59 protein-coding genes and 2 pseudogenes (2 of these 61 only partly in view) are annotated in these 55,657 nt (G+C 56.8%); 27 read left to right on the top strand and 34 right to left on the bottom strand.

The window, feature by feature from the left end; genetic code table 11:
* The 10 genes from BM029_RS10250 to BM029_RS10205 all read left to right on the top strand — a co-directional run.
* Nucleotides 1–507: the 3' portion of a LysR family transcriptional regulator gene (locus BM029_RS10250; protein WP_092435536.1), read on the top strand. 429 nt of this gene lie to the left of the window's left edge; the window shows 507 of its 936 coding nt (coding positions 430–936); the start codon falls outside the window, past its left edge; its stop codon occupies nt 505–507.
* 94 nt (nt 508–601) lie between these two features.
* Nucleotides 602–2,062, top strand: coding sequence for a flavin-containing monooxygenase (locus tag BM029_RS10245; RefSeq protein WP_092435534.1), 1,461 nt, complete (start codon nt 602–604; stop codon nt 2,060–2,062).
* Entirely contained in the window at nt 2,059–3,033 is a 975-nt protein-coding gene (locus tag BM029_RS10240) for an ABC transporter permease (protein WP_092435532.1), read from the top strand. Before BM029_RS10245 ends, BM029_RS10240 begins: the two co-directional genes overlap by 4 nt.
* Nucleotides 3,030–4,001, top strand: a complete 972-nt coding sequence (locus tag BM029_RS10235; protein WP_092435531.1) for an ABC transporter permease — start codon at nt 3,030–3,032, stop codon at nt 3,999–4,001. The genes BM029_RS10240 and BM029_RS10235 overlap by 4 nt, the downstream gene beginning before the upstream one ends.
* Nucleotides 3,998–4,993 (top strand): ABC transporter ATP-binding protein, encoded by a 996-nt coding sequence (locus tag BM029_RS10230; protein WP_092435529.1) that lies wholly within the window; start codon nt 3,998–4,000, stop codon nt 4,991–4,993. The genes BM029_RS10235 and BM029_RS10230 overlap by 4 nt, the downstream gene beginning before the upstream one ends.
* Entirely contained in the window at nt 4,986–5,990 is a 1,005-nt protein-coding gene (locus tag BM029_RS10225; protein WP_092435527.1) for an ABC transporter ATP-binding protein, read from the top strand. The genes BM029_RS10230 and BM029_RS10225 overlap by 8 nt, the downstream gene beginning before the upstream one ends.
* A gap of 53 nt (nt 5,991–6,043) precedes the next feature.
* Complete coding sequence (locus BM029_RS10220; protein WP_092435616.1) at nt 6,044–7,624, top strand: ABC transporter substrate-binding protein; 1,581 nt, start codon at nt 6,044–6,046, stop codon at nt 7,622–7,624.
* A gap of 1 nt (nt 7,625) precedes the next feature.
* The gene (locus BM029_RS10215) at nt 7,626–8,930 is read left to right on the top strand and encodes an acyl-CoA thioesterase/bile acid-CoA:amino acid N-acyltransferase family protein (protein ID WP_092435525.1); all 1,305 of its coding nucleotides are present in this window, start codon (nt 7,626–7,628) and stop codon (nt 8,928–8,930) included.
* Nucleotides 8,927–9,478: a CMD domain protein gene (locus BM029_RS10210; protein ID WP_092435522.1), complete on the top strand. Its 552-nt coding sequence runs from the start codon at nt 8,927–8,929 to the stop codon at nt 9,476–9,478. Before BM029_RS10215 ends, BM029_RS10210 begins: the two co-directional genes overlap by 4 nt.
* Nucleotides 9,475–10,059: a peroxidase-related enzyme gene (locus BM029_RS10205; protein ID WP_092435519.1), complete on the top strand. Its 585-nt coding sequence runs from the start codon at nt 9,475–9,477 to the stop codon at nt 10,057–10,059. The genes BM029_RS10210 and BM029_RS10205 overlap by 4 nt, the downstream gene beginning before the upstream one ends.
* A 9-nt stretch (nt 10,060–10,068) precedes the next feature.
* Here the strand turns inward: BM029_RS10205 and BM029_RS10200 are convergent, their stop codons facing one another.
* Nucleotides 10,069–11,031 carry a LysR family transcriptional regulator gene (locus BM029_RS10200; protein WP_092435517.1) on the bottom strand — a complete coding sequence of 321 codons (963 nt, stop codon included), beginning with the start codon at nt 11,029–11,031 and terminating at the stop codon, nt 10,069–10,071.
* Between the two features lie 250 nt (nt 11,032–11,281).
* Between BM029_RS10200 and BM029_RS10195 the strand changes: the two genes are divergently transcribed.
* From BM029_RS10195 to BM029_RS10175, 5 genes are all read left to right on the top strand, one after another.
* Nucleotides 11,282–12,103 carry an ABC transporter substrate-binding protein gene (locus tag BM029_RS10195; protein ID WP_092435514.1) on the top strand — a complete coding sequence of 274 codons (822 nt, stop codon included), beginning with the start codon at nt 11,282–11,284 and terminating at the stop codon, nt 12,101–12,103.
* Nucleotides 12,104–12,185: 82 nt separating this feature from the next.
* Nucleotides 12,186–12,884 carry an amino acid ABC transporter permease gene (locus tag BM029_RS10190; RefSeq protein ID WP_092411667.1) on the top strand — a complete coding sequence of 233 codons (699 nt, stop codon included), beginning with the start codon at nt 12,186–12,188 and terminating at the stop codon, nt 12,882–12,884.
* A gap of 2 nt (nt 12,885–12,886) precedes the next feature.
* Complete coding sequence (locus tag BM029_RS10185) at nt 12,887–13,642, top strand: amino acid ABC transporter permease (RefSeq protein ID WP_092435511.1); 756 nt, start codon at nt 12,887–12,889, stop codon at nt 13,640–13,642.
* A gap of 82 nt (nt 13,643–13,724) precedes the next feature.
* Complete coding sequence (locus BM029_RS10180; RefSeq protein ID WP_092435613.1) at nt 13,725–14,453, top strand: amino acid ABC transporter ATP-binding protein; 729 nt, start codon at nt 13,725–13,727, stop codon at nt 14,451–14,453.
* Between the two features lie 111 nt (nt 14,454–14,564).
* Entirely contained in the window at nt 14,565–15,842 is a 1,278-nt protein-coding gene (locus tag BM029_RS10175) for an aminotransferase class V-fold PLP-dependent enzyme (protein WP_092435508.1), read from the top strand.
* A gap of 78 nt (nt 15,843–15,920) precedes the next feature.
* Here BM029_RS10175 and BM029_RS10170 read toward each other — a convergent pair whose 3' ends face one another.
* On the bottom strand, nt 15,921–16,715 hold the full coding sequence (locus BM029_RS10170; RefSeq protein ID WP_092435506.1) for a type IV pili methyl-accepting chemotaxis transducer N-terminal domain-containing protein: 795 nt from the start codon (nt 16,713–16,715) through the stop codon (nt 15,921–15,923).
* A 237-nt stretch (nt 16,716–16,952) separates the two neighbouring features.
* On the opposite strand from BM029_RS10170, the gene BM029_RS10165 reads away from it, so the two are divergent.
* The 3 genes from BM029_RS10165 (at nt 16,953) to BM029_RS10150 (ending at nt 20,097) form a co-directional block, all read left to right on the top strand.
* The gene (locus BM029_RS10165; protein WP_092435503.1) at nt 16,953–17,984 is read left to right on the top strand and encodes an MBL fold metallo-hydrolase; all 1,032 of its coding nucleotides are present in this window, start codon (nt 16,953–16,955) and stop codon (nt 17,982–17,984) included.
* A gap of 413 nt (nt 17,985–18,397) precedes the next feature.
* Nucleotides 18,398–18,622, top strand: a complete 225-nt coding sequence (locus BM029_RS10155; RefSeq protein ID WP_092435500.1) for a hypothetical protein — start codon at nt 18,398–18,400, stop codon at nt 18,620–18,622.
* Between the two features lie 98 nt (nt 18,623–18,720).
* Entirely contained in the window at nt 18,721–20,097 is a 1,377-nt protein-coding gene (locus BM029_RS10150; protein WP_092435497.1) for an FAD-containing oxidoreductase, read from the top strand.
* A 56-nt stretch (nt 20,098–20,153) separates the two neighbouring features.
* Here BM029_RS10150 and BM029_RS10145 read toward each other — a convergent pair whose 3' ends face one another.
* The 6 genes from BM029_RS10145 to BM029_RS10120 all read right to left on the bottom strand — a co-directional run bounded on the left by BM029_RS10145 (nt 20,154) and on the right by BM029_RS10120 (nt 24,906).
* Nucleotides 20,154–20,783 (bottom strand): malonic semialdehyde reductase, encoded by a 630-nt coding sequence (locus BM029_RS10145; protein WP_092435608.1) that lies wholly within the window; start codon nt 20,781–20,783, stop codon nt 20,154–20,156.
* A gap of 88 nt (nt 20,784–20,871) precedes the next feature.
* On the bottom strand, nt 20,872–21,801 hold the full coding sequence (locus BM029_RS10140) for an MlaD family protein (RefSeq protein WP_092435494.1): 930 nt from the start codon (nt 21,799–21,801) through the stop codon (nt 20,872–20,874).
* A gap of 18 nt (nt 21,802–21,819) precedes the next feature.
* A complete protein-coding gene (locus tag BM029_RS10135; RefSeq protein WP_092435491.1) occupies nt 21,820–22,626 on the bottom strand; it encodes an ABC transporter ATP-binding protein in 807 nt (268 codons plus the stop codon).
* Nucleotides 22,627–23,751 (bottom strand): MlaE family ABC transporter permease, encoded by a 1,125-nt coding sequence (locus tag BM029_RS10130; RefSeq protein ID WP_092435488.1) that lies wholly within the window; start codon nt 23,749–23,751, stop codon nt 22,627–22,629.
* Nucleotides 23,752–23,817: 66 nt separating this feature from the next.
* Nucleotides 23,818–24,576 (bottom strand): alpha/beta hydrolase family protein, encoded by a 759-nt coding sequence (locus BM029_RS10125; RefSeq protein WP_092435486.1) that lies wholly within the window; start codon nt 24,574–24,576, stop codon nt 23,818–23,820.
* A gap of 117 nt (nt 24,577–24,693) precedes the next feature.
* Nucleotides 24,694–24,906 carry a hypothetical protein gene (locus tag BM029_RS10120; protein WP_092435483.1) on the bottom strand — a complete coding sequence of 71 codons (213 nt, stop codon included), beginning with the start codon at nt 24,904–24,906 and terminating at the stop codon, nt 24,694–24,696.
* 212 nt (nt 24,907–25,118) lie between these two features.
* Between BM029_RS10120 and BM029_RS10115 the strand changes: the two genes are divergently transcribed.
* Entirely contained in the window at nt 25,119–25,439 is a 321-nt protein-coding gene (locus tag BM029_RS10115) for a DUF190 domain-containing protein (RefSeq protein ID WP_092435480.1), read from the top strand.
* Nucleotides 25,440–25,467: 28 nt separating this feature from the next.
* Nucleotides 25,468–26,061: a VTT domain-containing protein gene (locus BM029_RS10110; RefSeq protein WP_244544994.1), complete on the top strand. Its 594-nt coding sequence runs from the start codon at nt 25,468–25,470 to the stop codon at nt 26,059–26,061.
* Between the two features lie 59 nt (nt 26,062–26,120).
* On the opposite strand, the gene BM029_RS10105 is transcribed toward BM029_RS10110, so the two are convergent.
* A complete protein-coding gene (locus BM029_RS10105) occupies nt 26,121–27,710 on the bottom strand; it encodes an MFS transporter (RefSeq protein ID WP_092435477.1) in 1,590 nt (529 codons plus the stop codon).
* A gap of 336 nt (nt 27,711–28,046) precedes the next feature.
* On the opposite strand from BM029_RS10105, the gene wrbA reads away from it, so the two are divergent.
* Nucleotides 28,047–28,667: an NAD(P)H:quinone oxidoreductase gene (wrbA, locus tag BM029_RS10100; protein WP_092435473.1), complete on the top strand. Its 621-nt coding sequence runs from the start codon at nt 28,047–28,049 to the stop codon at nt 28,665–28,667.
* A 147-nt stretch (nt 28,668–28,814) separates the two neighbouring features.
* Here wrbA and BM029_RS10095 read toward each other — a convergent pair whose 3' ends face one another.
* The 3 genes from BM029_RS10095 to BM029_RS26080 all read right to left on the bottom strand — a co-directional run bounded on the left by BM029_RS10095 (nt 28,815) and on the right by BM029_RS26080 (nt 29,755).
* Complete coding sequence (locus BM029_RS10095) at nt 28,815–29,210, bottom strand: hypothetical protein (RefSeq protein ID WP_092435602.1); 396 nt, start codon at nt 29,208–29,210, stop codon at nt 28,815–28,817.
* Nucleotides 29,211–29,282: 72 nt separating this feature from the next.
* Nucleotides 29,283–29,456, bottom strand: a complete 174-nt coding sequence (locus BM029_RS26580; protein WP_211482460.1) for a hypothetical protein — start codon at nt 29,454–29,456, stop codon at nt 29,283–29,285.
* Nucleotides 29,453–29,755, bottom strand: coding sequence for a GNAT family N-acetyltransferase (locus BM029_RS26080; RefSeq protein WP_211482459.1), 303 nt, complete (start codon nt 29,753–29,755; stop codon nt 29,453–29,455). The genes BM029_RS26580 and BM029_RS26080 overlap by 4 nt, the downstream gene beginning before the upstream one ends.
* Before the next feature lie 188 nt (nt 29,756–29,943).
* On the opposite strand from BM029_RS26080, the gene BM029_RS10085 reads away from it, so the two are divergent.
* Nucleotides 29,944–30,864 (top strand): bestrophin family protein, encoded by a 921-nt coding sequence (locus BM029_RS10085; RefSeq protein ID WP_092435470.1) that lies wholly within the window; start codon nt 29,944–29,946, stop codon nt 30,862–30,864.
* A gap of 28 nt (nt 30,865–30,892) precedes the next feature.
* The gene (locus BM029_RS10080; protein ID WP_092435468.1) at nt 30,893–31,855 is read left to right on the top strand and encodes a Dyp-type peroxidase; all 963 of its coding nucleotides are present in this window, start codon (nt 30,893–30,895) and stop codon (nt 31,853–31,855) included.
* 25 nt (nt 31,856–31,880) lie between these two features.
* Here BM029_RS10080 and BM029_RS10075 read toward each other — a convergent pair whose 3' ends face one another.
* The 13 genes and pseudogenes from BM029_RS10075 to BM029_RS10020 form a co-directional block, all read right to left on the bottom strand.
* A complete protein-coding gene (locus tag BM029_RS10075; RefSeq protein ID WP_092435465.1) occupies nt 31,881–32,537 on the bottom strand; it encodes a glutathione S-transferase family protein in 657 nt (218 codons plus the stop codon).
* Between the two features lie 102 nt (nt 32,538–32,639).
* Entirely contained in the window at nt 32,640–33,212 is a 573-nt protein-coding gene (locus BM029_RS10070) for a DUF6529 family protein (protein WP_139217224.1), read from the bottom strand.
* A gap of 55 nt (nt 33,213–33,267) precedes the next feature.
* Nucleotides 33,268–33,966 (bottom strand): CDGSH iron-sulfur domain-containing protein, encoded by a 699-nt coding sequence (locus BM029_RS26245; protein ID WP_092435461.1) that lies wholly within the window; start codon nt 33,964–33,966, stop codon nt 33,268–33,270.
* Nucleotides 33,967–34,073: 107 nt separating this feature from the next.
* Entirely contained in the window at nt 34,074–34,463 is a 390-nt protein-coding gene (locus BM029_RS10060) for a cupredoxin domain-containing protein (protein WP_092435459.1), read from the bottom strand.
* A 3-nt stretch (nt 34,464–34,466) separates the two neighbouring features.
* Nucleotides 34,467–35,372 carry a metallophosphoesterase family protein gene (locus BM029_RS10055; protein WP_092435457.1) on the bottom strand — a complete coding sequence of 302 codons (906 nt, stop codon included), beginning with the start codon at nt 35,370–35,372 and terminating at the stop codon, nt 34,467–34,469.
* Between the two features lie 81 nt (nt 35,373–35,453).
* Entirely contained in the window at nt 35,454–35,843 is a 390-nt protein-coding gene (locus BM029_RS10050; RefSeq protein ID WP_244544993.1) for a c-type cytochrome, read from the bottom strand.
* A gap of 107 nt (nt 35,844–35,950) precedes the next feature.
* The gene (locus BM029_RS10045) at nt 35,951–36,682 is read right to left on the bottom strand and encodes an anti-sigma factor family protein (protein ID WP_092435454.1); all 732 of its coding nucleotides are present in this window, start codon (nt 36,680–36,682) and stop codon (nt 35,951–35,953) included.
* Nucleotides 36,682–37,329 (bottom strand): annotated as a pseudogene (locus tag BM029_RS10040) (RNA polymerase sigma factor); the annotation flags it as partial. The pseudogene BM029_RS10040 and the gene BM029_RS10045, both read right to left, overlap by 1 nt.
* Before the next feature lie 358 nt (nt 37,330–37,687).
* Nucleotides 37,688–38,200: a dethiobiotin synthetase gene (locus tag BM029_RS10035; RefSeq protein ID WP_244544991.1), complete on the bottom strand. Its 513-nt coding sequence runs from the start codon at nt 38,198–38,200 to the stop codon at nt 37,688–37,690.
* A gap of 103 nt (nt 38,201–38,303) precedes the next feature.
* A complete protein-coding gene (locus BM029_RS25890) occupies nt 38,304–38,441 on the bottom strand; it encodes a hypothetical protein (protein ID WP_170851038.1) in 138 nt (45 codons plus the stop codon).
* A gap of 408 nt (nt 38,442–38,849) precedes the next feature.
* A complete protein-coding gene (locus BM029_RS10030) occupies nt 38,850–39,215 on the bottom strand; it encodes a nuclear transport factor 2 family protein (protein WP_092435446.1) in 366 nt (121 codons plus the stop codon).
* Between the two features lie 116 nt (nt 39,216–39,331).
* Nucleotides 39,332–39,964: a glutathione S-transferase family protein gene (locus BM029_RS10025; protein WP_092435443.1), complete on the bottom strand. Its 633-nt coding sequence runs from the start codon at nt 39,962–39,964 to the stop codon at nt 39,332–39,334.
* A 69-nt stretch (nt 39,965–40,033) separates the two neighbouring features.
* Nucleotides 40,034–40,789: an SDR family oxidoreductase gene (locus BM029_RS10020; RefSeq protein WP_092435440.1), complete on the bottom strand. Its 756-nt coding sequence runs from the start codon at nt 40,787–40,789 to the stop codon at nt 40,034–40,036.
* A gap of 104 nt (nt 40,790–40,893) precedes the next feature.
* Between BM029_RS10020 and BM029_RS10015 the strand changes: the two are divergent.
* Nucleotides 40,894–41,812, top strand: a pseudogene (locus BM029_RS10015) (LysR substrate-binding domain-containing protein).
* Nucleotides 41,813–41,874: 62 nt separating this feature from the next.
* Here BM029_RS10015 and BM029_RS10010 read toward each other — a convergent pair.
* From BM029_RS10010 to BM029_RS09995, 4 genes are all read right to left on the bottom strand, one after another.
* Nucleotides 41,875–42,930 (bottom strand): XdhC family protein, encoded by a 1,056-nt coding sequence (locus BM029_RS10010; RefSeq protein ID WP_092435437.1) that lies wholly within the window; start codon nt 42,928–42,930, stop codon nt 41,875–41,877.
* A gap of 9 nt (nt 42,931–42,939) precedes the next feature.
* Nucleotides 42,940–45,186 (bottom strand): xanthine dehydrogenase family protein molybdopterin-binding subunit, encoded by a 2,247-nt coding sequence (locus BM029_RS10005; protein ID WP_092435435.1) that lies wholly within the window; start codon nt 45,184–45,186, stop codon nt 42,940–42,942.
* Nucleotides 45,187–45,196: 10 nt separating this feature from the next.
* Nucleotides 45,197–45,670 (bottom strand): (2Fe-2S)-binding protein, encoded by a 474-nt coding sequence (locus tag BM029_RS10000; RefSeq protein WP_092435432.1) that lies wholly within the window; start codon nt 45,668–45,670, stop codon nt 45,197–45,199.
* 236 nt (nt 45,671–45,906) lie between these two features.
* The gene (locus BM029_RS09995) at nt 45,907–46,857 is read right to left on the bottom strand and encodes an AraC family transcriptional regulator (RefSeq protein WP_244544990.1); all 951 of its coding nucleotides are present in this window, start codon (nt 46,855–46,857) and stop codon (nt 45,907–45,909) included.
* 158 nt (nt 46,858–47,015) lie between these two features.
* Between BM029_RS09995 and BM029_RS09990 the strand changes: the two genes are divergently transcribed.
* Nucleotides 47,016–47,606, top strand: coding sequence for an NAD(P)H-dependent oxidoreductase (locus tag BM029_RS09990; protein ID WP_092435429.1), 591 nt, complete (start codon nt 47,016–47,018; stop codon nt 47,604–47,606).
* Nucleotides 47,607–47,693: 87 nt separating this feature from the next.
* Here the strand turns inward: BM029_RS09990 and BM029_RS09985 are convergent, their stop codons facing one another.
* From BM029_RS09985 to BM029_RS09975, 3 genes are all read right to left on the bottom strand, one after another.
* The gene (locus tag BM029_RS09985; protein ID WP_092435426.1) at nt 47,694–48,926 is read right to left on the bottom strand and encodes an RNA polymerase sigma factor; all 1,233 of its coding nucleotides are present in this window, start codon (nt 48,924–48,926) and stop codon (nt 47,694–47,696) included.
* A gap of 1 nt (nt 48,927) precedes the next feature.
* Nucleotides 48,928–49,284, bottom strand: coding sequence for a YciI family protein (locus BM029_RS09980; RefSeq protein WP_092435422.1), 357 nt, complete (start codon nt 49,282–49,284; stop codon nt 48,928–48,930).
* Between the two features lie 151 nt (nt 49,285–49,435).
* Nucleotides 49,436–50,320: a DNA-binding protein gene (locus BM029_RS09975; RefSeq protein ID WP_092435420.1), complete on the bottom strand. Its 885-nt coding sequence runs from the start codon at nt 50,318–50,320 to the stop codon at nt 49,436–49,438.
* Nucleotides 50,321–50,538: 218 nt separating this feature from the next.
* Here BM029_RS09975 and BM029_RS09970 point away from each other — a divergent pair, with 218 nt between their 5' ends.
* Both BM029_RS09970 and yjjJ read left to right on the top strand, forming a co-directional pair.
* Nucleotides 50,539–51,690 (top strand): tyrosine-type recombinase/integrase, encoded by a 1,152-nt coding sequence (locus BM029_RS09970; protein WP_092435417.1) that lies wholly within the window; start codon nt 50,539–50,541, stop codon nt 51,688–51,690.
* 160 nt (nt 51,691–51,850) lie between these two features.
* Entirely contained in the window at nt 51,851–53,212 is a 1,362-nt protein-coding gene (gene yjjJ / locus BM029_RS09965) for a type II toxin-antitoxin system HipA family toxin YjjJ (RefSeq protein WP_092435414.1), read from the top strand.
* A gap of 88 nt (nt 53,213–53,300) precedes the next feature.
* Here yjjJ and BM029_RS09960 read toward each other — a convergent pair whose 3' ends face one another.
* Together BM029_RS09960 and BM029_RS09955 are read right to left on the bottom strand one after the other, a co-directional pair.
* Entirely contained in the window at nt 53,301–54,989 is a 1,689-nt protein-coding gene (locus BM029_RS09960; protein WP_092435410.1) for a tannase/feruloyl esterase family alpha/beta hydrolase, read from the bottom strand.
* 101 nt (nt 54,990–55,090) lie between these two features.
* Nucleotides 55,091–55,657: the end of an ABC transporter substrate-binding protein gene (locus BM029_RS09955; protein ID WP_092435407.1), read on the bottom strand. Its footprint extends 603 nt past the window's final position; 567 of the gene's 1,170 nt are visible here — the last part of the coding sequence; its start codon lies beyond the right edge, outside the window — the gene reads right to left on this strand; its stop codon occupies nt 55,091–55,093.

Genomic DNA, 55,657 nt, shown 5'->3' with positions numbered 1-55,657 from the left:
AACCTCGGCTTGACCAGCCTGCCAGTAGCCCATCGCGGACTGGATTTGCACTGGATCGGCGAGGCGCCTTGCGTGGCAGTGATGCGCGCCGACAACCCGTTAGCCGATTGCAGTGAGATTACAGCCGACATGCTGCACGGCCAAAGGCTGATCACGATGTCGAACCGCTACCGGTTGCGCCAGCGCATCGACGGTGCGCTCGGCAACGGCAGCGCCTTGGATGTGGCGATAGAAACCAATACCTCGTTCAACGCCATCATGGCCGCCCATGCGGGCCTCGGTGTGGCTTTAGTGGAGCCGATGACCGCGCTCGGCATGCCGATAACCGGCCTGGCGGTCAAGCCGCTGGCGGTGAATATTCCATTCTATTTCGGTGTCGTCACCCCTTACGGCAAGCCGATCGATGGCGTGACGCAAGCATTGATCACGGCGCTGGAGAGCGCCGCCCGGAATATCTTGCATGGTTTCGTCAAGCGCGACGCCGACCAGCATGACGATTTGCTGTAAGCCGACCGATTAACCTGAAGATTTACGTAAGCTCCGCACCGAAGCCAATGCACAAACAACCGACATTTCAGAAAATCAACCAGGAGGCGCCTCGGTGAGCCAACTTAACTCTTCGCCGGAAACGCGGCTGGCGGCACTGGAAGCGCGGCTGCAGCAGGATCTCGCCTGGCTGGATTTGCCGGCAAAATCCTGGGTGCCGTCCCTGGCGCTCGATGGCGAGCCAGTGCTAGACGTGGCGATCATCGGCGGCGGCCAGGCCGGCATGGCTGCGGCAGTGTCGCTGAACCACCTGGGGATTGGCGCGGTGATTTTCGATCAGTCGCCGGCCGGTTTCGAGGGGCCATGGGCGACCACGGCACGCATGGAAACCCTGCGTTCACCGAAAAAACTCACCGGTCCGGCGCTAGGTTTTGCAGCACTGACTTTCCGCGCCTGGCACGAAGCGCAGTTCGGGCTGGAAGCCTGGGACGCGCTGGACAAGATTCCGCGCCTGCAATGGATGGATTACCTGCGCTGGTACCGGCGCGTCATGGCGCTCGACGTACGCAACGAACATCGCGTCGAGGCCATATGGCCGCGCGCCGACGGCGTGGTGGAACTGCACATCGTCACGCCCACCGGTGTTTCAACGGTGTTGGCGCGGCGAGTGGTGCTGGCCACCGGTCGCGATGGCTTGGGTGGAGCGCATCTGCCGCCGCTGACATCGAATTTGCCACGCCAGCGCTGGGCGCATTCTGCCGACGACCTCGATTGCACGTCCTTGGCCGGCCTTCGTGTAGGCGTGATCGGCGCTGGCGCGTCGGCGATGGATAGCGCGGCGACAGCACTGGAAGCGGGCGCCGCCAAGGTCGACCTGCTGATCCGTCGCAAGGAACTGCCACGTGTCAATAAAGGCAAGGGTGCCGGCAATCCGGGCCTGACCAACGGCCATTTGTATTTGCCTGATGAATGGAAGTGGCGCATCCGCCACTACATCAATATCCAGCAAACGCCGCCACCGAGCGCCAGCGTGCAGCGGGTATCCAGGTTTCCTAACGCGCGTTTCATCTTTGGTGCGGCGATCAACGATATTACCGTCGGCGAAACCGGCATGCGGGTGGCGACCACCCGCGGCGCGTTCGATCTCGATTTCCTGATTTTCTCGACTGGTTTCCGCATCGACTGGACCGAACGGCCCGAATTTTCCACCATCGCGCCGCACATCCGTAACTGGAGCGACCGTTACACGCCGCCACCTGGCGACGAAGACGAGGAGCTGGCGGATTCGCCCGATCTGGGCGCGGCGTTCGAATTCCAGCAAAAGAAACCAGGCGAATTACCCGGTCTGGAACGGATCCATTGCTTCTGCTATCCGGCCGCGCTCAGCCACGGCAGCCTGTCCGGCGATATCCCGGCGATCAGCGACGGCGCACAGCGGCTGGCGCAGGGCATCGCTGCTTTACTGTATCGCGAAAACATCGATGCCCACTACCAGAATATCCAGACCTACGACGAACCGGAACTGATGGGCGACGAATGGACAGCGGCCGAGCCGACGCCGGAGGAACGGCAATGACCGGTGCGATCTTGCGTAGCCTGCTACAGGCGCTGATGGTGGTGTTGCTGATGACGGTGATCGTCTTTTTCGGCTTGCACATGATCGGCAATCCGGTCGATATCCTGATTGGCCAGGATGTCGATCAAGTCGACCGCTTGCGCATCATCCACCAGCTTGGGCTGGACCAGCCGATCTGGCGTCAGTATTTGAGCTTTCTGAACGGCGCCGTGCATGGCAACCTTGGTAATAGCTTCGTCTACAACGAACCGGCGATCATGTTGATTTTCCAGAGGCTGCCGGCGACCCTGGAGCTGGCTTTCGCGGCGCTGATCATGGCGGTGGTGATCGGTATTCCGCTCGGCTTGCTGGCCGGTCTGTTCCCTGATCATCCATTGTCGAAGATGGTGATGACCGGTAGTATCCTCGGCTTTTCCCTGCCGACTTTCTGGATCGGCCTGATGTTGATCATGGCCTTCAGCGTCTCGCTCGGCTGGCTGCCTTCCGGTGGCCGCGGTGCAACGGCGACGTTGTTCGGCGTTAAATGGTCATGGCTGACTGCCGACGGCTTGCGCCACCTGATCCTGCCGGCGCTGAATCTGTCGCTGTTCAAGATTTCACTGGTGATCCGGCTGACGCGCGCCAATGTGCGCGAGGTGCTGCCGATGGATTTCGTCAAATTCGCCCGCGCCAAAGGCTTGTCGCCGCTACGTGTGGTGCTGTCGTATGTGCTGCGTAACACCATGATTCCGCTGGTGACCGTACTCGGGCTCGAACTCGGATCGACCATCGCCTTCGCGGTCGTGACCGAGAGCATCTTCGCCTGGCCTGGCGCCGGCAAGCTGATCCTGGATAGTATCAATGCGCTCGACCGGCCGGTCATCGTGGCTTACATGATGGTGATCGTCTGCCTGTTCGTCACGCTCAACCTGCTGGTTGATGTGTTGTACAAGCTGCTGGATCCGCGTGTGCGGGTGGAGATCAAGGCATGAGCGTGTCGACCAAAGAAGTATCACAAGCGTTGCCGGACGCGCTGGACAAGATTCAAGTGCTGGTAACGGGAGTGGCGACGCCTCCGCCGCGCCGTGAATCGCCATGGCGTCGCATCGTCCGCGATTTCCTGTCGTCGAAGTCGGCCATGCTGGGGTTGTCGGTGGCGCTGGCTTTGATGATTGCTGCACTGGCCGCACCCTGGCTGACACCGCAAAACCCCTATGACCTGATGCAGCTGGATGTGCTCGATGCGCGTCTGCCGCCCGGTACCGCCAACGGCCTCGGCACGTTTACTTATTGGCTGGGCACCGATGGCCAGGGTCGCGACCTGTATTCCGGTATCCTCTACGGCTTGCGCATCAGCGTCGGCATCGGCGTCGGTTCGGCCTTGATTGCCGGTGTGATCGGCACCCTGGTCGGTTTGCTGGCAGCCTACGCCGGCGGCAAGGTCGATACCTTGCTGATGCGTCTGGCTGACCTGGTGCTGTCGTTTCCCTCAATATTAGTGTCGATGCTGATCCTGGCCTATCTAGGCAAGGGCATCATCAATGTGATGGCGACGCTGGTGGTGCTGGAGTGGGCGTACTACGCTCGTACCGCGCGCGGCCAGGCACTGGTCGAGCGGCAAAAGGAATATGTCGAAGCCGCGCGCGGACTGGGCATCTCCGGCTGGCGCATCATGGTGCACCACATATTGCCGAACTGCCTGCCGCCACTGATCGTGGTCGGCACCTTGCAGATCGCCCGCGCCATCATGCTGGAAGCTACGCTGAGCTTTCTCGGCCTGGGCGTGCCGATTACCCAGCCATCGCTGGGGCTGTTGATCGCCAATGGTTATCAATACATGCTGGCAGGCGAATACTGGATCAGTTTCTATCCGGGCATCGCCTTGCTGATCGTGATTGTCGCCATCAATCTGGTCGGCGACCGCTTGCGCGACGTGATGAATCCGAGGTGGCAAAAATGAGCATGCCACCGACACTGGAGGTGCGCAACCTGCGCACCCATTTCTTCACCCGCGAAGGCGTGCTGCCGGCGGTCGACGATGTCTCGCTGCGCCTGGAGCGCGGCCGCATCCTGGGTCTGGTCGGTGAATCCGGCTCGGGCAAGACTGTCACCGGCTTCTCCATATTGGGCTTGCTGGATCCGCCGGGGCGCGTGGTCGGCGGCCAGATACTGTTCCAGGGGCAGGATCTGCTGACACTGGATAAGCGCGCATTGCGCCAGCTGCAGGGCAACCGCATCGCGATGATTTTCCAGGATCCGATGATGACCCTCAACCCGGTGCTGCGGGTCGAGGCGCAAATGATCGACGCCGTACTGGCGCACAGCAAGCGCACCAAGGCGCAGGCGTGGGAGTTGGCGCGCGAAACCTTGGGCATGATGGGTATCGCCAGCCCCGAGGAGCGGCTGCGGGCGTATCCGCATCAACTGTCCGGCGGTATGCGGCAGCGGGTGGCGATTGCGATTGCCATGCTGCACAAGCCTGACCTGATCATCGCTGACGAACCGACCACGGCGCTGGACGTGACCATCCAGGCGCAGATTTTGTCCGAAGTTCAAAACCTGGCGCGCCAGCACGGCACGGCGCTGATCTGGATTACCCACGATCTTTCGGTGGTAGCAGGTTTGGCCGATGAGGTCGCCGTTATGTATTCGGGCCGCATTGTGGAACAAGGCAAGGTATCGGAGGTGCTGGACCAACCGTTGCATCCTTATACGCAGGGGCTGATTGGCAGCCTTCCTGGCAATAACCGGCGCGGCCAGCGTTTGCGTCAGATTCCTGGCATGACGCCGAATCTGCTGCACCTGACATCGGCCTGCGCGTTCGCCGCGCGTTGCGAACGGGCCAGCGAGCTCTGCCTGCAGCGTCCTGAAACCACCGAGCCGGTCAGCGGTCATCTTGTGCGCTGTTTCCATCCGGCGCTGGCAACCACCGCGGAGCAGCACTATGGATAAACAGACACCGTTGGTAGAAACCAGGCTCGTTAGCAAGCGCTTCGGCGAACGCAAGCCGCGACCCTTTGAATCTGCGCTGCAGGCGCGCGGCTGGATGAGGCCCGCTGCCGTGACTCAAGCTTTGGATGCCATCGACTTGCACGTCATGCCCGGCGAGGTGGTCGGGCTGGTAGGCGAGTCCGGCTGCGGAAAATCGACGCTGGGGCGCATCGTCAGCGGTTTGCTGCCGCCGTCGGCGGGACAGGTGCTGGTTGACGGCGAGGATCGCCACGGCTTGAGCGCGCGCAGCGAGCACGATGCCCGGCTGAAGATACAGATGATTTTCCAGAATCCGTACGCCAGCCTGAATCCGCGGCTGCGGGTCGACCAGATCGTTGGCGAAGCGGCGCTGATCCATGGCAAAGTCGACCGCGCAGGGCTGGACGATTATGTCTGTGCCCAATTACAGCGCGCCGGTCTCGATCCGCAATTGCGCGACCGTTATCCGCACCAATTCAGCGGCGGCCAGCGCCAGCGCATCGGCATCGCCCGTGCCTTGGCGGTGCAGCCGCAGATGCTGGTATGCGACGAAGCAGTGGCGGCGCTGGACGTGTCGATCCAGGCGCAGATCCTGAATCTGTTCATGGATCTGCGCGAGCAGCTGGGATTGACCTACCTGTTCATCAGCCACGACCTGGGCGTGGTCGAGCATGTCTCGGACCGGGTCGTGATCATGTATCTGGGCCGGATTGTCGAGGCGGCGCCGGTCGATGACTTGTTCGCGCGTCCTAATCATCCGTATACCCAGGCCTTGCTGGCCGAAGTACCGAGACTGCAGGCGCGCAACAAGCTGTTCACTGCGATCAAGGGTGAAATTCCGAGCCCCTTGCATCCGCCGTCCGGCTGCCACTTTCATCCGCGCTGTCCGCATGCGATGCAACGCTGCCGGGAACAAGTGCCGATCTTGAAAGAAATCGCGCCCGGGCACCGCAGCGCTTGTCATTTGAACGATGTGTGAGACCTGACCGATCAACCGATTACTCCCATGAACACCAACCGAGGATGATGCAAATGAAAAAAACGCTTCTTTCCAGCCTGCTGGCGATTGCCTTGCTGGGCGTGGCCGCCAGCGCACAAATTCAGGCACAGACGCTGAATATCGCTTTCGCCGATCCCTTGTCGTCGCTCGATCCGCAACTCAATAATCATGCCGGCGACCGTTCCGTCGACCTGCATTTCTGGGATCTGCTGGTAGAAAACAATTACAACAAGCTGCAACCCGGCCTGGCAGCGAGCTGGAAGAATATCGACCCGAAGACCTGGGAGTTCAAGCTGCGCAATAACGTCAAATGGCAGGATGGCACGCCGTTTACTGCTGCCGACGTGATTTTCTCGTATCAGCGCGCACGCAGTGTGCCGGGTAGTGTGGCGACTTTCGCCGGCTACCTGCGCACGGTCGAATCGGTGACCGCCAAGGATCCGTTGACTTTGATTATCAAGACCAACATCCCTAATCCCGATCTGCCGCTGAACCTGGCGTCGGTGCATATCGTCAGCAAGCATATCGGTGAAAAATCCAGCACCGAGAACTACAACAGCGGCGTCGCCGAAGTCGGCACCGGTCCGTATAAATTCGTTGCCTACACGCCGGGTGACCGTGTCGTCATGGAACGTAGCAATGATTATTGGGGCGCCAAGCCAATATGGGAAAAGGTTAACTACCGCTACATCAATAATGCCGCTGCACGCACTGCGGCATTGCTGTCCGGCGATGTCGACGTGATCGACAAGGTCTCGGTATCGGACCTGGCCAAGCTCAAGCAGTCGCCGAACGTCAAGGTTTTCCCTTACAACGGTTTGCGCGTATTGTTGTTGCAACCTAGCTTCCATCAAGGCGCCAATCCATACATCACCGATAACAACGGTAAACCTCTGGAAAAGAATCCGCTCCTCGACGTCCGCGTGCGGCAAGCCATGACGCTGGCGATCAATCGCAAGGCGCTGGTCGACCGTATCCTGCAAGGTGCAGCTACCGAAGCCAATCAATGGATGCCGGCCGATACCTTCGGCTATAACCCGGATATCAAAAACATTCCCAACGATGTCAATCAAGCCAAGAAGCTGCTGGCCGAAGCCGGCTTTCCGCAAGGCTTCAAGCTGACCATCCATGTGCCTAACGACCGCTATCCGCAAGCGCCGGAAACCGCTCAGGCGATTGCCCAGTTCTGGACCCGTGTCGGCATCAAGACCCAGGTTGAAGTCTTGCCTTGGTCATCTTACGCGGCGCGCGCCAACAAGAATGAATTCGCAGTCAGCATGCTGGCATGGGGTAATGGCACCGGTGAAGCCAGCTACGCGTTGGTGAACGTACTGGCGAGTGTCGACAGCAAGAAGGGATTGGGCGCTTCGAACTGGGGCCATTACAGTAATCCGGCGATAGACAAGGCGCTTGCCGATTCCACCGCTGAATTCGATGCCGCCAAGCGCGAAGCGATCCTGCGCCAGGCGGCCAAGATCGTTTCCGACGATGCCGGCGTGATTCCGCTGTATCACTACCAGAATATCTGGGCAGCGAAAAAGGGCTTGAAAGTCACCCCGGTCAGCAGCGACCGCACCACCGCCATGATGGTGACCCAGGACGGGAAGAAATAAGATGCTTGAACTCAGCGCCAGTCCGGCCGACGACCTGATCGACGTCCCGCGCCGCATCGTCGTCAGCGGCGCGGAACCGGGCGAACTGGTGGAAATCAGCAGCCGCACGCTGCGGGCTGGCAATCCCTGGTGCAGCCGCGCCAGCTTTGTGGCCGATGCCCAGGGGCAGGTCGATCTGACTGTGGCGGCTGTGGTCGACGGTGACTATCCGGGCATTTCGGCGATGGGCTTGTTATGGTCGCAAGTGCCGGAGCAAGCCGGACGTCGTGAAGTGTTTAACGCTGACGTCCAACAGCCACTCGTTACAGTGTTGCATGCCACGGCCGCTGCCGGCAGCGTCTCCGCCGATCTGGTGCAACGTCTGTGTGGGGAAGGAGTGACACGCAGCGCATTGCGCGAAGATGGACTGGTCGGCACGCTGTTCCTGCCGGCCGGTGAAGGCCCGCATCCGGCGGTGATGATACTCAACGGTTCCGGCGGCGGTATCAACGAGGCACGCGCAGCTTTGTACGCATCGCGTGGTTATGCGGCTTTGGCGCTGGCGTATTTCAAGGCGCCCGGTCTGTCGGACTATATCTCCAACACACCTCTGGAATATTTTCAGAACGGACTCGACTGGATAAGGCGTAACCTCAAGCCTAAGTCGGATTTTGTCGCCATCAGCGGTCAGTCGCGTGGCGGTGAACTGGTATTGCTGCTCGGCGCGACCTTTCCGCAGCAAGTGTCGGCGGTGCTGGCCTATGTGCCGAGCGCTTTGGTGCATAGCGGGCAAAACGCCGCCGATCCGGCAATCGGGCGCGAAGGTCCGACCTGGCTCTTGAACGGCAAGCCCTTGCCGCATCAATGGGAAAACAATCGCACCGCCAGTTGGCTGCCGTTCGACCAGGGGCCGCCGCCACATCGTCACACGCTGGCGATGCTGACCGCCTTGCAGGACGAGGAGGCGGTCCGGCGGGCACGCATTCCGGTGGAGAAACTCCAGGCGCCGGTATTACTGCTGTCGGCCGGCGATGACGGGTCCTGGCCATCCAGCGTGTATGCCCGGATGGTCAGAGACAAGCTGCAAGAGGTTGCGCATCCGTATCCGGTCGAATGGCAGGACTACCCGGATGGGGGACATGCAATCCTGTTTCCGTACGTCCCGACCACCCAGCTGAGCTATGCCCACCCGGTCTCGGGACGGATCAGCACCGGTGGCGGCCAGCCGGCGCCAAATGCCGAAGCCGACAGGCATTCCTGGCAACAGGCACTGGCGTTCCTGCAACGCGCGGTCGCTGCACACACATCTAAAAAGGAAAACTCATGACGACGCAAACATACGACATCGGAAATGATGTCATCGATCAGCTAGTCGGCTTGCAGCCGGATGGCAGCACCCACGCTCTGCGCCATCAGCGCGAAAAGGTTGCCGCTGCGACGCAAGGCAGCTACGACACACTGTTCGATCCGGCATTGGCCGGCATCGGCCTGGATGAACGGCTGCTGGTGGCGCTGTATGCCTGCCGCCTGAGCGGTGCCAGCGATCTGGCAGGGCATTACCGCGAGCGGCTGGTGTCGCAGGCTGTAGATGTGCAGGAATTGACAGCTGCGTCGGAAGGGCAGCCGGAACAACTGCCGGCCGGCCGCATGCGCGCCATGCTGATCTATACGCGCGCGTTGACGCAACGTCCGGTCGAGGGTGATCAGGACGCACTGAAGAGCTTGCCTGCCGCCGGCATCAGCACGCCGGCAGTGGTGGCGCTGTCGCAACTGATTGCTTTCATTTCATATCAAGTGCGCGTGGTTGCCGGTTTGAAGGCGATCGAACTGGCCACGAAATTGGCCACATCGTCGTTGCGCAAGGAGCCAGCATGAGCACTATCGTCAAGTCGCATGGATTCACCAATGAAGTGCTGGACTGGAAAGCATGGCTGGACGTGATCGATATCGAGAACGCCACCGCCGACCAGATCAAGGTGCTGGAAGAAAGCCATCCCAAGGCCAAAGTGTCGGACTATTACCTGTTCCTCGGCCACCAGCCGGATATCCTGCGCCAGCGTTCGGCGGCTTTCAACGCCATCATGTACGCACCGGGCGGCATGTCGCGGGCCGAGCGCGAGCTGGGTGCAATGGTGGTCTCGCGTATCAACGGCTGCGTCTATTGTGCGTCGGTCCATGCGCAACGCTTTGAACAGCTGGCGAAACGTAACGATACCGTGCAACAGGTTTTCGACGATCCGTACCAGGCCGGGATCAATGCGCGCGAGCAGGCGATTTCGAAATTCTCGGCGGAACTCACCGATACGCCTGGCGAACTGAGTGCCGTCAGCGTCCAGGCACTGCAAGAAGCTGGTTTGACCGAATTGGAAATTCTCGACCTGATTCACTCGGTGGCAATTTTTGCGTGGGCCAACCGGTTGATGCTGAATCTGGGGGAGCCGGTGTATCCAGCTTAAATTTTCGAGTTAAAACAGATCTACGCCAGATCTTCCTTTGACTTTCAAACCGATATCGTCAGTATCGACTTCATCGGTTTGAAACAAATCGGAGAAGTCGCAGCATTCCTGGGCTAGCATGATGATCGATGAAATGAAAACGCTTTTGCGCTCGCCCCGGTAAAGGGCGACATAGGAAATCTCCGGTAGAGCAGGGGAGGTTTGCACAATCTCGAGTGCGCCTCGCTCTACCAGTGAACTCAGGCATTGCTCTGGCAGATAGCTGACGCCCAGTCCCGATACCGTCAATCCGATCAGCGCAACCAGGCTGTTGCAACTGATCGAGTTGGCGGAAGAAATGGTCTGGGATTTGAACCAGCGGTCATAAATGATTCCGGTCCCCGACATATTGCCTTGCGTCAAAATTGTGTGCGACGCCAGCTCATGCATGCGTAATACGCGCGATGTGGGCAGCAAGCCAGGTTTGCACATCCAGACGCTCCTGACCATGGCCAGCGGTATCAGGGAAAACCTGGCTTCTGCAAAGGCGTCGGGAGTGATGATGATATCGACTTCATCGGCCAATAACTTGTCGCGCAAATTCACACTCAGGTCGACATCCGGTTCGATCACTACTTTGGGGTAATGGGTACGGACCAGCCGCACCAAACGAGGGAGCCAGGTCATGGCAGTCAACTCGGTGACCCCGATCCGCAAACGTCTTTCCACGATCTCCGGCGTGCTGAACTGTTCGATCGCCAAATCCCGCTGCTCCAGCAGGCGTTTGGCGATGAGCAACATTTCTTCCCCTTTTTCCGACAATCGCGCCTGCCGATAATTGCGGTCGAACAGCTCTGTGCTAAGAGCCGATTCGAGTTCTTTTATGCGTTTGGATATCGCTGATTGCGTGGTATTGAGATGCCTGGAAGCAGCTTCGAAACCGCCGAGCTGCGCTATCCAGTAGATGGCTTCCAGTTGCTTGAAGGAAAACATGGCTATTCATCCCCTGTGTTTGATCACGTATATTAGATCACCATTACATCACTTAAAGCGATGATAATTCATAATTAAATATCGCTTTTTTATATTATTGCGACATTCTATTATTCTCATATCGATAAACATTTCCTGACAAGGAACCCTGCGGGGGCGGGGACGTCTGGCTTATTTATTTGGCTTATTTAGTTAGCTTATTTGTTCGAATCATTTATTCACCATAAATCGACTTTAAACGGGAGACTTCATGTTTAACATCAAAAGCGCCGCCTTGATTGCCACTGTCTTATCGGTTTTCAGCGCTTCCGCGTCAGCAGACCAACTTGCCGACATCAAGCAAAAGGGCACACTCGTTTGCGGCACTCTCGGGACGGCTGAACCGTTTAGCTTTCCTAACCCGACTACCCGCGAGGTACAGGGTTACGACGTGGATTTTTGCAAAGCCGTTGCCAAGAACCTGGGCGTGAAACTTGAACTGAAGCTCATCTCCGTCGCCGCCCGCATCCCCGAACTTCAGCAAAACCGGGTTGACCTGCTTGCCGCGAATCTCGGCTGGACAGCGGAGCGCGCTCAACAAATCGCCTATAGCGATAGCTATTACGTCAGCTTGACCAAGGTCGCCACGAAACGGTCCGACGGGTACAAAACGCCTTCAGACCTCGCCGGCAAGCGGGTCAGTGCGCCCAAAGGTTCTACCTCTGAAATGGCAGTGCGGTCCGCCATCCCAACCGCTACAACAGTAACCTTCCAAGATCCGCCTGCCGCTTTTATGGCCATGCAGCAAGGCAAGGTCGATGGTTTTGCCGTCTCTGAATTGATGCTGCTCAAGTTCAAGCAACAGACTGAAACCACCACAACCCCAATCGACATCCTCGAACCGGCAGTGTTAAACGAGGCATGGGGAATCGGCATGCGTAAAGACGAGACGGCGTTCATAAAGCAGGTAAACAGCACGCTTGAATCGATGGAGAAATCCGGTGAAGCGGCTCAGATCTTCGACAAGTGGCTTGGCGCTAACACACCGTACAAGCTGCACCGCGGCTTCAAAATCGCACCGATCAAGGGTTAATCCCGTACCCGGGGCAATCTCGCAATCATGGCGATCCTGCATTGCGGGATCGCTGCAGGTTATTTCATAAGGCCTCTTTTCCATGAACCTGAAGCTTGATTTCTCGATCTTGCTGGACGAAGCGTATCGGCGATGGATCGTTGAGGGTGTCAGTACGATGCTTCAGCTAACCGCTTTTGCGTGGGTGCTGGCAATGGCGCTCGGAACACTGCTGGCGCTGATCCGCATGACGCAAAACCGTTGGGCCGAGCGTGCTGTTTCAGTCTACGTGGAGTACCACCGCAACGTGCCGATGCTGGTGCAGATATTCATATGGTATTTCGGCGTGCCGACCTTGCTGCCGCTTTCTGTCCAGCACTGGATTAACGCCCAGCACAGCGAGTTCATTTTTGCGTTCATCGCCGTTGGCACCTGCATGGCGGCTTATATGTCCGAAGATATTCGAAGCGGGATTCGTTCCATACCGAAATCGCAGCTGGAAGCTTCACGTGCGTTGGGATTGAGCTATCTGAAAGCGTTTCGCCTGATCATCCTGCCGCAAGCAGTGCGTATTGCGTTGCCGACCCTGATCAGCCACACCGTGCTGTTATTCAAGAATACCAGCCTGGCAATGGCCATCGGCGTCGCCGAGCTGACTTATGCCACGCGCGAAATTGAAGCCCAATCGTTCAAGACTGTCGAAATCTATATTGTGGCTACTTCCATCTATCTCGCGATATCGCTGTTGATCATGGCAGCTGGCGCAGGACTTCAGCATCACTACCGCATCAAGGCCAGGTAATCATGACCGACATTTTCGACATCTTGCGCGACAACTGGCTTTTGCTGCTTATCGGGCAATACCCTAACGGACCTCTCGGCGGCCTGGCAATTACGCTGATCCTGTCGATTGCGGGACTGGCGCTGGCGCTTCCGATCAGCGTCCTGCTGGCAATCGCTCGCGTCAGCCCCATCCGATGGATTCGCCTGCCTGCCACGGTCGTCGTGTACGTGGTGCGCGGGGTTCCCTTGGTCATGTTTATCTTCTGGGTGTATTTTTTCGTGCCTTTGCTGATTGGGAGGACTGTCAGCGGCTTTACCACGATGCTGGTGACGCTGGTCATCTATCAGGCTGCCTACCTTGCCGAAGTGATTCGTGCAGGCATTGAAGGATTACCGAAAGGGCAGGCCGAGGCATCAATGGCGCTTGGCATGAGCTACATGCAAACCACCGTGAAAATCATCCTGCCGCAGGCGCTCTACAACATGGTGCCGGCGATGGTGAGCCAGTTCGTTTCCACCATTAAGGAAACCTCTTTAGGTTATGTCATCAGTGTCAATGAGCTGACCTTTGCGGCAAATCAGGTTAACTCTACTCTGCTGACCAAGCCGTTTCCGGTGTTCATGCTGCTGGCGCTGATCTACTTCTTGCTGTGCTTCACGCTGTCGCAGTTCGCGCATTTCCTGGAAAAACGCATCACCAATAAACGCGCAGGCATCGGCAGCAAAAAATTGGCCGCACAAGACGCAAATCTCGGGATGGCGCAAGCGGTCGAATGATGGTTCTTGAAATTGGAATATCTCAATCATGTCAATTATGACCTCCAACAACAGCAACAGTGACCGTGACAGCACGGCGAAAATGATCACTTTCGACTGCGTGAACAAGTGGTACGGCTCCTATCACGCACTCGCGGACGTTTCGGCCGAAGTCGCAAAGGGCGAAGTAGTAGTGGTTTGCGGTCCCTCGGGTTCCGGCAAATCGACGCTGATCCGTACCGTGAATCGGCTGGAAGAGATTCAAAAGGGAAAGATTGTCTTTGACGGACAAGATATCTATGTCCCTAAACTCGACCTGAACCACTTCCGTGCGCGGGTTGGCTTTGTATTCCAGAGTTTTAACCTTTTTCCGCATCTGTCCGTCCTCGATAACATTGTTATGGCGCCAGTCAATGTACTTGGCACAAAGCGCGCGCAAGCCCGAAGCCGCGCCTTCGAACTGCTGGAACGGGTTGGCTTGACGGCTAAAGCCGACGCTTTCCCGGGGCAACTCTCCGGCGGCCAGCAGCAACGAGTTGCCATTGCCCGCGCGCTGGCCATGAATCCACCGGCCATGTTGTTCGACGAGCCCACCAGCGCGCTCGATCCGGAAATGGTGGGTGAAGTGCTGCAGGTGATGAAGAGCCTGGCGCGCGACGGCATGACGATGATCTGCGTCACGCATGAGATGGGGTTCGCGCGCGAAGTTGCCGACTACGTCTGGTTCATGGATCAGGGCCGGCTGATTGAAACCGGAACGCCTGAAGATTTCTTTTTGCGGCCGCAAAGCGAGCGCGCTCAGAAATTCCTGTCCGATCTGCGCTCTCACTAACGACTCATCCAAGGACAAGCGACCAGGCGCAATCGACGCTTATCGAAAATTGTATCTGAATCAGGTCGCCGCAATGCCGGATCGACCGCTTTTTAAAAGGAAATGTTGGCCATGGATTTGAACCAGGGAGTATTTTTTTCGGACGAGTTGATGCAGGAAATAAAGAGCCGGTTCCACTATGTCGATAGTGATCCGGATAACCGGGAACGGCTCTATTTTGACAATGCCGGTGGCTCTTTCCGTCTCAAGAAAGCAGTTGAGCAATTTGCCAGGGCAGACTCGATTCCAGACAACCCGGAACGGATTCACCAGACCGCGCTGTCCTTGCAGAAAATGCAGGCAGTCGGAACCGCGGATGTCAGGACGATCCTGAACGCCACTGGCGGTAGCGTTTATTCCTCTTTGACGGCATCCGCAGCGATGTTCGACATGGTCAGGGCGGTCGCTGAAAATGTTAGCGGCACCAATATGGTGACCACCGTGCTGGAGCACCCGTCGGCGTTTGATGCGATGACGTTCTACGCCAAAAAACTCGGCAAGGAACTTCGCGTCGCCAGGAGCAATCCGGTTACTGGCGGCGTGGACGTAGACGAGATCGCAAAATTGATAGATCGGGATACATGTCTCTTGAACGTGATGTATGCCTCCAATATCTCTGGCGCCAAATTCGATATCGAAAATATCGTCAAAACGGCACGTCAGATCAATCCTGATTTATTTATTCTGGTGGATGCGGTACAGCATGCTCCCCATGGCGTAATCGATCTGCAACAAACTCCGGTCGATGGCATCAACATCGCTCCCTACAAGTTCTTTGGTTGCCGCGGATCAGGCATTTCATGGTTATCTGACCGGGCGTCGGTATTGCCGCACCATAAATTGGGCGGTAAGAAGGAAAATTTCTGGGATCTTGGCAGCGCGGCACCCTGGCAGTTTTCAGTTGTTACCGAAATCGTCGATTATGTGTGCTGGCTTGGCGGGAAATTTACGGATAGCGATGAAAGGCGTGCGCTTTTCGTGTGCGGGATTAACCAGATCGCGCTGCACGAAAGGGCTTTGCTGTCGAGAATGCTTAACGGTACGGCTGAAACTGCGGGCCTCCGGCGCTTGAACGGCGTCAAGGTGTTCCTGGATTATGAAGATCTGGCAAAACGGGATTTGATCGTTGCCATCGGCATTGACAACCTGGATCACACCCAGGCCGTCAGGGAATATGAGAAGAGGGGCGTTATCGTCTATGAACGCGCATCTTCGAGTATCTATTCAAAGCGGATGCTTGAATCGTTCGATATGGACGGCGCCGTGCGGATATCGCCGCTGCACTGCAATTCAGCGCAAGACATAGATAAATTTCTGCAGGTGACAGCGCAGTTATGTCACGTATCCTGACCGGGGCCGGGTTCAATTGAAGAGTCGGCCGCTTAACAAGCCTGAACAGACCTGGCTGGCCGGCCCATCAATTATTTGTCAGCCAAGCTGCTGATACAAGCCGGTAACGCCATCCATTACCTCCAGTATCCGTTCGCTGGTGGTGGCGACGTTGATCGCAAATTGCTGATGGTTTCTTTGATCTCCGCTTTGACGCAACGCGCCGTCAAAGAACATCCATTGCTGTTGCGCCAGGAGCAGTTCGTCGCGGATTCTTGCCGTATTGCCGGATGAACTGTTCAGGATTTGCATGCCGGCTGTGAACTCCTTGCGAGCCTGTTCCAATTTGCCCATGGCATCGGCCGGCGCCACATCCCATTGCAGCGCCTGATAAAATTTAGCCATTCTTTGCGACAGCATGCGTTGGCGTCCAGAGATGTTTACCAATTGTCCGCTTGTGCTGCCGGAATATTTTTCCAGTTGTACCGTGGCAGTTTGCGCCATCGCGAGTAGATTTTCATTGATGACCATGATGTTTCTGGCGTCTTGCTGATTAGGCGTTTTCCCGACCAGTACCTGTTTGTAGCTAAGCCAGGTTTTCTCCATTTCGGCCAGTACCAGCTTGTTATCGTTAGTTGGCGCAAAAGTGCGGAGCTCGGCAAGCTGACGTTCAAACAGGTTAAGAGAGGCATCCAGGATTTTCCTGGAGCGCTCGGCATCGATCGTTTGTCCTAGTTGCAAATAGGCCTTGGCCAAACGCTGCGACAGCATCCTTTGTCGTCCCGACTTGTTGATGGCGTCGTTGATGTTGAGAATCTGCGCCACCGTATAGGAAAATACGTCCAGGCTACCTGCGATGACAATCGTCTTGCCAAGAAAATTTCTTCTGTCCATTTTGTTGCTCTCCGTTATTGATTGACGTTTGTTTCCAAGCTGCAAATTTCATGCCTGATTTCAGTCACCAAAACGGGGCGTGCGATCATCAGAAGGCTGCGGCTTGTTACAAATTATTTGCACTTGCTAGTTTACTTTTGCTTGATTTAAACTACACTGTGTAGTGTAATAATTCTTTACTCTCCGACAGCAGCAAAGAATCGTCAACTAACCGGCATTCAAACCAGGAAAAGCAGCATGGCAAGTGAAACGCTCAAGGCTTTCGATGCGAATATTCAGCCGCAATCTTCGCAGTGGCGCGACGGCAAGTTCAGGAATCGTCGTCCTATGCACAAAAACGGCTTGTGGAAGATATTGCAAATTCTGTGGCGCTTCACTTTCGACAAGCCAGCCGGAACCGTGCCGGCCAAACCGGTCCCGGTGCAAGCGATTAGTAGCGCGCAATTGCTGGCTGCGCCGGATCGTTCACTGTTCCGCCTGGGGCATTCCACCATGCTGTTGAAGTTGCGCGGCGAATTCTGGCTGACTGACCCGGTGTTTTCCGAGCGCGCCTCTCCTTTCCAATGGATCGGCCCTAAACGCTTTCATCAACCGCCAATCAGCATCGCCGAGCTGCCTCCCATCAAAGGCGTGATTTTGTCGCATGACCATTATGATCATCTGGATTACGACGCAATCCTGCAGCTGGCGGGCAAGGTGGAACATTTCCTTGCGCCGCTGGGAGTAGGGGACACGCTGATCAAATGGGGTGTGCCGGCAGAAAAGATTCAACAGCTGGACTGGTGGCAAAGTACCTGGGTAGGCGGCCTGCAACTGGTGGCGACACCGGCGCGTCACTTTTCAGGGCGCGGCCTTGGCGACGGCAACCGGACTTTGTGGGCTTCCTGGGTGATACTGGATGACGACCTGCGGCTGTTCTTCAGTGGCGATGGCGGCTATTTCGAAGGTTTCAAGGAAATTGGCAACCGCTACGGGCCGTTCGACCTGACCATGATAGAAACCGGGGCTTACGACCATGACTGGCCAGACGTACACATGCAGCCGGAACAGACCCTGCAAGCCCACCTTGATCTGGGCGGCAAGCACTTGCTGCCGGTGCATAACGGTACCTTCGACCTTGCCCTGCATGCCTGGCAAGATCCGTTCGAGCGAATCGTCGCGCTGGCCGAACAACACGGAGTGCCGGTAAGCACCCCGCAGATGGGCGAGTTGCTTAGTCTTGCGACGCCGCAGGCAGGGCGCCGCTGGTGGCGGGAACAGCCTGTCTAACCCGGAATAGAGCTACGATTTTGCCAGAGGAAAAAATAGATAAATCGATTGTGTGCGAGAGCGAGTATCGCTTGCTCGTGACTGAATTCGACTTCTTGTGGGGCCGTAATACAAACTTGCAAGAACAAGCTCGCATGGAGCGCATCATTAGCTTGATCAATGCTTTTGAAGAAAATCGCCGCCAGGAAATTTTCTCGGAGGAATAGGCACGTAATTGGTGCGCATCAGAGAAGGAATGTTATTTCCTGTCGATTACGCTCTGGCAGCTGCGGCAAGAGAGAAGTGCTAAATCTTTTGAAGTTGCGTAATTCATGGCTGAAATAACACGAATATTTACCTGCAAGACCCAATTCAATTTCGTGAATAACTGATTCTGGACATGTTAGGATTGCCTTGCCATCAAGGAGGCGGTCATGACGCATGAATTTGAATACAAAGGCATCCATTACTCGGTCACAGTCTATGAGGAAATAAAAGGACGATGGACCTGGTCCTTCCAAATCGAGGATGGCGTAATTCGCAAATGCGTCGACTTGCCAATGGAGCAAGAGGAAATTGCGCGCAAAGAAGTCATGCGCAAAGTCAAATGGATTATTGACCATAAAAAATGGCTCCAGCCCTCCCGGTTAGAGTCGTGACACGCAGCGAACAATGTCAAGGGAATGGGTATAGAGTTTCATCTTGAGTCAATCGGCGCGAACGTACTGCAGCGGTCAACCTGCAAACGGGGGAGAATATGGTCCAGCGATACGATGCAATTGTCATTGGCACCGGGCAATCCGGTCCATCCCTGGCTGTACGGCTTGCGCAAGCCGGTCGCAAGACCGCTATCATAGAACGCAATCGCTTCGGCGGGACCTGCGTCAATACCGGTTGCATACCCACCAAGACGCTGATTGCGAGTGCCCGTGTGGTGCACATGGCGCGTCGTGCCGCCGAATTCGGCGTGCTGATCGATAGCCCGGTCCGGGTCGACATGGCACGTGTCAAGGCGCGTAAGGATCTGATCGTCAGGCAATCCAATGAAGGTGTCGCCGACTGGCTAAAAAATACCCCCAATCTTACGGTGATCGAAGGGCACGGCTGTTTTGAGAGTCCGCACGCGGTACGGGGCAATGGCGAGTTGCTGGAAGCGGACGAAATTTTCATCAATGTCGGTGGACGCGCCGCGATACCCGATATACCCGGTCTGGGGGATATCGATTTCCTGACCAACTCCAGCATGATGGAGGTGGATTTTCTGCCGCAACACCTGGTGATTGTCGGCGGCAGCTACATCGGCCTGGAGTTCGCGCAAATGTATCGCCGCTTCGGCAGCGAGGTCACGGTGATAGAAGGCGGGCCGCGGCTGATAGGGCGGGAAGATGAACAGGTATCGGCAAGCATTCGCGACATCCTGGAGGACGAAGGGATTCGAATCCGGCTTGCCGCCAAAATTCAACGTGTCGAAAAGCGCGGCGATGCGGTAGTGATTACCGTGAACGACAATGAAGCATCGGACGAAATCTCAGGTTCTCATTTGCTGCTCGCGGTCGGACGTATCCCGAACACCGATGACCTCGGTCTCGATAAGGCGGGCATCAAGACCGATCAACGCGGGTATATCGTGGTGGATGACAAACTTTGCACCAATGTACCGGGAATCTGGGCGCTGGGCGACGTCAATGGCCGCGGGGCATTCACCCATACGTCTTACAACGACTATGAAATTGTGGCCGCCAATCTGCTCGACCATGACTCACGCAGCGTAGCCGATCGTATTCAGGCGTATGCGCTGTTCATCGATCCGCCGCTGGGCCGGATCGGCATGACTGAGCGGGAAGTGCGTGCGTCCGGCCGGAAAGCACTGGTCGGTACGATGATGATGACGAGAGTCGGGCGCGCGCGTGAACGTAGCGAAATCCAGGGATATATGAGTGTGCTGGTGGATGCCGAAACGAAAAAAATTCTCGGCGCAATGTTGCTCGGCATTGAAGGCGATGAGGTGATCCATTCGATCCTGGATGTCATGTATGCCGGTGCGACATACACAACCATCCAGCGTGCAATGCACATTCATCCGACTGTTTCGGAACTGGTGCCAACGTTATTAGGCGACCTGAAGCCGTTGTAGCCGTAAACTAAGCGAAAAACGGATCGAAAAACGAGGCGGCTCTCGCCCCAAATCAATCAAAGTAATTTGCATGCCTCGTCGAAATCGAGTCGAGGACTGCGTGGGAACAGCTTATCCGGATCTCCATAACCCAGATTGCACAGGAAATTGGTTTTGATGTGGCTGTCCGGGAAATATTCATACTCGAAATTCAGCGGTTTCGTCACTGGAAAAAATTCGTGATCCACTTTCACCTGGTCGAATCCTGACATCGGGCCGCAGTCCAGGCCTAAGGCGCGCGCCGCCAGCATGAAATAGGCTCCCTGCAACGAGCTGTTGCGCCTTGCGGTAACCTCTGCAAGTTCCGGTGTGTCCGCGAACCAGGCGCGGGCATCGGCATGCGGAAACAGCTTAGGCAGCTGCTCATAGAATTTCCCGTCGTAGCCGATGATGGCAGTGACCGGGGCTGCCATGGTCTTGTCCACATTTCCAGGGGCCAGCGCCGGCCGCAGCCGTTCCTTGGCTTCCGGTGTGCGCAGGAACAGAATACGTGCCGGCGAACAATTGGCGCTGGTCGGGCCCCATTTCATCACGTCATAAAGGCGGCGCAGAAGATCGTCGCCTACCGGTTTGTCCAGCCAGGCATTGTGTGTGCGGGCTTTAAAGAACAAAAGGTCAAGTCCGTCGTCGCTTAATTGCTGGGTCATGATGATCACCTCACAGTTGGTTGGATTCTTCGGGTTGGACACATTGGTGCTTTCGACACACCAGTATAGTTGGCATGGATTAGAAAAATCAATGTATCTCGGCCGGTGCCGCAAATCCAACTTCACCCGGCCCGGGTGGCGGCAGTTTTCTTCCGAATAGAATGCTTTGCGGTTGCTGCTGTACGTCCGACAATACGCGATCCAGCGCATGGGAACTATGCGAAAAATCGTTGATCATGACGTGTAACTGCGGCAACGTATCCTTTAAATCCTGGCTGGTCTGGCCCAGGTTGTCCGCAGTGCTGCCAATACGATCCAGTGTATCCACGCGCGTGCGGACTTCTTGCGTGAGACTGTTTAAGTTAGAAAGCAAGGGATCCATGCGCGCCAGGGCTTTGTCGGTGCGGGTGCTGATGGCAGGAAGCTTCTGCAGCGTCGGTTGCAGTTCGGTGGCGAGGTCGGCGATCCGGCCCGATGCGGTCTTGAGGTTAACGATCGTCAGCGACAACTCTTTCAGATTGTCGTCATTTAGCAGTTTGTTCAGCCGTTTTGCCGCCAGGCCTGTGTCGCGCAGTAACTCCTGCCCCGAATTGCCGATCTGATCGAAAAACGATGGCCGCATCTCGATCTGGCCTATCTCGTCTGGCTTGAGCACGAGTTTTTCCGGTTTGTTGCCATCGTCGTCCAGTTGCACGAATGACAGGCCGGTGATGCCCAGGTAACTCAGCTGCGCATAAGTACCCTGGTTGATGGGAGTGCCCTTGTCGAGGCCGATCTTGATCAGGATGACGTGCGGGTCGGTCGGGGAAAACTGGATATCCTTGACCTTGCCTACATCCACGCCACGCAGCCGCACCGGAGCGTTGCGGTTGAGGCCAGACACCGGCGTCCTGGATAGCAGCAGATAATCCTGCTGGTCGACTGTATCGCCGTTCAGGCGGATCGCCACCAGTATCAATCCGATGCAGAGCGCCACCAGGAACAGGCCGGCGGAGAGGGCGTGTGCGCGGTTTTCCATTAACCATCTCCTTATGTTTTATGCAACGCTCAAACCGACGGCCATCTTGTCGCGGAAATCCTTGACGTTTTCCTGCTCGCAACGCTTGATGTGGCCCAGGAAAAAATTCTGCACGAATGGATCGGGGTGGTGCACGATGTCCCACAGCGGGCCAACTGTCAGCAACTGCTGGTTGGCCAGCACGGCTACCCGATCCGACAGCGCCAGCAGGGTATCGACATCGTGCGTCACCATGACCACGGTCAGATTCAGCGCGCGACGCAGAGATTCGATCAGTTGTACAAAGCCGTGGCTGCGTTCCGGATCGAGGCCCGCGGTCGGTTCGTCGAGGAACAACAGCTCCGGATTGAGCGCCAGCGCGCGCGCCAGCGCGACGCGTTTGACCATGCCGCCGGACAATTCTGCCGGCATCTTGTTGGCGCTCATGGCGTCAATTTCCACCAGGTCGAGTTTCATCATCACCAGCTCACGTATCACGTCTTCAGGCAACGCTTTGAGTTCGCGCAGCGGCAGCGCAACATTGTCGAATACGCTCAGTGCCGAGAACAATGCACCTTCCTGGAACAGGACGCCCCAGCGATTGCGGGTCTGGCGAAGGTCGGCGTTGGGGCAGCCCTGCAAGGGAACATCGAACACCCTGATGGTGCCACGGCTGGGAGCTTCCAGCCCGAGCATGAGGCGCAGCAGGGTGGTCTTGCCGCTGCCTGAGCCGCCGATGATCGCCATCACTTCGCCGTAATTCACTCGTAAGGTGAGATCGCGATGGATGACGGTACTACCGTATTGTGTCCATACGGCGTTGATGTCGATGATGTTGTCCGGCATTTAGAAACCCACATTCGAAAAAATCACTGCAAATATGGCGTCTACGATGATCACGATTGTGATCGACGTAACCACCGAATCCGTGGTGCTGGCCCCCAGGCTCTCCGTGTTTGGCTGGATTTGCAATCCATAATGGCAGGCGATTAATGCGACCAACATGCCGAAGACGGAACCTTTGCACAGGCCAAGCCACAGGTTGGCGATCGGCACCGCGGCAGGCAAGCCGTGCAGAAACTGCCGATAACCGATATCCAGCTGAAGGTAGGCCGACAACATGCCGCCGAGCAGCGCGGCCATGTCGCTCCAGACTATCAACAGCGGCAAGGTGATGGCTAGCGCAACGACCTTTGGCAGAACCAGGCGCTGGGTATGCGAAATGCCCATGGCTGACAAGGCATCGAGTTCGCGGGTCACGCGCATGACCCCGAGCTGCGCCGTCATCGACGAACCGGAACGTCCTGCCACCAGGATGGCGGCCAGTATCGGCCCTAGCTCGCGCACAATGCCTAAGCCAAGGATATTGATGATGAAGACGTCGGCGCCATAGTTTTTCAATTGGATCGACGACAGATAACTCAGCACCACGCCGACCAGAAATCCAACCAGTGCGGTGATGGCCAGCGCCTGGCTGCCGGTGCGATGGATGTTGGCGGAGATTTCGCGCCACGGGATATCGCTCGGGTGACGCATCAGATAGATGCAGTCCAGCAGCAGATTGCCTGCCAGGATCGTGATGAGATGCAGACTCTTGCAGAACGACAGCAAGCCCTGGCCAAGTTTCACCAGCAGCTCGAGCCGATCGCGCGGCACTGGCGGCGGTGGTGAAAATGGCTTGTCCGCGAGATTTGCGAACATGTCTTCATACTCAGGCTTGAGCAGGATGTCAGGCCGGCGCCGGCCCCACATGCGCCACAGGAACAGCGCGCCGGCGGCATCCAGTTGCTGGATCGCGCGCAGGTCCCATCTGGCATTGCGGTCTTTAGCGTAATGCGCCAACTGCGGCCGCAAGGTGGCGGCGTCAGGCAAAATGACGCGCAACAGCCAGGTGCCGCTGACTTCAATCCGGTTGGTGCCGTCGGTATCGGTCACGCGCAGCAGACGTGGCGGCGTCATGGTGATGGCCATGTCTACGGCAACGCCTTAACGAAGCAGATCGCCGCTGGCATGTCATGCAAGCGTTTGGGTAAGATATCAAGAAACATAACGGTGGCTCCATGCTGCGATCATATTTGCCACATAAGTTGCATCATGCTTACGCGTCAGGAGATGATCGGCATCGTCGAGCGATAAAAAACTCTTCGGATGTTTTGCCGCCGTAAAAATATGCATGGCGTTCGAGATGTCGACAGTGGTATCACGCGGCGCATGCATCACCAGCAATGCCTTCCTGAGGTGGGCGATCTTGTGATTCAATTGCTGCTCCCGCGCATCCTGAAGGAACTGGTGCTTGATCTTGAAACGCCGGCCGGATAGTTGCACTTCCGCTTCGCCGTTGACTTCGATCTCGCCAATTTGATCCCGGAACAACCCGGTGACATGGGTCGGATCGCTGGGGGCGGCGATAGTGACGACCGCGCGGACTTCCGGAATATCGGCGGCAGCTGACAGCACAGCAGCACCGCCGAGGCTATGCCCGATGATCAGCGCCGGAGCGCGATAAACCTGGCGCATATGGTCGGCAGCGGCAATCAGGTCCGCCACATTCGAGGAAAAATTGGTATTGGCGAATTCGCCTTCGCTGGCGCCGAGGCCGGTGAAGTCAAAACGCAGTACGGCAATGTGATGGCTGGTCAGGGCCTGCGCGATGCGGCTGGCAGCGAAAATGTCCTTGCCGCAAGTGAAACAATGGGCAAACAGGGCAAAGGCGTGCGGCTCTCCTGACGGCGCATCGAGCCGCGCCGCCAGCTTTTGTCCGTAAGCGCCTACGAAATCAGTGCGTTCGCTTATCATTCGCCACTCTCCGCCAATCTGGGTTGGGGTCGGGAAATTTAATATAAATGCATTGAATATGAATTCGGGTGCTATGGCACGATATTACGCCTCAACGCTGATAATTTCTCGAAATGATCAAGATGGGACGATCTCGCACCATACGCAATCAGTGCCGATCCACCGCAAAAGATCCGTCAGCAAGATGTTGGCATCAAAAGAGATGACGATAGCCAGGAAGAGAGCTATCAACGTCACAAAAAATCTTAAAACCTTTCGCCAATTGTCCATGCCGCCACTGTAGGGAATCCAATAATCACGGAGGTGATGATGTTTCATTTCTGTAGTCATCGCACTAACTCCTTATTCGATGAAACGTCGTGAGATGGAATAGCTGGTGGTAGTAACTGTGGGATCCCGATTTTTCAAGGCAAGATTGTTGGGTGATGCAAAAATGCAACATGTTGATATGCGCAAATCTTCAACAATTCCTCTGCCACCGATTCATATTAGACGAGTGCCAACTATACTGAAAGCGGGACCATCCTCTTTGCGGAGGTAATATGAAAGGCTTTCAGCTAGAGTTTTTTACCCAGCAGGATCGGCGCCACAAGGGCAAGCAGCTGTCGAACTGGCTGCTTGACGTTGCTCAATCGCATGGCATTCGCGGGGCAACCGTTTTTACCGGCGCCATCGGCTACGGGCACGACCGCCGATTCCATTCGGCGCATTTCTTCGAACTTGCAGATCAACCGGTGGAAGTCACCATGGTAGTGAGTGAAGAGGAGTCGGATCGCTTATTCGAGTTTTTGCTGCAAGAGGGTGTGCATATGTTCTATGTCAAGTTGGCGGTCGAGTTTGGCAAAATCGGCCTGCCGGATTGAATGCTGGAATGTATTGTAGATTGTCACCATGTTCAGCCACATTAACCTGCGAGAGCCTGCCATGCGCCGCTACAAACGGCTGTTGATCGTTGCCCTGTTTCTGGCGGTGCTATTTGCCGTATTTCAGATTTCCGGCCTTAGAGGCCATTTCAATTTAGCGTTTCTTCATCAACAGATCGTCGACAATAAAATCAGCGGCTTGCTGGTCTTTGTCTTGCTGTTTTGCCTGGGTAACCTGATTCAGGTACCCGGCTGGATATTTCTCGCGGCGGCGGTACTGGCACTGGGGAAATCCTGGGGTGGCCTGGCGACCTATATCGCGGCAATTATCTCTTGTGTATTTACTTTCCTGACAATACGTTTCGTCGGCGGCGATGCAATGCGAGAATTGAATAACCGTTATGCGTTGAGGCTACTCCGTAGCCTGGATGCGCATCCGATTAAGAGCGTCGCGTTGTTAAGGGTATTGTTTCAGACTGTTCCTGCCCTTAATTACGCGTTGGCTTTGTCCGGCGTGAAGTTTTATAAATACCTGATAGGCACCATGCTCGGTTTGCCATTGCCGATCATGTTGTATTGCCTATTTTTCGATTATATTGGCAAGGCGCTGCATGTATCTTGAGGGCATTGTGACTTAGAAGCCGTTGAAGATCTTCTGCGTCAAAGAGAAGCGCGAAATACTCAGGTTTTTTGTTCTTCCTGAGGGCGGTTGCCAATCAACATCCAGGCGCTCAAGGCACTGCCCAGTGCTAGAAACGCCGAGAGTAACATCACCCAGCGGAAACCCGACACGTACGACTGGCCAATGGCGTTTTTCAGGGCTGCCTGCTCCCGTTCGCTCGCTTCTGACGGCAACACGATTGCAGCAAGTTTGGCGCGCTGCACCTCGACCGCGTGTAACTTTTCCGGGGCAATATGCAGGGTCTTGAGATGGCGGTCCAGGCTGGTATTGAACGCCAGGTTCATCACAATGCCGAACACTGCAATGGCCAGCAGGGCGGCGGTGCGCGAGACGGCGTTGTTGACCCCTGATGCGGCGCCGGCGAGACTCTGGTCGACCGCATTCATGACCGTCGTGGTCAACGGCGCGACACTGATCGACATGCCGAATCCAAGCACCAACACTGCCGGAAAATAACTGGCCCAATAACTGCCGCCTATGCCGGGAAGCGCGAACAAGGCGAATCCGATTGCCGCAATTGCCGGACCAATCACGAGCGGCCTCTTGGCGCCGTAGCGGTCAACCAGTCCGCCGCTCCACCGTGACATGGAAAACATCAGTAGTACAAACGGTAGCAACGCAGCACCGGCGGCGACTGCAGAATATCCCTGCACCAGGATCAGGTTCAACGGAAGAAAGTACAGACCGCCGCCAAGCGCCGCATACAGCAAGAGCGTCAGCAGATTCGCCCCGCTGAAATTGCGGGAGTGGAATAGGCGGAGTGGCAGCATCGGGGCTGGATGCCGCAACTCGACTCTGATGAATACGGCGATCATCAGCACAGCCAGAACCAGCGTGGTAATCACCGCCACATCGCTCCAGCCTTTGTTTGACGATTCAATCAAACCGTAGACCAGGCAACCGAGCCCGATACTGGCCAGCGCGGCGCCGGTCCAATCCAGGCTGCCTGAGGCGCGCGGGTCGCGGCTTTCAGGGACGTATCTGAACGTCAGGATAATGACCAGCAAGGCGAGCGGAACGTTGATCAGAAACGCCAGGCGCCACGAAACATGCTCAATCAGGAAGCCGCCGACCACCGGTCCGATCGCGGCAGTGATTGCGGTGTATCCGGACCAGGTGCCGATCGCTTTGCCGCGTTCGATTTCAGGAAACGAAGCACTGATGAGGGCCAGACTGCCGGGAACCAGCAAGGCGCCGCCGATTCCTTGCACCGCCCGGGCGAAAATCAATTGCATGACGTTGCCAGTCAGGCCGCACCAGACAGACGCGACAGCAAATAACCCGACGCCAAGGGTAAACACGCGGCGCCGCCCGAACCGGTCGCCCGCGGAGCCGCCAACCAGCAGCAGCGCCGCCAGGAACAGGGCGTAGGACTCAACCACCCACTGCACATCGGTAGCACTGGCACCGAATGCGCGTTGCAAGGCGGGCAGGGCGACGTTGACCACGGTGCCATCGATAAACACCATGCTTGAGGCGAGTATCGTGGCCGAGAGCACCCACGGGCGCGCGCTGCGCTTACACAGCGAATCCGCCGCAGTGTCGGCGACTGTGCCCTCGTCGCGAGGGCGGACAGGCGATACAGCCATTATCATCACTCCCGCATGGGCTGGCGTTCGCCAAGCATAGCGTAATTTGTAATTTGTGTGGAAAGCCATAGCCGGAATTCGGGGCTGGCGATCTGAATACGTCGATCACCTGTGTCGTAGGATCGTCGCCGATGACCGCCTTAACGGCGAAATCCGCATTGCATTATGCTCTCCAGTAGCTACACTTAACTCGGACAATTTGAAGTGCCTGAATGGATCATCGCCCCTGAAAAGATGGGAAATTGTCATGAGTTAAGAACTCAGAAACAAATAAGCAAATCTGTCACACAGCTACAGCGAACGAAGAATAGGCCGACCATCCAAAGGAGAGCGTCCATGACAACCAAGATACAGGTGGTGTTCTACAGCATGTACGGACACATTTACGAGATGGCCGAAGCCGTCGCTGCCGGAGCACGCGAGGTCGCCGATACAGACGTTACGCTGTACCAGGTTGCCGAGCTGGTGCCTGACGACATACTCGAAAAAAGCGGCGCCAAGGCGGCCCGCGCGCCATTTGCACATATTCCAGTGATAACAGCGGACCAACTGAAGGACGCCGACGCGGTCATTTTCGGCACACCGACCCGGTTCGGGAACATGTGCGCCCAGATGCGCAACTTCCTCGATCAGACTGGCGGGCTGTGGATGAGCGGTGGCCTGATCGGTAAGGTCGGCAGCGTCTTCACCAGCACTGCGACCCAGCACGGCGGCCAGGAGACCACGATCACCAGCTTCCACAGTACGTTGCTTCATCAGGGGATGGTGATCGTCGGCGTGCCATATTCGGAGCAGGGGCTGCTCAACATGGATGAAATTACCGGCGGCACACCCTACGGCGCCTCGACGCTCACCAAAGGTGACGGATCGCGGCGGCCGAGCGCCAACGAACTCGCCATCGCGCGTTTCCAGGGCCGGCACGTGACTGAGATCGCGAAGAAATTGGCGGCGAAGTAGAGTACGGGCGTTGCGTGCCTGGAAGCCGGTAATGATGGCTAGATTGACCCGACTTCGACCGTAACGCTTGTCCCTATTGTCTATCTCGCATGATTGCTAAAATAATATTTTGACGGCAAAAAGGATCGGCTACTTCGTCGAAAAATGTCATATTGAAGCATCAACAATCAATTCAGGATTCAGCGCACGTATCCTCTTGTCGACGAAGTATCCACCCGCTTCGGTATAGCGTAAAAAATGGCGTTCGCAGACCAGGCATTTAGAAATCGTACATCGATTGTATGGGAAATAACGTGGCGCGATCGGGGCATTCGAAGATTCATAGCGCGTGCCTGCCGGATGAAATTCGACGAAGGTGGGTTCTTCGAAAGGATTTTCCATTAGCGTGCCGACGTCTTGAAGTTGCGACTCCGGAAATGACACCGGGATACTTTCCCAGCAGAGAAACGAGGCTCTTGCGCATGCACATTCGGTACTCACCTGTGCGGATCGATGCGCCAACTGGATGAGTTCAGCAATCTCTAATTTGGGAAGCGGGTACATAAAAGTGTGTCTGTCTGTTTGGGTGAAGTTGCGCTGCTTCATTCTTGCGCTCGGCAGGAAATCGGCTTCAGTTCAGGTCGCGAGTTTCGTCAACGCTTCTGCGTCCAGCCGGTAAAAAACCTTGTCATGCCTCCTGGCGCCCCCGATGTCATTATAGAAGGACAGCAGCCTTGGATTGTCAGGGTCTGCTGTCCAGTCGATCCGACCAAGTCCTCGCTCTTTCGCAAGCACAGCCAAGGATTTCATGAGCGCGTTCCCGAGTCCGTGCCCCTTTTCCGTTTGCTGACAAACAGGTCCTTCAGGAAGATGCCTGGCTGCAGCCACGGCCCCGGATAGATTGCAGAGAACGCCGCAAATCCGAGCACGGAATCGCTATCTTCGGCAATCAGGAGTTCTACGCCAGGAGGCCTGTTTTGTAATCCGGACAGGATTGTTTCACGGGGCGGGCATGGCACGGAGTAATGTGCCTGCATCTCCTCCATCAGAACAGCCACGGCGACGGCGGCGTGATCATTCTCACTTAACAAGCGGATGCTGGTGGTCATGGACTATTCCATCATATTAACAAATGCATCATACAATTTTTGCCAGCCAATGTGGAGGAACTGCTGGTAGCACATACATAGCCGCCCGCGTATTTATTGTGTTGCCGCTCATATTTGTCTACCATGACGACAGAAGCCGCCATGCTTTCACGCTCTCGAACCCCTACAACTTTAGGCATTAGAACCTTATGATCGTCAGACCGATGCAAAGCTGGTTCCGCATGCTTTTCGTATGGAATGGCTCGGTGTTGCAATCGATCATTCCTCAACTGATTGTCATCGGAATCTTGAGCAGCGTGGCGGTACTGACGCATGGTGTTGTTTTTGGCGAAAAAATCCCGCTGAGTACGGTGCCATTCACGTTATTCGGTCTGACGCTGGCCATTTTCCTGGTATTCCGAAACAATGCCAGCTATGCCCGGTTTACAGAGGCGCGGCTTTTGTGGGGAAACCTGTTGATTTCTTCGCGCACGCTGATGTCGCAGATCCTGTGCTATCAGCCTGAGAGTGTCGATGAAGCGGAGCGGACTCACGTGGCGAATACCCTGATTGCGTTCATCTACGCACTAAAGCATCAATTGCGCAAGACGGATGCTACCGACGATCTGGTGCGCCTTCTCGGAAAACAACGGACGGATGATCTCAGGCACAAGCACTATAAACCCGTGGCGATTCTTAACGATATACGCAGTCGCCTGGCCACCTCCAGGGGCTTGCTATTGGAATCCGATATGACCCGCTGGATGCTGGACACGCAAATCAACGAGCTAGAGAGAAGTGTCGGCGGCTGTGAGCGAATTGCTTCAACACCTATCCCTTTTGCGTACAGCGTATTACTGCATCGCACGGCATACGCCTATTGCATGCTGCTTCCGTTTGGCCTCGTTGACTCGATAGAAATTTTTACGCCGCTTATTTGCGTTTTCATCTCCTATACGCTGATCGCGCTGGAGGCGATTGCGAACGAAGTTGCCGAGCCTTTCAGCCTTGCGCCAAATGCCTTGGCGCTCGACGCGATTACCCGAACAATTGAACGCTCCATCCTGGAGCTCTGTGGCCGTGAAATTCCCGAAGAAATCGCACCCGTGCGTCCATATCAATTTACCTAACGATGAATAGAAACAGGATCAAATAAATATGCCAATTCCACAGACAATGCTGTCGGTAGTAGCGCGCGACGAGGTCCATTTGCAGTTTACGCTGAAAAAGGGCGTCGACATCGGGCGTCTTTTCAAAACGCTCGGCAAGCTCTGGGAGTCGGAAATAACCGGCATCGCAGATCCAACACTCAATCAACATCATCAATTAACTGGAGGCACTGCAAATATTGTCCTGGGATTCAAGCCCGAGCTATGGCGAGAGGTTTATCCCGCGGATGTTCCGGATAATCTTCATTCTTTCGATAAAGATATCGTAGGCACCAATGGCATGGTCGCCCCAGCTACGCAACACGACCTTTGGATCTGGATCACGCAGTCAAACGCCGCAACGTTATATGACAGCATGAGCAAAGCTGTGTCGTTGTTGAATCCATTTGCCGACCTTGCCAGCGAACAGATTTGCTTCCCGTATCACAATAACGTGACATTCGACGGCTTTGCGGATGGCGTTGCAAATCCTAATCCGTTTCGCGCCAACAGCGTCGCCATCATTCCTGCCGGCGAAAAAGGTGAGGGCGGATCAACCGTGCTGATCCAGAAATGGCGGATGGATGTTGAAAAATTAAAGAGCTTGTCTGTTCACGGGGCTGAAAACGTATGGGGCAGGACCAAAGCCGGAAGCCACCAGCTATCGCCTTTGCCCGAAGATTCTCACGTCGGCAGGAATCAGTTCAGAAGAAACGGTGAAGAAATAGATATCGTTCGCAGAAACGCCAATTACGGCAGTGCGAAAGAAGCGGGAATCATGTTTGTCGGGTTTTGCAACGACATCACGGTCACCATGGGGATGCTTAAACAGATGTACGGCGTAGGTGCCGATGGCGTCTCGAAGACGGACAAGCTGCTCGATTTCTCTACTCCACTTTCCTCAGCGATCTATTTTGTGCCCAGCCTGGATGCACTGTCGAAAATGGATATTTCGCCAGCGGATCCTGACTAAGAGTTACAACGCATAGAGCCTTTTTTTAGTCGCGATCCGGTGCGCCAAGCGGAAAGAAATGGCGATAGGGACGTGCTTCATCGATCGCCCGTGCGACCGACGGCCGTGCATTCAGGCGATTACGATAGGCGCGTACGTTGGGGAAAGCATCGCTGATGGGGTGAACCCAGTCCGCGTAGAACAAGGCAGGAGCCGCAGAACAGTCGGCAAGGCTGAAACTATCGCTGGCTACCCATTCGCGGTTCTCCATCCGGTGCTCTAGCCAGGTATACGCCGTGTCAAGGTTCGCTCGCGCACGAGCCACCGCATCGGCGTCGCGTTTCTCTCCGCGCAGCGCGTCGGAGACGATCGCCTGCATCGGCGTGTGAACATAATTGTCGAAAAAGCGATCGGCGAACCGCACATCGAGCGCAGCGGCCGCATCAAGCGGGACCAGTCGTACCGGACCAGGATGATGCAGGTCCAGATATTCAACTATGATCGTAGACTCGATTACCGACTTCTCTCCATCAAGCAGGACAGGAAACTTCTTGAATGGCCATAGCCGTTCCAGCTCAGCCGTCGAAGCAGCATCGCCAAGGTCGATTATGTGAAGCGTGAACGGTGTGTCGTTCTCGTAAAGTGCAATTATCGCCTTCCAGCAGTATGAGGCGAACGGGTGGGCATAGAGGGTTAGCATCATTCTATGGAACTCCCTTATACAGGTTTGGTTATGATGAATACATATTACTCAAGTCGCGTTACCCACGATAGATGGGTTTTGGAGACGCTTACGCTGGGCATGCTATATGCCAACGCCAAAGGCACTGAAGTACCAGAATGCAGATGTAAGCCACAAACCCAGGAGAATGGAGAACAGCAAACTTCCAGCAACTGGCAGCGCCCAGCCTCGAAAGCCGTTTGAGCGGACAATGAGCACCTTTGCGAGAACGGTCCCGTAGAGAAACGACCCCAGCAATGAATGAATGTAGGCGCGGGTATCATATGTCCCGAAGCCGAGCAGGAAAATGCAGTGGTAGGCCACTGGCAGTGTCAGCAGGATGGCTATTCGCCCCGACCAGCGATGCACCACATGGTAGAAGCGCCCCTTCGGTGGGAAGCGTAGCACTTCATAGATACGCGACGCCGTCAGCAACTGGCCCAAAGCCAGCAGCAACGCAGCCGTTATCAGCCATGCCTTCATATGCAGGGTGTCGCTGAAGAACAGGTGAAAAAAGGGAGTTTCGTAGGGCTGCCTGACGGTCTTGCTTGCCACAAAGCCGACAGTGATTGCGACGAATGCAACCAGCACCAGAGGAAGCACAAGAATCACTCGACTGACAACGACGCGCCTGACGGGGGCGGCATTTTCGTTCATTGATCCGTTAAGCATGACTGTTAAGCATGATCCGCCCCTCATCTGATTTGCCGACTCAGATCTTGTCGCTGAACCTGATTGACGCATGCGTGCCGTCGCAGAAAGGCTTGTTCTGCGATGCGCCGCAGCGGCACAAGGTCACGCGATTGCGCACTTCGTATTCGAACCCGTCGTCCCCGATCAGCTGCACGCCACCACGCAACCATAGCGGCCCGGAGCAATCCTTGGCGGGGTCTTCGATCAGGCATATGGATGGTTCATACATCGGCTCGACCGGTTTGCCGGTCTGGTTGTCCCAAGCCACCAGCCGCCCCGAAGGGCAGTCGCAGGTCTGGCTGACGAAATGCTTGCTCGCTGAGGGGTTGTCTGTTGCGCTGACGAGATTCCACACCCCGCCACGCGGATCGCAAAAGCGCGCGAACGCGCACAAGTTCTCGACGTCTGTCAATGACATCGTCGGACCTTGTATTACTTTGGCCTGATCGAGATACGGCTGGCGGCTCGCGGTTTCGGTGCCGTCAAAACCAGCTTTCGCATGCGTGCCGTCGCAAAACGGCTTGTTCGCGCTGTGCCCGCAGCGACACAGCGCGTATTGCCCCTGAGATGGATATTGCTGTTCCTGCTCCCACTTTACCGACTCGCCATCTTCGTTCGCGCCGATGATCTCCTTGCTTAGGGGGACCTGGCCCGAGACGATATACGGGCCGTTCTTCGAAATCTGGACTTTCGCGCCTACGGGTTTCTGCTGGTTCATCTGAGGCCTCCGATTGGGTTGGGTAGGTTGAATATCCGCACCGCACCGCTCAACGCATCTTGATTATTTCGTCCCGCATTGATTTCCCCGTAATAACAGAAAATGCATCAACCTATTACGGTTATTTTCCCACTCATTTCCTCATGGCCGCTGCCACAGAAATTGTCACATAGAAAGTCGTATTCACCAGCCTTGTCAGGTGTCAGCCGAACTTGGGTTACCTTGCCTGGCGGCAGGTCAGCGCGGATATTCATATCGGGTATCTTAAACCCATGCACGAAATCCACGGATGTAAACTCCAGCACTACCGGCTCACCCGTTTTCAGGACGATCTGGTTCGGCGTATAGACGAATTTTTTGGCTTGAATTTTTATCACCCTTTCTTTCGCAACATTCTTTGTCTGCCCCTGGGCCTGGCCGTTAATGAGCGACCCCGATAGAACCGCTCCGATGCCGTAGACGACTCTTAAACATACCTGTCTTCTTGAGTGATCCATGGCTTACGTCCTTATCACAGGAAATTCAGTGATCTTGTAATCGCTTTCCTTGCGTTCAGCTTCCACCTCGCGAAAACCGAGTCCTTTATTCGGCGCAGCAGCATCCCACGGCAAGGGGGTGCGCTTATCTTGCGAGCCTGGTGCCGGCAATGGGAAAATGAGCGACTTGGCTGCGTGGTGTGCGATCTGTCCCGTCATGTGGTGATGTTCCTGGTGAATGTGGCCATAGAACACCGTTACATTGCTGTATGGCGCCAATAACGCAATCGCTTTGTCACCATCGCGGGTGGCCCAATCCCATTTGGGTACCAGATCGAACAGGGGACGGTGTGTGAAGACAACAATCCGCGCATCTTTTGCTTGTTTGGCAAGATCGTTTTTAAGCCAATCCAGTTGAGCATCACCAATGCTTGCACCGGGATCGGACACGTTATCCAAAGCGATGAAATGCACACCCTTATGATCAAACACGTAATTCGTCGGGCCAAAGTTTTCCTTGAACGCCGCGCCGTTATCGAGCGAAGCGTCATGCTCTCCCGGGATGAAGCGTACCGTTTTCACTTTTAATCCGGCAGCAATCTCTTTGAACTCGGCCATACGCTTCCGACGTTCCTTCGGATCATCCGTCGTGTGGGTCAGATCCCCGGTAAAGATAATAAAGTCAGGTTGCACTTCAAGTGCATTGACAGTTGCAACCGTCTTCTTGAGTGTGTTGAGAGCGTCCGGATTGGCCGCACCGCTATACCCCCAATGAACGTCGGACAACTGAACGAAATAGAAATCGTCGTAAGCGGATGCTGCCGCCGTTTTGTCGGTCGTTGCAGCTTGCGCGTGGCCATATAGCCCGGAAATAAATACTGCACCGCCGCCGACTGCGGTCAGTTTCATGAAACTTCTGCGATCAATCATGATTTTTCTCCTTGAGTTGGTTGGAATGGGGCTGTAGGGCAGTCTGTTACGGAACAAGTGTTTAACAGGTCGGTCGAGTGGTCAGGGTTTATCTTCTCGTCCCGCCTCCTTCTTCAAATAGGCAATCAAATCGGCGCGATCTTTTGCGTCGGGCACCATGAAACCCATTTTTTGCCCCGGGATCAGTTTCTCGGGATTTGACAACCATTTATCCAGCGTTTTCTCGGTCCACACGATGTCGGATGACTTCACCGCTGGTGAGTAGGAATAATCAGCGTGAGTTCCAGCTTTCCTGCCAAACAGCCCCTTGTGTGCCGGCCCGACGCCGTTATAGTCAATCGAGTGGCAGGACATGCACATGGTTTGGTAGAGCTGCTGGCCGCGTATCGCATCGCCGGCAGCTGTTGCCGTGCTGCCGAAGCCCATCAGCACGGCCAAGCCCAGGCCAAGGAATATGTGATCTTGTTTCATGGCGAAATCCTTTCGATTTGCAAGTTTGTTGGCGGCCGGTCGATGTAATCCATTCCTGTAAACGGTATAACTCGGAACGCGTGGAAAATATTCCCGTCAATCTCGATTTATTCCTTATTATTTTTTTCCTGCGGCGGGTTTTCTTCACGGTCCTCCTCGGCCTGCGCCGCTTGTTCGAACGCTTGCAGGTGGGTAGATTGGGCATCGGTGATGGCCCAGTAAGTCATGCCGTTGCGCTGCCAGCGAGCCATCGCATAGCCATCCGAGGCCCGAGCGGCGGGAGCCGGCGCACCGTCTGTATCGGGAAAAATGTACAGGTCGATGGGGTGCTTTTGATAGCGATAGATCAATACCGCGACGGTGCGGTGACTCACGTAGTCGACTCTCCCGCCGACGAGCGGAAAACCTTGTGCTGCGAGATCGACGACTGGCGGCGTATAGTCGAGCCTGCCGTTGAACCACGGCTTGACGGTGTGCTGATCGGTCGACACCACGTCGATCGGATGCTGCGACAACAGCGCGCGCACATGACTCGACACAATCTCCTGGGCGATTGAGCCGGTCGGCGCCGGTCGCTGGATCAAGGTGGCCGCGCTCAATGCCAGCGCACAGACCGCGATCCCAGTAACGCCGCCGTTAAGCCATGCCCGCACGCCATCGGTAGTGAAGCCGCCCCATGCGAAGAGGGTGCGGCGGGGAGACTCGCGCGGTGACTCGCCCATTGATTCGCGCTGCAATTCGGCGAGCACGCGCGCGCGCAGATGGGGTGGGGCGCGATGATAGAGTGATCCGTCACGCAGCACACTGCCAAGCGAGCTTAATGTTTCTTTCTTATCCATTATTTAACTCCTTTTGGTGAACCCGGCGCAGGCATCCTGACCAGGTTGCCGTCTGTCTTGCCGCGCGCGGGAGCAAGCTCCGAAGGCATCGCCCCCTGCGCTTTGCGCACTGCTGCACAAAGCAGGCTGCGGCCACGCGCCAGCCGCGACATCACAGTGCCGATCGGAACGCCCGCGACGGTCGCAATGTCGCGGTAGCTCATGTCTTCCAACTCGCGCAGGACCAGCACCTCGCGATATTCGACCGGCAATACGCCGAGCGCGCGATGAATCATGTCCACATCGTCGCGCCGCACAGCGAGCGTTTCGGGATCGCTGCCGATCTCGTCGACCCATCCCGGGAGTCGTTCGTCGTCGTGCAGTGCGTCGTCATAAGGCGTGTCGTCAGCCGCATCGTTCCGCCTGCGCCATTCGGTAAACCAGGTGTTCCGAACGATCGCGAGTAGCCATGCGCGTGGGTTGTCTCCATGGAAGCCGTCGAAGAACCGGAAGGCGCGCAGGTACGCATCCTGCACGACATCGTCGGCATCGCTCGCGTTGCCGGTCAGCCAGCGTGCCAGGTTGTAGGCAGCGTCCAGATGCGGCAACGCCAGTTCTTCGAATCGACGTGACCGGCGTGAGTTGTCGGCCGCGATCACGGTGATCTCCCGCTTTCGCTGATTTGCATCTGGTCTATTTGGCGATTACGCCAACCATATGAGAGTACCTTGTCATCGTTTCTCATGAGTTGCTCCATTGCCTGTCCGGTCGAGAGATGCTCGCAGCATCCGGGCGCCTGAAATGCTGACGCTCATACCCCCATAACCGCCAGTGACCGGAATTTATTCCTGCAATATTTTTTGACTGGCGCGACAAATCCGGGAATAAAACGAAGAGAGCGGCGGTATACGCGCAGATACGCGGAGATCCTCATGCCACTTGCCTAGCGGAAACGCATCAAAGTCTCGGTGGCGCCGTCTTACCCGCTGACGATGTCTGGGCGGGTAGTCCGGTTCACAATCATTTTCAGTTTTGTTCCTGTTCCGGATCCGGGCCTGCCTGGGTAAGGCGCAATACGCCATCCGGATCGAAGTAAAAATGCATCATCGAATACCACACGCCGTCTTGCAGGAAGCGGTAACTCCAGACATGGCGCCGCATGAGCGGGAAATAGGCGGTTTCAACCGGTCTGCCAAAATGCACCAGCACATCCTGCGTGGTCCACTGGCCGATCCTGGCCCGGCCAAATTCCTCGATGGTCAATACCTGCTTGATGCTGACCACTCGCCCATGCGAGTCGATGTCGGCCGCCCACGTGTATTCGCCGGCAGGTTGCGTGGGATAAAGCCAGCGTGTGGTGTCATCCGGCAGGTGATAGACCTCGCGCGGAGCGCCGAGCCGAGCCTGAACTTCGTTCTGACTGGCGCCAGGCGGAATGGATGCCGGCGTGGCACAACCGGCTACCAGCATGGCGACGGCGATAGACGCGTAGTGAGCGTTCAACCAGCGGTCGCGCTTCATGGAGTGGATGGGGCTCATGGTTTACCTCCAATGAATAATCATATGAATGGGATCACGGCTGCCAGGAAAAATAACCCGGCAGCCGTCGTCAGACCTGGCCAACGGGCAGTTGCAGCTTGCGTCACTGTCCGGAGTACATGTTGCCCGGATCTGACGACATGCCCGAGGCTGCATTCATGGGATCAAGCTGTGCGCATCCGGCAACGGCAAGAGTGAAGAGCGTGACGCCAATGGCGAGAATGATTTTTGCGGATTTCATGATGATCTCCTATAAGGTCGCGAAAGATAGCAATGCATGACAAACCGGGGAAAGCGTTGGTTTGCCAATCAAATGAACACCAGAGTGTTATCAGGTGCCAACCGGGGCGGCACTGCGCCGTAGCACGTCTTTTGCGCTGCGGGGGCTATCCATGTTTCCTGTTCTGGAAACACTGGTGTGTGTCGTCACTTGTATAACTGCGGGCGTCCGGAAATTATTCTCGCGATATTTTTCTGTCTGCTCCCCGTTGCGGGGAATAAAATGAAGCGTGCGCACGTATACTGGCGCCCGGGATGTCGGCCGCATTCTGCGAACTGGACTCTCGCGTTATCCGCTACCTATGGCGGCAGCGGATACCCCCGGATACCTTATTTATCGGTTGTCAAAACGCGAGACATCAACGGCTGGTCACGATGGCTCGGAATCGAGAAAGACATAGAGCGCTGCGATTTTTCCGTCCCGAACGATGATCACGTCCCACCCCGTATACTCGGGAGCGTCGCCACGCGGACCGGACCCCCAGGCTATGCGACCGGCGTTATGAAGGGTCTGAGGTTTGCTGTGCGGCGTATATACGAAGTGCGGATGCGTCGCACGCAGTTCACCCGAGAATTTGTCGAGTGCATCGTGCCCGAGGATAACGCCCATGGGCGTATAAGTCATACAGTCTTCGGTATAAAGCTCTTTGATCGCTGCGCGACGACGCACTGCGTCGCCTTCGCCGAAAACCTCCTGGAGGTTGCGAAAAAGCAGTTCATGGGTACGGTCTTTCATAATATTTCTCCTTAAACTTTTGCTGTCGGCCGCTTGCGGCCACATGGTGTGAAAATTTCTTTTATGCCCATGTCCTGAAGCGGATGCACCAGGACGATGTGAATCGCGCTGCCGTGCTACCGGGCAAGCGCCAAGGTCTTCTCGACCGCAGCGACGACTGCGGATCGAGTCGAGACTTCGCCATACCAGCGCCGTACGTTCGGGAACTTGTCCAGAGACGCACCGATTGCCTGATGGCGCCAAATCCACCCGAAATGGGCAATGTCTGCGATGCTGTATTCGTTGTCGGCGACATACTTGTGATGCTCGAGGACGTGGTTGAGTACGCCGAGCACCCGCTCGACTTCCGCAAGCGCGCGTTCCTTGGCTTCAGGCTGCGGCGGCGACTGTATCGAAACCTGGAACGCCTGCAGGAAGGCAGGGCTCAAGCCGGAAGCGTGGAAGAAAAGCTGTTCGAACACCTTTCCGCGGCGGCCTTCTTCGGTTGGCAAAAGTTGCCCGCTTTTCTCCGCGAGGTAGACGAGGATTGCGGCGGACTCGCTGAGTACCACCTTGCCATCCCCGGACTTGGGGTCGCGGTCCACCAGTACAGGGACCTTGGCGTTGAGGTTCATTTCTTTGAACGCAGCTGTTTTCTGCTCGCCTTGACGCAGGTTGACTGGAACTAACCGATAGTCGAGTCCCATTTCTTCCAGTGCGATGGGGACTTTGACGCTGTTTGGCGTCGCGAATGCAAAAACTTCAATCATGATCATTTCCTTCAGTTTGTGATTTAGCTGGCCGGTTCGAATTCGAGATCAGCCATCCGGATGTCCCTGTTAAATCTGCGCCTGGCCGCCGTCGACGAAGATCTCCGTGCCGGCGATGAAACTCGAATCGGAGGAGGCGAGGAAGGCAGCGACACTCGCCACTTCGTCGGGATCGCCGACGCGTCCAAGCGGGATGGTCGTGGTCATGTAGTCGAGCAAGCCCTGTTGCTGCGCGGCGTCGGGGCCGGCAAGGTCGACCAGGCCCGGGGTCTTGATTGGGCCGGGACTGATGACGTTGACGCGGATACCGCGCGACTTGAGGTCGAGGGTCCAGCTGCGGGCGAAGTTGCGCACCGCAGCCTTCGAGGCGCTATAAACGCTGAATGCAGGTGTGCCCTTGATGCTGGCGTTGGAAGCAGTCAAAATTACCGATGCGCCGTCGACTAGCAGCGGCAGCGATTTCTGGACAGTGAAGAGCACACCCTTCACGTTGCGGCCGAACGTGTCGTCAAATTGCTCTTCGGTGATGGATCCCAAGGGCAGCATGGAGCCGCCGCCGGCGTTTACGAACAGCACGTCGATGCGACCGGCCTCCGCCTTGACGCGCTCATAGAGGCGATTGAGATCGGTGAGAATGCCGGAATCAGCTTGTATGCCGGTAGCCCTCGACCCGATCTCCGCTACAGCGGCGTCGAGTTCAGCTTTGCGGCGGCCGGTCACAAAGACCTGCGCGCCTTCCGATGCGAAACGTTTGGCCGTGGCCAGGCCGATTCCGGTGGTGCCGCCGGTGACAACGGCAATTTTTCCTTCGAGTTTGCGTGACATGAATTTCTCCTTCGTGTGGATGTATGGCGTTACAAGACCAATTTATGGCATCATGCCATTTTTTAAAATAGCAATAATTGAAAACTATCGTTGCAGATTTGTAGATGTCGAAACTACCGGATTTTGAAGGCCTTGCAATGTTTGCCAAAGTCGCCGAGGAGGGCTCCTTCGCCGCGGCTGCCGCAGCATTGGGAGTGTCGGTTGCCACGGTGTCCCGTGCAGTCGCGCGTCTTGAGGAGCGGCTGGGCGGCCGCCTGTTCAACCGAACCTCGCGGCGGCTGTCGCTGACGGACTATGGCCATTCACTGGCCGAGCGGGCAGGGAAGATGTTCTCGGTGGCCGAGGAGGCGGAGGACTTTGCGCGTGAAACCTCGAGCCGACCCCGTGGGCTCATCAAGTTGGCCGCACCTTTGTCATTTGGATCTCGCTGGGTCGCGCCATTGCTACCCGAGTTCTTTCGGCTCTATCCCGATATTTCGGTCGATCTTCACCTCGGGGACGCGCATGCCGATCTGATCGGAGAAGGGTTTGACGCGGCCTTGCGTATCGCCATCATGGAAGACTCGTCGCTGGTCGCGCGCCTCATCGCGCCGGTACGCCGGTTTGTCGTGGCTTCACCCGCCTACCTGTCGAGATACGGCTATCCCCGGCATCCGCAGGATCTCGGCGCGCATCAATGCCTTTCCTATATGAGCAGGAGCAAGCACGATGTGTGGCGCTTCACCAATCGAACAAGCGGCGAGGAATGTGCGATCACACCATCCGGGATGTTACGGGGGAACGAGCCTGGAAGCGCTTTTGCCAGCGGTCCTTGCTGGAATCGCCATTGCCGAGCTCCCTGAGTTCGCAGCGGCCCAGTTCCTGCGGGAGAAGCAGCTTGAGGCCATATTGACCGAGTGGCGTCTGCCGGAAGGTGGCTTGTATTTTGTCACTCCCTCCAACCGCGCCCGAGCGGCGAAGATCAGGGTCTTGGCCGATTTTTTTATCTCCAAACTTTCGGAAGCTGGATGGCGGGCGGATTAGATTAAGAAATGAAACCGGGCTAGATTCATGTAGGTCATTGAAGGGATAATATGTGGGGGATGTCAGTTTGGCAACATGGTTGCTGAAAGCGGGGCTGGCATCTGATATCCGTGGCTGTCGTACAGTGACTTGCCAGCCACGACCGGCGTGGGTGAGGACAGGACAATCCCGTTCTTCACGGCCACAACCTCGGCCATGATAGATAGCGCGATCTCGGCGGGAGTCTTGCTGCCGATGTACAGGCCAGCGGGTCCATGTAGACCCTGCAGCGTGGGCTCCGCGATGTCGAAGTAAGTACGTAGCCGGTCGCGGCGTTGCGCGCTGTTGCGACGCGAACCGATCGCACCGACATAGAAGGCCTTGGACTGTAGCGCATCGATCAGGGCCAGATCATCTAGTTTGGGGTCGTGCGTCAGAGCTACGACGGCAGTGCGCGTGTCGGGCTGCAACCGCAGAACCAGATCGTCTGGCATTTCGTAGCTGACCACCACGCCATCCAGCTGCCAGCCGGCTCGGTATTCCTCCCGCGGGTCGCAGACAATCACCTCGAAACCCAGGCTCAACGCCATCTGGCAAAGGTAACGCGATAAGTCTCCAGCCCCGATAACGATGAGACGTGCCTGTGGCCCCAGGTAGGTGGTCAGCTGTTTGTCGTCCAGCCGGGGAATACCATCGCGCCTGCCGTCGCGTAGCTCCACTCGACCGGTGTGCAGGTCTAGCATCCGTTCGGTGCTGCGCCGCTGCTCACAGGCCAGCAGGAGTTCGCCCAGCTTGCTATGCGACGATGCCGGCTCCAGCACCAGTTCCACGGTACCCCCGCAAGGCAGGCCGAAGCGGTGCGCTTCGTCGGCTGAGATACCGTAGCGCAACACGGCGGGCAGGCCACTGGAGCAGACGGCCTGTATTCCGTCTTTCCGGATGCGGAGAATGAGATCGTCCTCAATGCAACCGCCCGACACCGAACCGACGGTCTCGCCCCGCCCGTTGATGGCCATGAGCGAGCCGGGCGGCCGAGGCGATGAACCCCAGGTCCGCGCGACGGTAACCAGCACTACTGGCAGGCCCGCCGTCTGCCAGCCCAGTGCGGTGCGCAAGACCAGGGTATCGAGATCTTCCATGGCGCAGGCTTACGTCAGTTTGAACGGCAGCTGGCGCATAGGTTTGCCGGTCAGCTGCGCAATGGCGTTGGCGAAAGCAGGAGCCAGTGGCGGCAGCCCCGGTTCGCCCATGCCGGTCGGCGGTTCGGCACTGGGTACTATGTGGACATCTAACGTCGGTATGTCGGTCATGCGCGCCACAGTGAAATCGCTGAAGTTACTTTGCTCGACAACGCCATCCTTGAGCGTGATGGCCGAGCCTGCCAGGCACATCGATAATCCCATGACAGCCGCACCCTGTATTTGCGCCTCCACACTGCGCGGATTGACCGCAAGATTGCAGTGCACACCGGCGGTCACGCGGTGCAGTATCGGCTGGCCGTCTCGTACCGAGGCCTCCACCACGTATGCCACCACAGATTGGAATGATTCATGCACAGCGACGCCCCAGGCGCGTCCGGCCGGTAACTGCTGCTTGCCATACCCGCTCTTGTCCACCGCCAATTGCAGGGCAGCCTTGTGACGAGCATTCTTGTCGCCAAACAGCTGCATCCGATAGGCCACCGGGTCTTGTTTCGTGTTGCGGGCGATTTCGTCGATCAAGGTTTCCATCACGAAGGCGGTGTGGGTGGAGCCTACGCTGCGCCACCACAGTACCGGCACGTTGAGCTTGGGGTGATGAACCGTCAGACGCATCGGCAGCGGATAAGGTTCGCGCATGCCTTCCGTTGCAGTGGCGTCGATACCGTTCTTCACCTGGAACTGTTCGAACACAGAACCCGTGGTGATGGACTGACCGACGATGACATGGTCCCAGGCCAGCACCTTGCCTTGCTCGTCAAAACCGATGCGCGCGCGGTGCAAATGCATCGGACGATAGTAGCCACCGCGCATGTCGTCCTCGCGGCTCCACAGTGTACGTACCGGCACGTTCAAGCCGGCGGCGCGGGCGGCCTTGGCGATCTCGCAGGCCTCGACCACGAAATCGCTGCCGCTGGAAAAGCGCCGGCCGAAACCGCCGCCTGCCATCTGCACATGCACCTCCACTTGCTCCGGCTTGATGCCCAGGACGCGTGCGACTGCGGCGCCGTCCAGGCCGGGGCACTGAGAACCGGTCCATATTTCTGCACGATCACTGGTGAGCGCGACGGTGCAGTTGAGCGGCTCCATGGCGGCATGGGCCAGGTAGGGAAATACGTACTCGACTTCCAATTGACGGGGAGCTGTCGCCAAAGGCGCCATGTCTGCGTCGAACTGGCGCGCTCCAGGCTGAGCGGCAAGGGCGCGGTACTGGGCCAGCTGCTTTTCGCTGTCCACTTTCTCGACGGCGGCGGTATTCCACTCCAGCTTCAGCGCGTCGCGCCCCTGTTTGGCCGGCCAGTAGCCATCGGCGATCACGGCTACGCCTTCGGCGCCACGATCCAGCGGCACGCGCAGCACTGCCTTCACGCCTTTCACGGCGCGTGCCGCGCTATCGTCCACCGACACCAGACGGGCGCCGAACATCGGCGGGCGCGCCACCACAGCCGTCAATTGACCAGACAGGTGGACGTCAATTCCGAACTGCTGTCGACCGCTGCTCTTGGCGCGCGCGTCCAGACGTGTGGCGGGACGACCGATGATGCGGAAATCTTTGGGATCTTTCAGCGTGACTTTCTCGGGCACGGGAAAGGTCATCGCAGCTTCCGCCAGTTCGCCGTAACTCAGCTTTCGCCCTCCGGTTCCCAGCACCGAACCAGCTTCCGTGCGCAGGGTAGCTACGTCGACATTCCAGCGCGCCGCAGCGGCGCCCATCAGCATGGCCCGGGCACGCGCGCCGAGCTCGCGATATTGCGTGAAGCTGTTCTTGACCGAATTGGAACCACCGGTGAGGTGAATGCCGAAAAGCGGGTCAACGTAGGCAGGGTCGTTCGATCCATGCCTGCTGCGGATCAGGCTCCAGTCGGCGTCCAGCTCCTCGGCCAGAATCATCGACAAACCGGTCTGCACGCCCTGACCGAACTCTAGCCGGTTGACGGCTATCGTGACCTCGCCATTGGGAGCGATCTGTACGAAGGCAGACGGCTGCTGGGACGGCTTGAGGGCGCTGACAGCCTGGCCGTTACTGGTGGTTTGTCCTATGGCCAGATGGGGAAAAGCGCCGAGCGCCAAGCCGACAGAACCTGCCAGCTTCAGGAACTGGCGGCGCGGGAGCATTGCAACTTCTTCGGTTTGTCCTCGGGTCAGCAGGTGCCGCAGAGCGCGCGGCATTTCGCTGTAATCAACATTGGGCAACATGGCAGTTCCTTCAGGCGAGGGTTTTGGCGGCATCGGCCACCGCAGCGCGGATGCGGACGTAGGTGCCACAGCGGCAGATGTTGCCGGCCATCGCTGAGTCGATCTCGGCGGCGGTCGGCTGCTTGCCGCGCGGCAGCGACTTGAGAAAACCCGTCGCACTCATGATCTGGCCGCTCTGGCAGTAGCCGCACTGCGCTACGTCGTGTTTGACCCATGCCGCGTGTACGGCGGCGCCGACCGGGTCGCTGCCATCGGTCGTGGCTTCGATGGTGGTGATCTTCCTGCCTTCAGCGGCAGAGATTGGTGTAATGCACGATCTGGTGACCTGGCCGTCCAGATGCACGGTGCAGGCGCCGCAAAGTGCAGCGCCGCATCCGAACTTGGTACCGGTCATGCCGAGCGTATCGCGCAAGGCCCATAGGATTGGGGTGCCGGGATCGGCATCGACTGTATACTGACGGCCGTTGACGTTGAGCGTGCTCATGGGTGGCGGTTCTCCATAGTGTGAGTAGGGTGGGGCATGGCGGATTTTCTTTGGCTGCGTGCTCGATACCGGGCATGAGGTGCAGGGCGCCAGCAACTTTGATGGCATTGGAAATGGACACTGGCCAATGCGTAAATTATGGGCCTTTGCCAAAGAGATTAGCTTGCCGGTTCTGACGAATATCTTGCCTATTTCTATGTTTTATCGCTAAAAAAGGCCAAGATAAAACCTATATGTCAGGCAGATTCCCGCAACCGTTTGATGTCCCGTAATGGGGGTGCTCCAAACAAGCGGGTGTATTCCCGACTGAACTGGGAGGCGCTCTCATATCCCACGCGTATCGCAGCACTGCTGGCATCCAGGTCTTCGTTAAGCATCAGTTGGCGGGCGTCCTGCAGGCGTAGATGCTTCAAATATTGCAAGGGACTCATGCCAGCCACCGCACGAAAGTGCTGTCGGAAGGTGGAAGGACTCATGTGGGCTCTGGTAGCCAAGTCATCTATGGGAATATCCGCCGTAAAATTTTGCTTCAGCCAAGCGATTACCTTGGCAATCTGCTGACCAGGCGCACCGACCGTGACCAGGTGGCGCAACGTCTGTCCATGTCCGCCATTCAACAGCCTGACAATAATTTCCTGCTGGATCAGCGGAACTACGAGTGGTATCAGGTGCGGCTCGTCCAAGAGGCGAATCAGCCGGATCAGTGCATCCAGCAGGCCACCATCCAATGTCTCAACGGACATCGCGCGCGAGGTCGCCACCTTGAGCGGCGCCGCAAAAGCCATCTCTGCTGCCACCTGGGCAATGACGCGGCCATCCAATTCAAGACGCACGCCCAGATAAGGTTCGGCGGAATCGGCACGCGTGACGTAGGACGCCACAGGCAGGTCAACTGAGGTAACGAGCGATTGTCCTGGCCCATAGTCAAAAATCTCATCGCCAAGCGTGACACGTTTGCCGCCTTGTACCGTTATACCCAACCCCAGACCATAGATGCATGGCATCGGGTCGGTCGCCGCACTACGACGATAAATCGTCAATGCCGGGATTTGCGTAGTGTAATCCCCATCGGTTTGTGCAATGTCACCGACCAGTTGAGCGAGGTTATCTGCGCTCGCCAAAGGCATTTTTTTCTCTGATTTCATATTATCGCCGTAGAAAAAAATCAAAACCCAGTCTAGCACCATCGGCTGGCCTGCTTTTCGAATTCGCTATCAACTCATCATATTAGGCAATAACAAGATCAAATCTGGCAAACCGGTTTGCATTCACCGGGCTCACAATAGCAGTCACTAAACAAGCTATTCAAAGCCGCATTTACCACGGCAATCACATAGGATCAACGATGAAAAAAGTACTGATAATCAACGCGCACCAGTTCTACCAAGGCATTTCCACCGGCAAACTGAACCAGACTATGGCCGGAATCATCAAGGAGGAAATGGAGAAGATGGATTACGAAGTCATACAAACGAACATTGAAGAGGGCTACGACATCGACAGCGAAGTCCAAAAGCACGTCAAGGCAGACATCATCATTCTGCAATCACCGGTTTACTGGTTCGGGATGCCCTGGATATACAAAAAATACGTCGACGAGGTGTTCACAGCCGGCCTCGTTCAACAGAGTTTGTTAGTAGACGACGGGCGCACTCGGCAGGATCCAGGCAAACAGTACGGTACTGGCGGCAAGATGCAAGGCAAGAAATATATGCTTTCCTTGACTTGGAATGCCCCCGAAGCGGCATTCGGCGATGCAGAACAGGTTCTGTTTCGAGGGAAAACAGTCGATGATGTGTTCGTAAACAATACCGCCAATTACAAATTTTGTGGCGCGGACATCCTTCCGGCATTTTCCTCCCACGACGTCATGAAGCAGGCTGACGTCGAAGGAGATATTGCGAGACTTCGTGAGCATCTGGAAACGGTTATCTGACGAGGCCCGATTCAACATTGCGCTATTTTTGAGAGATGGGCGGATGAATGTTATCCGTCGAGACGGAAAAGATTGACAGCCAGGCGCTTACGCGCGCGAAGCTTTACCTACAAGGAATGCGCGCATTGCCGGGTCTTCGCACAAGCCGATGGCGTGGCTATAGGCAGCTTGAGCTTCGTCTTCACGAGCGAGCATTCTGAGCAGATGTGCCGCCAGCGCCCAATACGGCTGGTAGGTCATGACTGACTCGGACGGGATAGTTTCCAGGAAGGACCATCCCACACGAGCCCCGCGCGCTTCGGCGACGGCAGCCGCGCGGCCGACCAGCGCGCCAATGGTGGGCGCAAGCCGCACGAGTCCTTCGTAGAGCAATGCGATCGACTCCCAGTCCGTCAGGCCAGTCATGGCGCGGCGGGTGTGCTCGCTTTGGATCGCTGCCTCCAGCTGGAAGCAGCCTATTTTCCTGGCTTGCTCGGCGCTAAGAAGGAGTTGATGCGCTTCCGCGAGCAATGGCCATGCCCAACGTCCCGTGTCTTGTTCGGACAAGGGCACGTAGTTGCCTTCTTTGCTCAGGCGCGCATCCCGTCGCGCCTCACAATTTAGCATCAGCGCCAGAAGACCTTGCACTTCCGGCTCGGCAGGCAACAGTTGCAAGAGTAAGCGGCCGAGCGTGATGGCCTCGGTAGCGAGGCCTTTGCGGCGTGCGTCGGCGCCGGCCACGTTGTCCCACCCTGTGCCATACGTGGCGTAGATGGTCTCCAACACGGCGCCGAGCCGGTCCGGTAACCCCTTTGCCTCGGGCACTTCGAACGCAATGCCCGCTTCACGGATTTTCGCCTTGACACGCGTGAGCCGCTGTCCCATGGCGGAAGGCTTCATGAGAAACGCGGACGCGATCCGTGCGGCGTCCAATCCAAGCACGGTTTGCAGCATGAGCGGCGTGCGTGCTGCAGCATCGATTGCTGGATGGGCGCAGACGAACAGCAGCTTGAGACGTTCGTCCGGGAATTCGTTGCAGTGGCTTGCCAGATCGTAGGCTTCGTCGGCTACGGCGAGCAGTGTCGGCACGGCTTCGTTGTGCGTCCGGTTGTGACGCGCGGCATCAATGAGCTTGCGCCGAGCAGTGACGAGCAGCCACGCCTCTGGCTTGTCTGGAATGCCAGAGGATGGCCACGTCTGAAGCGCCGCCTGAAATGCATCGGCTAATGCGTCCTCGGCGGCGGCCAGGTCACGCGAACGCGCGGCGAGAAAAGCGACCAGCCGACGGTAGGAATCCCGGGCTGCCCGCTCAACTGCGCCGTGCACGTCCTGTGTTTGCACTTTAGCCCGGCACCTGCAGAGTGGGGCGAACCTCGATCACGCTGCCTGGTGCGGCCGGAACGCGAGCCGCCCAGTCGAGCGCAGCATCCAGGTTCTGCACGTTGATGATGTAGAAGCCACCAAGCTGCTCTTTGGTGTCAGCGTAGGGTCCATCCTGTACTTGGCGCTTACCGTCCTGCAGTCGAATCGTCGTTGCGGTATCAGGCAACTCTAGCCCCGCGCCGCCGACCATGATTCCGGCGTCCTGAAGCGTCTTCGTGTAGGCGGGCCAGGCGGCACAGTAGGCTGGGGCCAGTTCCGGGTCTGTCCGCAGCGCGAATCCGGCGGTGTTTTCATAAATCAAGATGCTGTAGTTCATGGTGGTCCTCTCAGTGGTTGAAAACGCGAAACGCTCGCGCTCGATACAATGACGACTTAGCCTGACTCATTTCGACATCGCTACAAAGAAATACTTCTGTTCCTGCGCGCCGCATCAAGATTTGAATAATTTACGCAAATATAGCGGGGAATTAGAGTTTGCGTCGTCGAACTGTGCCTATGCCGCGACTTTTACCACTGCCGAACCGCTGCTTGGTCACTGGGGCTACCGTGTTTGAAGCAGCCAACTCAGCCACCAATGTCTCCACGCGTCTGTTTGCTTCCGCAAGCGACTCTTCAACAGCCCCCAGTCGCCCGCGCGCACGGGATAATTCGTTATCGAGCACGGCGATCTTTTCGTGATAGGAGTTTGCGGCTGATTTGTTTTCAGTCTCAACCCGTGCGAATTCGGCTTTCCAGTGCCTGGACTCGCCGCGCGCCCTATCGATTTCGAGCAAGCTGTGCTTGCGCAGCCCGTCCAGTTCAGCCAAGCCGGCCGCATGTTCCTCGGCCTTGCGACTCAGGTCGGCGGCCAAGCCGGCGATGCGATCGTCTTTCGCCCGTAGCGTGGCACGCTGCTCCGCCAATGCTTCCTCCAGGCGTTTGATCTGTTCGTCCCGGCCGAGGATGGCGGCGTTAGCGATCGTTAGTTTTCCCTTCAATTCGTTGGCGATTTCGATGGCCGCCAACGTGTCTTCCTGCGCCAGGTCGATCAGTTTCTCTGCTTCCGCTTTTTCGCCCGCGAGTGCGGTGCGTTCGGCTGCAAGCGTATCGTTGGCCGACTCCACGGCGAAACGCCAGAGGTCGCGGGTGAGGGCGCTCACGGCATCAGGTAGTTCCGCGACACTTTTGTCTCGTTTCAGCTTGAGCAAATCGGCATACCACTCATTAATATCCTTTTGCACGTCGCCGTCAGATCCTTTCTTGGCGCCAGTGGTCGCAATCGTCCACTCTCGCACCAGGCCGATAGAGGGCTTTTTGCCTTGGGCAGCAAGGGTATCGCAGGCGGTCCAGCTGAGATTCTGGCGTTCGGACATGATTTTTCCTTCAAATGGCTTTTGATACTGGAATTTTACTGAATTATTCAAGAAATGTAATAAAAATTACGTAATTTAAGCGTAATTATAATTACGTATAGATCAATTTAGTCGAGATTACGTTAATAATCTCGACTAAATGGAAAGCCGTGATATTCTGGCGAATCTCATGGAAATACGTCTGTTTTCATCACTTTTATCTGACTTCAAAACTTCAGATGGATCATTTTGCACTGATAGATCTGGAACGACCGGACAGGGCCGTCATAACCCCTGCGCTGACCCTGGATCTGTTTGCCGGCAGCAGCGAACCGGGGCCACTGGTGGCGGCACGTTCGGACTCCGAATTGGCGCGCGCTTTCCTTTACAGCAGCGAACTCTCCGAAAATTCGATAAAGAACACGAAAAAAGACCTGGGACGCTTTCTGCTGTGGTGCCAGCATCACGGCAAAATGCTGTACCAGCTGCATATTGAAGACTTGACCGCCTATAAGGCTTTCCTGAAAGACCCGCAACCGGAGGAAACCTGGATTTCGACAACCAAGTGGCCGCGCGAAGATGCGCGCTGGCGACCGTTTTCCGGACCGCTTTCCGAGCCCAGCATGCGGCAGGCTTTTCGCGTGGTGAAAGCATTGCTGGAATTTGCCAAGAATGCGGGATATCTGCAACGCAACGCCGGCGCCCTGGTCAAAAATATCAAAACAGCCCGTGATGCCCGCGTCACCCGCTATCTGAGCACGCAGGCCGTTGACTATGTGTACGCCGCCATTGACCAGCTACCCGCAACAACACCCGCAAAGACAAAAGCCAAGGCGCGCGACCGTTTTTTGTTCATCAGCTACATCACGACCGGCGCCCGATTATCCGAGCTGACCGGGGCCAAGATGGGCTCGATGTATACAGAAGGTGATGGGCGGTGGTGGCTCGACGTGCTGGGCAAAGGATCGAAGCCACGCAGGTTGCCGGTAGCGCCGGCAATGCTGGCCGCCTTCCGCGATTACCGCATGACATTTGGGCTATTGGCTTCTGCGCAACGCGATGAGTCTACGCCATTGGTGCTGTCAACTCGCGGGCGGATGCTCGTTTCGGTCGCAGACGAGGCCGCATCAAATGCGATGAAGTCCTTATTCGCGGGCGCAGGCGCCATGGCTGAGGCAGACGGCGACATGGATAGCGCCTCGACTTTACGCCGGGCATCCACGCATTGGTTGCGGCATACCATGCTAACAACCCACGCCAACAATGATGTGTCTCTTAAGGCGCTACAGGATACGGCCGGCCATGCCAATATATCGACGACAGCAACCTATCTTCACAAGAGCGATAAAGAACGTCACGACGAACTCATAGAGTCGCTTACTCGCAACTAAAATCAAATAGCTCCTCATCTCATCATTTTTCGATTTATTACGAGAATACGAGAAATTCATGACGATTAAAAAATCGTTACTTTAATCGTTACATGCATTTCGCACTATTTCTCTATTCTGTGTATCATAGACTTATACAAAACAAGTAAAGAATCGTTACATGACAATTGCTAAAAGTGTTCTCGAAACACTTCGCACCTGGAGCCGGCAGCAAGCTGGAGAGCTTTTGCGGCGCCTCGACGTAAGTCGTCCGTCTTTGATGCGGGCGATTGCCGAGCTGGACGGCCAGGTTGTCTCGCGCGGTCGCGCGCGGCGCACTGCGTATGCCGCACGTCGGTCGATTCGGGGAAATCCAGCCCCATTGATTCTTTACCGTATCGATGAGTCTGGGCGTGCGCACGAGGCAGGACTGCTTGAGCCCATTTATCCGGAAGGATGCGCGATGAGTTTTGCGGAAGCATGCCCTTGGCCGCTCGATGATGAGATGGCGGATGGCTGGTTTCGCGGGGTGCCATATCCGTTGGGCGACATGCGGCCCCAGGGTTTCCTGGGACGTAACTTTGCCCATCAGTTTGCAACTATACTGCAGGTGGACGAAGACGTGACGCGCTGGGGTGAGGATGACGTCCTGCATGCATTGAGCGTGCTTGGCTGGGACCAGCCTGGCGACTACATTCTGGGCGAGCATGCCCTGCGTCGCTTCCTGGACGAGCAGCAACGGGGCAGCGACTTCCTTACTGATGATGCGGTCGATACGGAGTACCCTTCGCGCGCCCTGCAGGCTTTGAACTTCGGGGCGGCGGATTCCTCGGCCGCTGGTGAATTTCCTAAATTCACTGCACGGCGCTTGTTAAATGCGCGGCCGACCCACGTCATCGTCAAGTTTTCGGGGGCAGATGGTTCGCCGCAGGAACAACGCTGGTCTGATTTACTAGTGTGCGAGCACCTGGCCTTGACCACTATTGCCGATACGCTTCAGCTCAGCGCCGCACAAAGTCGTATCTATCAACTGGCCGGCCGCACTTTCTATGAGGTCGACCGTTTCGACCGGCATGGCGAATTCGGTCGCTCTGGCGTATGTACCTGGCACGAATTGAATGCTGCCTTATTTGGCTTGGCAGGCCCATGGTCGGAAGGTGCAGAAGCCTTGGTCAAAGAAGGTTACATTTCGGCAGAGACTGCCCGCCAGATAAACCTCCTGGAGCATTTCGGTCGATTGATTGCAAACACGGATATGCATGACGGCAACCTTGCGTTCCTGCCTGGACTTACGCTGACACCTGCCTATGACATGCTGCCTATGCTGTATGCGCCACAGCGGGCGGTCGAGTTGGTCGAACGCAAATTCACGCCAGCCTTGCCTGTGCCAAGAGAACGTGGTGCCTGGATCCAGGCAGCAGAAGCCGCCGTAGTGTTCTGGCATCGCTCGGCGCAAGATGAGCGCATCAGTGAAAAGTTTAGATCTACCTGCAAAACGAATGCCGACCACATCGAACATCTGCTTGTAGCGCAACGCGGTTGATCGGATTTGCCATGTGCAAAACCATCCTGATATGCCCGTTCGCATTGCCGAAGTCCCTTTTCTGACACCGGCAGTGCGAACGTTGCGACTACTGGCAGCTGAAACTGGTTGCATCCTCAATGCTGCCGCTGCCCTTGTATGTCGCCACTTTCGGATAGGCGCACAATGGCCGGCTGCGAGTGGCTGACCATATCGACGGAAGATCGGCGTTCACCCCGCCGCTATTGCCCGCGCCCCGTGCGTTGGCCAATACACTGTCTGGCGCCTGCCCTTTTTCCACCCAGTTAACCAGGGGCGTGAGCATGTCGAACTGGTCGGTGGCCGGGCCGCCGACACAGTGGTTCATCCCCGGCACGCGGAAGTAGCGGGCAAAATTTGCTGCATCGCCGCCGTTGGCCGCGCGCAGCGCTTCGTACCACGCGGTGGTGTCGTCGCTGGAAAAGATCGGATCGCTTGTGCCGTGGTACACCATCATCTTGGCACCTCGGTTTTTCAGAATACCGAGATTGTCCGGGTTCGGCGGCGTCATAAAAGACATCGCGCTTTCGGTGTAGATGGCGTTGCTCGCGTTGACCTTGGCCAGCATGCTCGCCAAGTCGCCCGTCAGCGCAAAATCGGGACCGTTGAAGGTGGCGAGATTTTCCGGCGGTGTCTGCCAGATCAGGCCCACTGCACCGGTGTCGAGATTCAGCGAGTTGTTGAACTTCCAGGTCGCCCAGTTGGCGGTAGCAAGGCCGGCATCGTACGGGAAGCTTGCATAGATCTTCGCACCTGTGCCTGTGATCGCTCCCGCGAACAGCGGCCCGATCGCCGCCTTTTGCGCCGCGCTCAGGCAACTGCCATCGCGCGTCGCCGTGCAGGTCGGCACATCGCGTTCAAGCTTGAATGCGGCCTGGCAGGCCTTCGTATCTTGTACCAGGCCGTCCGCAACGCCATCGAGCGCATCGCATTTGTTCAGCACCGCCTTTGACACCAGCGCGCGTTCCGCCGTGGTGAAGCCGGTCGACAGGTCGCCAGGCGTGGTGGCGAGCGCAGCGTAGGCCTTGGCGCCGGCGATGTTGGCGATGGCGGCCAGCGGCAGCCTGAAGCCAGGATCGCCGACCAGGAAGCCATCGTATTGATCGGCGTAGCGCGATGCCGCCACCATGGTATGCCGTCCACCATTCGAGCAGCCGCCAAAGTAGGAGCGCTCGGGTCCCTTGCCGTAGGCTGCCTGGATGACGTTCTTTGCCATCGGCGTCAGCTTGCCCACCGCCTGATAGCCGTAGTCGAGCCGCGCCTGCGGGTCGATGCCGAACGCCGGATTGGGCGTGCCGTGGCCGGCGTCGGAACTGATCACGGCAAACCCCATGTTCAGTGCGCTGTCGAGCCGGCCGGCGCCGACGTCGCCCGTTGCGGTGGTCACGCTGCCGTCGATGCCACCGTTGGCCTGATAAAAGAAGCGCCCGTTCCAGTTGTTTGGCAAACGCATCTCGAAGCCGATCGCGTAGCTTTTGCCATCGACGGGGCTGACGCGCTTGAACATCTGGCCGGTCACCTGGCAATGAGCTGCTACCGGCTTGCCTGCGATGGTCAGCGTGCCCGCCGCGATGGCGTTGGCGGCAGTGATGGTTGTGTCTGGAAATGCGACGCGGGTGACCAGGTCGGCACACGCTGCAAGCGTGCCACCGGTGGCTGCCGCCAATCGGGGCAGGGCGGGTGGGTTGTTATCACCGCCGCCGCAAGCGGACAGCAGGAGCGCCGTCGCAGCGGCTGCCAAATAGGGTTGACCATGCATGTTGTTTGTCTCCGTTTTTTAAATGAACTACAAAGCTGCAGGCGTGCAGGACCGCGCAGCGTTCTGGGGCTGCGTCCGGACCTGCGGCCTGCGGGGGGGATTTAGTTCGGCATGACGTCCTTGAGGATGCCGACCGGCTGGTTGACCAGCTTACCGTTGACTCTCTTGACTTCGCGGATGTACATATTCTGCACGATGTCGCGGCTTGCGGGATCGATGCTGATCGGGCCGCGCGGACTGACCCATTTCATGTTCGACAGCACCTGCATCGCCGCGTCGCCGCTCACATTGCCATTCAGCTTGCGGATGGTCTCGGCGATCATGCCCATGGTGTCATAGGCGGCCACAGCGACGAAGGTGGCCGGTGGACGGTTGGGATTGGCGGCCGCGTAGGCTTTCAGGAAGGTCTTGTTTGCATCGTTGTCGAGCGCGGTCGAGTAGTTCAGCACCGTGATCGCGCCAAGTGCACGATCGCCCAGCGAGTCCAAGGTAGGAGAGTCGCTGGTCATGTCGCCGACGCCCAGGAATTTAATGCCCGCCTTATCCAGGCCCTTGTCGCTGAAGGCCTTGAGCAAACCGGTGCCGTCTTCCGCGCCGGGCGCGAAGAAGAACAGCGCATCCGGTTTTTCATCCTTGACGCGTTGCACGAAGGGCGAATAGTCCGGATT

It is taken from the genome of Collimonas sp. OK607 (assembly GCF_900111995.1).
In the GTDB taxonomy this organism is placed as follows: Bacteria; Pseudomonadota; Gammaproteobacteria; order Burkholderiales; family Burkholderiaceae_D; genus Collimonas.
Note: the sequence above shows the minus strand (reverse complement) of the source record. Positions and strands in the feature narration are given on the sequence as shown.

What these genes read in the sequence shown, in the direction of transcription:
- BM029_RS10200 (WP_092435517.1), bottom strand. Translation starts at nt 11,031, where the DNA reads ATGTTTTCCTTCAAGCAACTGGAAGCCATCTACTGGATAGCGCAGCTC.
- BM029_RS10235 (WP_092435531.1), top strand. Translation starts at nt 3,030, where the DNA reads ATGAGCGTGTCGACCAAAGAAGTATCACAAGCGTTGCCGGACGCGCTG.
- BM029_RS10210 (WP_092435522.1), top strand. Translation starts at nt 8,927, where the DNA reads ATGACGACGCAAACATACGACATCGGAAATGATGTCATCGATCAGCTA.
- BM029_RS10135 (WP_092435491.1), bottom strand. Translation starts at nt 22,626, where the DNA reads ATGCCGGACAACATCATCGACATCAACGCCGTATGGACACAATACGGT.
- BM029_RS09995 (WP_244544990.1), bottom strand. Translation starts at nt 46,857, where the DNA reads ATGGTGCTAGACTGGGTTTTGATTTTTTTCTACGGCGATAATATGAAA.
- BM029_RS09975 (WP_092435420.1), bottom strand. Translation starts at nt 50,320, where the DNA reads ATGTCCGAACGCCAGAATCTCAGCTGGACCGCCTGCGATACCCTTGCT.
- BM029_RS10120 (WP_092435483.1), bottom strand. Translation starts at nt 24,906, where the DNA reads ATGACTACAGAAATGAAACATCATCACCTCCGTGATTATTGGATTCCC.
- BM029_RS10105 (WP_092435477.1), bottom strand. Translation starts at nt 27,710, where the DNA reads ATGGCTGTATCGCCTGTCCGCCCTCGCGACGAGGGCACAGTCGCCGAC.
- BM029_RS10240 (WP_092435532.1), top strand. Translation starts at nt 2,059, where the DNA reads ATGACCGGTGCGATCTTGCGTAGCCTGCTACAGGCGCTGATGGTGGTG.
- BM029_RS10130 (WP_092435488.1), bottom strand. Translation starts at nt 23,751, where the DNA reads ATGGCCATCACCATGACGCCGCCACGTCTGCTGCGCGTGACCGATACC.
- BM029_RS10115 (WP_092435480.1), top strand. Translation starts at nt 25,119, where the DNA reads ATGAAAGGCTTTCAGCTAGAGTTTTTTACCCAGCAGGATCGGCGCCAC.
- BM029_RS10020 (WP_092435440.1), bottom strand. Translation starts at nt 40,789, where the DNA reads ATGTCACGCAAACTCGAAGGAAAAATTGCCGTTGTCACCGGCGGCACC.
- BM029_RS10205 (WP_092435519.1), top strand. Translation starts at nt 9,475, where the DNA reads ATGAGCACTATCGTCAAGTCGCATGGATTCACCAATGAAGTGCTGGAC.
- BM029_RS10060 (WP_092435459.1), bottom strand. Translation starts at nt 34,463, where the DNA reads ATGGATCACTCAAGAAGACAGGTATGTTTAAGAGTCGTCTACGGCATC.
- BM029_RS10175 (WP_092435508.1), top strand. Translation starts at nt 14,565, where the DNA reads ATGGATTTGAACCAGGGAGTATTTTTTTCGGACGAGTTGATGCAGGAA.
- BM029_RS10230 (WP_092435529.1), top strand. Translation starts at nt 3,998, where the DNA reads ATGAGCATGCCACCGACACTGGAGGTGCGCAACCTGCGCACCCATTTC.
- BM029_RS10050 (WP_244544993.1), bottom strand. Translation starts at nt 35,843, where the DNA reads ATGAAACAAGATCACATATTCCTTGGCCTGGGCTTGGCCGTGCTGATG.
- BM029_RS10030 (WP_092435446.1), bottom strand. Translation starts at nt 39,215, where the DNA reads ATGAAAGACCGTACCCATGAACTGCTTTTTCGCAACCTCCAGGAGGTT.
- BM029_RS09980 (WP_092435422.1), bottom strand. Translation starts at nt 49,284, where the DNA reads ATGAACTACAGCATCTTGATTTATGAAAACACCGCCGGATTCGCGCTG.
- BM029_RS10125 (WP_092435486.1), bottom strand. Translation starts at nt 24,576, where the DNA reads ATGATAAGCGAACGCACTGATTTCGTAGGCGCTTACGGACAAAAGCTG.
- BM029_RS10155 (WP_092435500.1), top strand. Translation starts at nt 18,398, where the DNA reads ATGACGCATGAATTTGAATACAAAGGCATCCATTACTCGGTCACAGTC.
- BM029_RS10180 (WP_092435613.1), top strand. Translation starts at nt 13,725, where the DNA reads ATGATCACTTTCGACTGCGTGAACAAGTGGTACGGCTCCTATCACGCA.
- wrbA (WP_092435473.1), top strand. Translation starts at nt 28,047, where the DNA reads ATGACAACCAAGATACAGGTGGTGTTCTACAGCATGTACGGACACATT.
- yjjJ (WP_092435414.1), top strand. Translation starts at nt 51,851, where the DNA reads ATGACAATTGCTAAAAGTGTTCTCGAAACACTTCGCACCTGGAGCCGG.
- BM029_RS10190 (WP_092411667.1), top strand. Translation starts at nt 12,186, where the DNA reads ATGAACCTGAAGCTTGATTTCTCGATCTTGCTGGACGAAGCGTATCGG.
- BM029_RS10085 (WP_092435470.1), top strand. Translation starts at nt 29,944, where the DNA reads ATGATCGTCAGACCGATGCAAAGCTGGTTCCGCATGCTTTTCGTATGG.
- BM029_RS10165 (WP_092435503.1), top strand. Translation starts at nt 16,953, where the DNA reads ATGGCAAGTGAAACGCTCAAGGCTTTCGATGCGAATATTCAGCCGCAA.
- BM029_RS10225 (WP_092435527.1), top strand. Translation starts at nt 4,986, where the DNA reads ATGGATAAACAGACACCGTTGGTAGAAACCAGGCTCGTTAGCAAGCGC.
- BM029_RS10140 (WP_092435494.1), bottom strand. Translation starts at nt 21,801, where the DNA reads ATGGAAAACCGCGCACACGCCCTCTCCGCCGGCCTGTTCCTGGTGGCG.
- BM029_RS10035 (WP_244544991.1), bottom strand. Translation starts at nt 38,200, where the DNA reads ATGAGCCCCATCCACTCCATGAAGCGCGACCGCTGGTTGAACGCTCAC.
- BM029_RS10145 (WP_092435608.1), bottom strand. Translation starts at nt 20,783, where the DNA reads ATGACCCAGCAATTAAGCGACGACGGACTTGACCTTTTGTTCTTTAAA.
- BM029_RS09990 (WP_092435429.1), top strand. Translation starts at nt 47,016, where the DNA reads ATGAAAAAAGTACTGATAATCAACGCGCACCAGTTCTACCAAGGCATT.
- BM029_RS10220 (WP_092435616.1), top strand. Translation starts at nt 6,044, where the DNA reads ATGAAAAAAACGCTTCTTTCCAGCCTGCTGGCGATTGCCTTGCTGGGC.
- BM029_RS10055 (WP_092435457.1), bottom strand. Translation starts at nt 35,372, where the DNA reads ATGATTGATCGCAGAAGTTTCATGAAACTGACCGCAGTCGGCGGCGGT.
- BM029_RS10070 (WP_139217224.1), bottom strand. Translation starts at nt 33,212, where the DNA reads ATGAACGAAAATGCCGCCCCCGTCAGGCGCGTCGTTGTCAGTCGAGTG.
- BM029_RS10045 (WP_092435454.1), bottom strand. Translation starts at nt 36,682, where the DNA reads ATGGATAAGAAAGAAACATTAAGCTCGCTTGGCAGTGTGCTGCGTGAC.
- BM029_RS09960 (WP_092435410.1), bottom strand. Translation starts at nt 54,989, where the DNA reads ATGCATGGTCAACCCTATTTGGCAGCCGCTGCGACGGCGCTCCTGCTG.
- BM029_RS10005 (WP_092435435.1), bottom strand. Translation starts at nt 45,186, where the DNA reads ATGTTGCCCAATGTTGATTACAGCGAAATGCCGCGCGCTCTGCGGCAC.
- BM029_RS26580 (WP_211482460.1), bottom strand. Translation starts at nt 29,456, where the DNA reads ATGAAATCCTTGGCTGTGCTTGCGAAAGAGCGAGGACTTGGTCGGATC.
- BM029_RS10025 (WP_092435443.1), bottom strand. Translation starts at nt 39,964, where the DNA reads ATGATTGAAGTTTTTGCATTCGCGACGCCAAACAGCGTCAAAGTCCCC.
- BM029_RS25890 (WP_170851038.1), bottom strand. Translation starts at nt 38,441, where the DNA reads ATGAAATCCGCAAAAATCATTCTCGCCATTGGCGTCACGCTCTTCACT.
- BM029_RS10150 (WP_092435497.1), top strand. Translation starts at nt 18,721, where the DNA reads ATGGTCCAGCGATACGATGCAATTGTCATTGGCACCGGGCAATCCGGT.
- BM029_RS10095 (WP_092435602.1), bottom strand. Translation starts at nt 29,210, where the DNA reads ATGTACCCGCTTCCCAAATTAGAGATTGCTGAACTCATCCAGTTGGCG.
- BM029_RS10215 (WP_092435525.1), top strand. Translation starts at nt 7,626, where the DNA reads ATGCTTGAACTCAGCGCCAGTCCGGCCGACGACCTGATCGACGTCCCG.
- BM029_RS10075 (WP_092435465.1), bottom strand. Translation starts at nt 32,537, where the DNA reads ATGATGCTAACCCTCTATGCCCACCCGTTCGCCTCATACTGCTGGAAG.
- BM029_RS26080 (WP_211482459.1), bottom strand. Translation starts at nt 29,755, where the DNA reads ATGACCACCAGCATCCGCTTGTTAAGTGAGAATGATCACGCCGCCGTC.
- BM029_RS10010 (WP_092435437.1), bottom strand. Translation starts at nt 42,930, where the DNA reads ATGGAAGATCTCGATACCCTGGTCTTGCGCACCGCACTGGGCTGGCAG.
- BM029_RS09970 (WP_092435417.1), top strand. Translation starts at nt 50,539, where the DNA reads ATGGATCATTTTGCACTGATAGATCTGGAACGACCGGACAGGGCCGTC.
- BM029_RS10185 (WP_092435511.1), top strand. Translation starts at nt 12,887, where the DNA reads ATGACCGACATTTTCGACATCTTGCGCGACAACTGGCTTTTGCTGCTT.
- BM029_RS26245 (WP_092435461.1), bottom strand. Translation starts at nt 33,966, where the DNA reads ATGAACCAGCAGAAACCCGTAGGCGCGAAAGTCCAGATTTCGAAGAAC.
- BM029_RS10000 (WP_092435432.1), bottom strand. Translation starts at nt 45,670, where the DNA reads ATGAGCACGCTCAACGTCAACGGCCGTCAGTATACAGTCGATGCCGAT.
- BM029_RS10110 (WP_244544994.1), top strand. Translation starts at nt 25,468, where the DNA reads ATGTTCAGCCACATTAACCTGCGAGAGCCTGCCATGCGCCGCTACAAA.
- BM029_RS10170 (WP_092435506.1), bottom strand. Translation starts at nt 16,715, where the DNA reads ATGGACAGAAGAAATTTTCTTGGCAAGACGATTGTCATCGCAGGTAGC.
- BM029_RS10195 (WP_092435514.1), top strand. Translation starts at nt 11,282, where the DNA reads ATGTTTAACATCAAAAGCGCCGCCTTGATTGCCACTGTCTTATCGGTT.
- BM029_RS10080 (WP_092435468.1), top strand. Translation starts at nt 30,893, where the DNA reads ATGCCAATTCCACAGACAATGCTGTCGGTAGTAGCGCGCGACGAGGTC.